Genomic DNA, 56,492 nt, shown 5'->3' on the forward strand with positions numbered 1-56,492 from the left:
TTTTTTTTTTTTTCCCCCGCCCCTCAGTAAGTCAACGCATCCTGCGCACTGGCCAGCCAATACGTCACCCGCAGGGAGTCGTCGATGTAGACGCCCTTGCTGGGGAGGGCAGGAGTCGCTGCCGGGCTGATGCTGTTGTTGTTGCGGTCGAAGAAGTAGACGGAGAGGGACTTCGCGGTGCGGCCGTTGGTGCCGTTGCCGTCGTCTCCGCCGGAGAGGGCGACGCCGGCGTAGCCCGACTCTCCCGGGGCGAGCGTGGTCACGGCCTGCGGCATGGAGTCCTTGATGACCGGCGGCACGGACTGGGCGTCTTCGAAGTTGACGGCCGGGTAGTAGTAGAGGTCGCAGGTCTTGGAGCCGGTGTTGGTGACGGTGAGCAGCATGTGGTTGATGGGGCGGCTGACCGGCTGTGCGGTCACCTTGGTGTTGGCGCCGCTGCAGGTGACGCGCTTCGTGGAGCTGCTCGAACCGGAGCCCGCCCCGGAGCCCGAACCGGACGTCGAGCCCGAGCCGCCGCTCGTCTTGCCGCCCGACCCCGTGCCGCCACTGGTCGAGGAACCGCCCGTGGAGGAGCCCCCCGTCGAGGAGCCGCCCGACGTGCTGCCTCCGCTCTGGCCGGTCTGTGTCCCGGACGGTGCCGAGGTCGCCGCCGAGGAGGAGTTCGGGGAGACCGCGCCGGCGTCCTGTACTCCCATCTTGTCGTTGCAGGCGGTGAGCGAGAGCGCGGCCAGCGCGACGGTCGCGGCGGCGAAGAGGCGAGTACGGGTACGGGTACGGGTACGGGTACGGGCGGTGAACGCGGACATGGCTGTGATCCTTTTCGGAAAGGCGGGAGTTCGCTGGCCGTCCAACCGGTCGGCGGGCGGCGTGCTTTGATGACCGCAGCCTGTGCCGCATTCCGTCCCACCCGCCACGGCAGCCGGGAGTTACGGGAACCTGGAACGTTCGCACCGGCTCTTACCTGGGGGAACAGGACTTCCCTGGAACGCTGGACTGGAACGGGGGCTGGGTGGCAGTGGTGGACGAGACGGCCGATTTCGCGGCGCTGATACGGGAGTTCAAGGACCGTTCGGGGCTGAGCTACGGCGTGCTCGCGAAGCGGCTGCACATGAGCACGTCGACGCTGCACCGCTACTGCAACGGCGACGCCGTACCCACCGAGTACGCCCCGGTGGAGCGGTTCGCGCGCCTCTGCAAGGCGACCCCCGACGAACTCGTCGAGGCCCACCGCCGGTGGATCCTGGCCGACGGGGCCCGCCAGCGCGAGCGGAAGTCCGCCGCGACCGCCACGACCACGACCACGGAAACGCCCACCGCGGCCACCGCGACCACCGCGGTCACAGAGGCGGCCACCGTCTCAGGGGCGACCAGCGCTCCCACCCCTGAAGCGGACTTCCCCTCCGCCGCACCGGAGCCCACCCCTCTCCCCGCACCCGAACCCGCCGTACCGGTGACCGCCCCGCGCAACCGCCGCCGTACCGCCCTCTTCGCCGCCGCCGCAGTAGCCGTAGTACTCGCGGCCACCGCCCTCGTCCCCCACCTCGTGTCCGGCAACGGCGGCGGCGACCGGAAGCAGGAGGCCGGCTCCGTGACCTCCGCGGGGCACGGCACCCCTTCCTCGTCCGCGTCCGCGAAGTCGGCCTCCTCGCCGTCCGCGTCCGCGTCGGCCTCGCCCTCCGGCTCCGCGAGTCCTTCCGGGTCCGCTACGGCGACGAGCGGGGCGTCCGCCTCCACGGGCGCGAAGTCCGGCGGGGCCGCGGACGTGGCGGCGGGCGTCCCGCTGACGGTGACGACCCGGCCGTATGCCTGGGAGAGCCCGTGCAGCCAGACCTATCTGGTGGACCGGGACGCGGCGAAGGTGCCGCCGCCGCCGACCGAGCAGGACGCGCCGAGCTGGGTGAGCGCGCTGGGTGCCGTCTCCGCCGGCAGCCAGTTCCTCGAACTCACCGTGCAGGGCACCGGCCAGGAAACCGTGGTGCTGCAGTCCCTGAACGTCCGTGTCGTCGACAGCGGTGCGCCACTGGCCTGGAACGCGTACGCGATGGGCTACGTGGGGGTCGGCTGCGGCGGCGGGGTGCCCACGCACTCCTTCGACATCGGGCTGGACGCGGCCCGCCCCGTGGCCACGCCGAAGTCCGGGCAGACAGGCCTGCCGTACAAGGTGAGCGAGAGCGAGCCCGAGGTCCTGTACATCACGGCCGCCGCGGCCTCGCACGATGTGCGCTGGTATCTGGAGCTGGCGTGGTCCAGCGGCACCCGCAAGGGCGTGCTGCGCATCGACGACCAGGGGAAGCCGTTCCGCACCAGCGGCATGAGCGGACGTCCGCAGTACGGCTACTCGCTGGAGGACAGCGACTGGGTGCCCCACCAGGCCGACTGAACGCCGACCGGCCACGGGCCGCCCCGCACCCCCACCGCGCCGCCCGGCCCCGCGTTGACACCGACCGTCGCCGGACGTTGACTGGCAGCACGCGCAGTCGTTGAAGGGTACGACCGACCGGGTCTCCGGGAGCCTGGAACAGGCCGTCGAGAAGACCGACGAGGCACGAACGCAACGAACGCCTTCAGGCGGAACGGAAGCGGCATCCTGATGTACGACCAGACACGCGCCCAGCAGCCCGCGGGCCAGAACCGGACCCCCACCGAACGCCGCACGCCGGGCCCGGAGCCGCTGCTCCCGCCGGCCGAGCGGGAGCAGGTCCTCCAGCGGCTGCGGCACGCCCTCAACACCTTCGCCGACACCCCGCGCGATGCCCTGGCGGAGGCGGAGAGCGCCTACGACGAGGCCACCGCCCAGTTGGTGAGCGCCCTCGCGGCCCGCCGGGACCTCCTCCGCGCCGCCTGGGCCGACCAGGACACCGCCGCCGCTGCGGATCCCGCGGACCTCACGTCCCAGTCCGACGAACTCCGGCACGCCCTGCGCCAGTACCGCGAGATCACCCAACGCCTGCTTCAGCTCTAGCTCACTTGCGGGTACGCCGCCTTCAACTCGCCCCACCGCAAGGCCTGTTCACCGGTGAGCGTGCCCCGCAGCTCCGCCAGTTTCAGCAGGTTCGCCTCCGCCTCCGTCCCCAGGGTCTGCGCCTCGGCCGTGTAGTGGTCGTCCAACACCGCAGACAACTCACGGGAGTTCATCACCGGCTCGATGCGCCGCGCGATCCGGTTCATCGTGCGGTACGACCCCTGGAGCCGGAACGGCGGCTCGGTGCGGGCCGCTTCCGTGGTCGCCGCCGACGCCATGTACGCGGCGTTGACCGCGAGGACGGTGTCGCGGGCGGCGAGCAGATGCCTCAACACCGCGACGATCCGGGCCAGTTCGGTGGGGTCGCAGGCGTAGGAGAGACGGTCCGCGCGGGCCGTCGCGTCGCCCCGCGCCAGCCGGATCAGCAGGTCCAGGTCGTCGCGGTCGCGGCCGGCGAGCGGGGCCAGTACGGGGTTCGAGGCCAGCGCGTTCTCGATGAAACTCAGGGCGAACAGCGCCTCCTTGCCGGTCAGTACGTCGCCGAGGTTCCAGACGTCGGCACGGTTGGCCAGCATGTCGGGCACCCGGAACCGGCTGCCGGACTCGGTGTACGGGTTGCCGGTCATACAGACGGCGAACCGCTTGCCTCGCAGGTCGTAGGTGCGCGGCGCGCCCTCCCACACGCCCTCCATCCGCCGGGTCGCGTCGCACAACGTGATGAATTTCTGCAGGAGTTCGGGGGACGTGTGCTGGATGTCGTCCAGGTGGAGCAGCACGTTGTTGCCCGCCGCGAGCGCGAAGTTGACCTTCTCCACCTCCTGGCGTGCGGTCGCGTTCGGCGCCTCGGCCGGGTCGAGGGAGGTGACACCGTGCCCGAGGGCCGGGCCGCTGACCTTGACCAGGACCAGCCCGAGCCGGTCGGCGACGTACTCCATGAGGGTCGTCTTGCCGTAGCCCGGCGGGGAGATCAGCAGGAGCAGCCCGCCTGTGCCGACGAGTCCGTCCTCCCCTGCCGTGCCGAGCTGCCGGGCCAGGTTGTCGCCGATCAACGGGAGGTACACCTCGTCGACGAGCCGGCCCCGCACGAAGGACGACAGGACACGCGGACGGTATTCGTCGAGCCGCAGCCGGGCGCGTTCCGCCGCCACGAGGGCGGTGCGGCGGCGCTGGTACGCGCGGTGACCCGGGACGTCCTGGGTACGGAACTCACGTGTGCGGGCGAGGAGTTCATCGACCCTCACACGCAACTCACCCCCTACGACACGAGCATGGCTGCCCAGCAGTCCACCGACCGTCTCGGTCAGCCGCGCGTCCGACTCGTAACGCGCTGCGCCGGGGCAGAGTTCAGCCGCCACCGCCTCCGCCAGGTCCCCCGGGTCGACCCGTGTCCCGGACGCCGTCGTGTACGCCGTCAGCCAGGCCTCCACCAGCTGGCGGCGCGCGGGCAGGTCGTCGTCGAGGGCGATCAGATCGTCGTCGTAGGCCGAACTGCCCACCGCCCGGCGGAACTTGTCGAGCAGGGTGCGGACGCCCGCGCTGATCACGAACCCCTCGGGGGCGGTGGTGAGTTCGTCGAGGAGGTAGACCGCGGCCGACTCGCCGCCCAGTCCCTCCTCCTCGGCGAGTTCCGCGCGGAGTTCGGCGTCGGCGGGGGTGGGTCCGAACAGGTCGCGGGCCCGGGCCAGGGACCTCGCGCGCCGGGTCCAGTTCTCGCGCGCCCGTGGGTTCGTGCCGTGCGTCCAGAAGAGCAACGCGCTTGCACGGGCGGCAGGTTCGTGGCGCAGCAGGCCCGCGTCCTCGTACCGGCGGAGCAGCACCGTGAGGATCGCGGTCGCGTCGTGGTCGTGCACACCGCGTTCGTAGCCTTCGTCGTACGACTCCTGCGCGGCCCGGCGGACCAGGGCGGCGAGCTCGGGTTCCTGGGCGAGGGCCTGCGCGCCGTGTTCGTCGAGGAGGCGGGCGGCGAGGTGTTCGGCGCGGTAGACCAGCGGTGACTCGGAGGGCAGCGGGCGGTCCCAGTAGGGGCGGGTGGCCGCGAACTCCGGGTCCTTGACCGGGGATCGGTAGTCCGTGCCGGTGAGGGCGAAGGCCAGGCCCTCGCCGGAGGGGACCAGAGTGAGGTCGAGGGGCTCGCTGTGCACGGCGAAACGGTGGCGGCCGAGACGGAGGGTCCGGCCGCCGTCCGTGGAGAGGTCGGCGCGGTCGCGCAGGGCGCGGACCGCCTCCGCGTGGGCGGCCGTGAGCCGGCCCGTCAGCTCCTCCGCCCTTGTCGGGTCGCCCAGTTCGCGGAGTTGGCCGGCGGTGCGGCGGATCCGCGCCACCATCGGGTCGGAGGCGAAGTACGTGTTCACCGCGTCGGCGTCGGCGAGCGCGACCGCGCGCCGCCCGACCGTCTCCAGCACCCGGACCGCCGACCGCGTCAACTGCTCGGCCCTGCGGGCGCGTTCGTCGACCAGGGTCTGCTTGCGGGCGGAGAGGGTCTCGTGGATCTCGGTGCGTTTGCCGGCCAGTTCGGCGAGGAAGTCGTCGAAGTCCGCGAAGCGGGCCTCCAGGTTCTCCAACCGCACCAGCAGCAGGGCGAGTTGGGTGTCGCAGGCTTCCGGGGTCGGCGCGTCCGCGAGCGCTCCCGTCACCGACTGGGCCAGCAGCGCGAACTCGGCCGCGAACTCCGCCCGTCCCTCCCGGTCCCGGAGTTCCGCGCGCCGGGCGTCCAGGGTGGCGCGGGCCCGGTTGACGCCGCCCAGCACCTCGGCGACCCGTTCCAGGATCGACGTACGGACCGTGGCGTCGGCGATGTCGAGTCCGGCGACCACCTCGGTCACCGTCCGCAGCCCTTCGGTCAGTTCGTCCAGGCGGGCCGCGACCGGGGCCGCCTCGGCGACCTTGGCCAGCGCCCCGGCCTCCGCGACCAGGGCGTCGATCAGCTCGTGATGCCCGGCGAACGCGTCCTCGCGGGCCAGGAACGACACCGCCCGCTGCCCGAACGCCCCCAGATCCGCCTCGACTTCGGCCGCCGCCTCCTCGATCCGCGCGATGTCCGCGTACCGCATCTCCTTCAACGACGGCAAACGCCCCTGCGCACGCCGGAGTTCGGTGAGCCCGCTGACCCAGCCCGCCGCGTCCCGGGGTGCCTCCCCCCGCAACCGCCGGACGAGGGAGGCGAGACGGTCCGTCGCGTCGGCGACGGCATCGGCGGCCCGCCTGGTCAGAGTCCGGACCGTCTCGAACTCGGTCAGGACCTGCTCCGCCGTACCCCGCACCTCCTCCAACGGGCCCCGCAGATCGCCGAGTTCGGCGTCCCCCAGCCAGTGATGCGTGTCGGCCGCCCGGACACACGCGGCGACCAGCGCCTCGTACACCTCCGTCGTCGGCTCCAGCCCGACGACCGCGCCCGTCAGCGACAGACAGTCGGAGATCCCGCGCACGAGATCGGCGTTCCCGACCCGGAACAGCGGCCCGGAGCCGGTCGGTTGGGCGGCGGCATGCGTGTCGGAGACGAACGGGGTACGCCAGATCCGCACCGGATGAATCCGAGCCGCCTCGCCCGCCCCCGCGCCCAGCACGACCACGGTGCCGTCGTCGAAGAGCGCCCACCCCTGCCCGGGCAGCGGTGCCGCGACCTCCTTGCGGATCATGTTGTACGGCAGCAGCAGGCTCCGCCCCGACCCCCGCGCCCGGTACCCGAACAGCACGTCCTCCCCGTTGGGCGAGCGGACGATCCGCTCCAACTCCAGCCCGTCGGTGGCTGTTTCGAAGGTCTTGCACTCCCCCGTGGCCAGGCAGTACCCGCCCGGGAACACGATCCCCTGCTCCTCCGGCAGCCGCCGGCACGACAGCCCGATCCCGTCGAGCCGTACGACGCCCTTGGTGAGCGTGTTGAAGACCAGGTAGCGGTGGGCGTCCTCCTTGTAGGGCCGCACCCGCAGCAGCACCAGCGCGCCCACCCGTGCGTACGCGATCTCCGCGTCGGCGAGCGACTGCAGCGGCTCGTCCACCGGTTCGGCGTAAATCCCCTCCCCCGTCTCGGTGTTGTCCTCCACCTTCACGGTGAGGGTGCCGCCCAGCGTGTCGACGTACAGCCCGTCCTGGATCCGCACATGCGGGTGCCGGCCGGGGACGAGGTCCTCGCGGCCCGTCCCGGTCCAGTCGAAGTCGTACGGCGGCGGGAGGACGTGGTCGCGCTCGCCGTGCGCGTCCAGGAAGGTCGCCGCCCGGCCGTCGTCCGTGAGCGCCCAGCGCAGCACCCGGATGTCGTCGGCCTTCTCGCCGGTACGGAAGACGGCCAGCAACTTGCCGTCGACGCAGCGGAGTCGGAGCAGGCGGGCCTGCCGGTAGTAGCGCTGCAGGGCGGTGAACTCCCGTACGAACTCCGGGTCGCCGAGGAGTCCGGGTACGGCGCTCTCGGGCAGCCCGTGCAGATCCTGGCGGTCGTACAGGGCGAGGACGTCGGCCACCGCCGTCTCCCGGCTGACGCCGAGGGACGTCTGATGGCCGAAGAGGAGCGCGTCTCCTACGGCGACGATATCCCTCGGTTCGGCCGGGTGCTCGGTGGTGAGGCGTCCGGTGCCGGCGAGTTCCAGCCGGGTCGAGCCGAACTCCTCGGTGCGGCGGGTGTTAAGCGCCTCCGCTCGGCGGGCGAGTTCGGCGGCCTGTGCGGCGAGGCGGTCGCGCAGGACCTCGTAGGTGCCGGTGTCCAGGCCGGTGGTCATGGGTCCCTCTCAGGATCTCGGGCGGGGTGATCAGGAAGTGGGTCCGGAACTGCCGTCCCCTGTGCGGCAGTTCCGGACCGTCTGTGGGGCGGGACCTCGGCCTCGGCCGGATGTCGGATCTCGGCCGGGCGTCGGGCCTTCGCCAGGTGTCAGGCCTTCGCCGGGTGCCCGTTGAGCGCGGTCAGCGGGGTGTCCGCGAGGCCCAACTCACCGGCCTTGTCGAGCAGTTGCCGTAGCTGACCGGCGTTCGCCGTGTCCGTCCGCATCAGCTTCATCAGCAGTGCCGACACGGTGAGGTTCTGCACGTCGGCCGTGGAGACCGAGCCGAGCATCCGTCCGAGGTCGTCGGCGATGTTCGACGTACCGTCCAGCCACGGGCGCGCCAACGCCTGTGCCGTCTGGGAGTTCTGGACGAAGCCGTCGACGCTGCGGCCGAGCGAGATCGACGACATCAGCCGGTCGAAGAAGACCGTGTCGCCGCCGACGATGTCGATGTCGGCGTTCTCCAGACCGGTCGCGAGGACCGTGGCCTGCGCCTCGGCGACCTGCCGCTGCACATCGAGGCCCGCGAGCCGGATCTCCTTCTCGGCCTGGAGCCGCAGCCGGTACTCCTCGTGGCCGCGCGAGGCGTCGTCGAGGGCGGCCATCGCGGCGGCCTTCTCGGTGAGCCCCTCCGCCTCGGCCTTGAGCTTCTCGCCGATACCGGTGGCCTCGGCGAGCGCGTTCGCCCGTACGCCTTCGGCCTGCGCGAGCACCTTCGCCTGCGCGCCCTCGGCCTCCGCGAGCGCCATGGCCCGGGTTCCCTCGGCCTCCGCCCGCAGCCGGGCCTCGGTGCCGTCCGCCTCCGCCCGCAGTCGCGCCCCCGTGGCCTCGGCCTCCGCGCGGCCGGCCTTCACGGTGACCTCGGCCTCCTTGTCGCGGACCTGGACCTCGGCGAGTCCGGCCGCGGCGGCCTCCGCCTGGATGCCCTCGGCGAGCCGGAGCTTGGCGCGGGCGTCGAGGTCCGCGGACTTCAACCGGGCGTCGGCGAGGGTGAGTTGCTCACCGGCGCGGTGCTTGGCGGCGGCCTCCGCGGCCTCGGCCGCCTTGATGTCCTTGACCAGTTTCTCCTGTGCCTCGGCCTCCGCGGCGATGATCACCGCCTGCCGGGTGCGCTCCGCCTCCTCGACCACCCGCAGCTTCTTGATGGCCTCCTCCTGCTCGGCGACCGTACGGTCCACGGCGATCCGCTCCCGGACCACGTCCGCGACCTCGCGCCGCTCGACCTCGACCTCCTTGTCACGCGCGATCCCGGACAGCGAGGTCTCCCGTTCACGGGCGATGACTTCGAGGAGCCGGTCCTTCTCGATGCGCTCGTTCTCCACGGCGATGACCCGCTCACGGTTCTTCTGCGCTACGGCGATCTCGCGGGCCTGGTTCTCGCGCTGGACGCCGAGTTGCTCCTCGGTACGGAGGAACGCGGCCTGAGCGCCGAGGCGTTCCTCCTCCTGCACCTTCGCGGTGGCGGCCTCCTCGCGTGCCCGCAGGACCTCCACCTCACGGCGCTGCTTGATCTCCGCCTCGGCCTGCCGGCGCTCCAGCTCCAGGATGGTCTCCCGGGCGTCGACGTTCTGCCGGGTGATCTCCTTCTGCTCGGTGCGCTGGAACTCGTTGGTGCGGACGTGCTCGATCGTCGTCAGCTCGGTGATCTTGCGGATGCCCTGCGCGTCCAGGATGTTCTGGTTGTCGAGCTGGGTCATCGGGGTCTGTTCGAGGAAGTCGATGGCCGCGTCGTCGAGGTGGTATCCGTTGAGGTCGGTGCCGATGACCTGGATGATCCGGTCCCGGAACTCCTCGCGCTTGGTGTAGAGATCGACGAAGTCCAGCTGCTTGCCGACGGTCTTGAGCGCCTCGGAGAACTTCGCCGCGAAGAAGTCCTGGATCGCCACCGGGTCGCTCGCGGTCTGGGTGCCGATGGCCTGCGCGACCTTGATGACGTCCTCGACGGTCTTGTTGACCCGCACGAAGAAGCTGATGTGGATGTCGGCCCGGATGTTGTCCTGGCAGATCAGACCCTCGCGCCCGGTGCGGCGGATCTCGATCGTCTTCACCGAGATGTCCATGAACTCGGCCTTGTGCAGCACCGGCAGGACGACCGCCCCGGTGAAGGTGACGTCGACCTTCTTCGTCTTGGAGACGATCAGCGCCCGCCCCTGCTCCACCTTCCGGAACAGCCGCCCGACCAGCAGAAGCAGGGCGAGCGCGATGAGCAGGACAACGGCGACGAACACACCGATGCCCACGGTGATGGCGTTCATGACATGGGTCCTCGTGGGATGAGAAGGGTGGTGAACGGGCGTGGTGTGGGCCAACAGATGTGGGCCAACGGGCGTTGACCAACGGGGTGTTGACCAACAGGCGTTGACCAACGGGGTGTCGGCCAACGGGCGTGGGCCAACCTGCGTAGGCCACCAGGCGTAGGCCACAGAGCGCGGCGGTCGCAGGCCGGACGGTCGTCCGCCAACACCCGTGGGCAACAGCCGTAGGCCAACAAGTGTTGGCGGTCTACCCCGGGTTGCCGCCGGGTCCGGTCCTCGGGTCCAGCGCGCTGTCGTAGGGCGCGACCCAGAAGAACTCGCCGGGCTCGTCATAGGCGTAGAGCAGTCCGGTGCTGCCGCTGGCGAGGGCGTCGTTGCCCGTCTGCCGGACCTGGACCACCGCGGCCGAGCCGTCCACCGCCCTGACCTCGGCCTGCCCGAACTCCCCGTCGACCCGCCCCGTGCGAATCGTGCAGGTCAGCCCGACGAAGTCCAGCCGGGACGGCCCGTGTTCGTCGGGAAACAGGCGGTGCAGCGGCCGTACGAGCAGCTTGGTCGCCTGCCAGGAGGCGTACCCCGCGCCGATCAGCACGACCGCTCCGACCAGGACGCCGGCCGGCCCCGAAGGCACGAGCAGCACGCTCGCGCAGAAGCTGATCAGCCAGCCGACGGCGACGAACAGCGAGAAGGCGAGGGTCACCGGGACCCCGCCGAGCCACCGGCCGCCGTCATGCCCACGGGCGTTGACGTGTGCGTGCCCACGGATGTGGACCTGCACATGGGCATGCCCGTGACCGTGTGCGTCGGCCGCGCCGAGGGCGACCAGCAGCCAGTAGAGGACGACCACGACGAGCGCCGCGGTGAAGACGACGGTGGGAAAACCGGTCGCGGCAGCGATGAACGCCCCCATGATCCCGGCCCCCCGTTCTCTTACTCGCCCGACTGCCGATGGGGATGCCCGGATCGCGGTCCCGGTGCGGGACACCTGCCGGTGTCCGGCACCGGAACCATCCGTGGTGCTCCCCTGGCGCCATGGTGCACGCGGGGTGCACGCCCGCGCATTGCCGGAACCCGGCAGTGTTCATTAGGGTCTTGATGCCGGTGACGCGCTAAGAAAGCGTCACCAGGGCGTCAAGAAAACAGGGGGCGGCGTTGCCGGAGCGCGGAATACCTGAGCAATATCTGGCGGGGTACGCGCAGCTCCTGGCGGAGGTCGCCGTGACCGGACGGCGCCTGACCCGGGCCGAGTTGGAGGCCCGCCGCGCCCTGGGCGAACACGCGGCCGAGGCCGGACACGGACTGCGCGCCCTGGTCAACGCCCACCTCGCCGCCACCCGCGCGGCCTGGCCGGAGACTCCCGGTGCCGCCGACTGCACACTTGCCGCGGTGCAGCAGGTCGTCGACGCCTTCGCCGAGGGCTACGAACGCGCTCAGCGGGTCGCCGTACGCCAGGAGGAGGCGGCCCGGCGGGAGTTCATCGACGATCTGCTCTACGGCCGCGGCGGTCTGGGCCGGCTTGCCGAACGCGCCGAGCGTTTCGGTCTGCGCCTATCCCACACGCACGCCGTCGCCGTGGTCCAGGGGCCGACGCCCTACGACGAGAGCGCGCCGGTGCCGCGTCAGGTGGAGCGCGCGATGATCAGCCGTTTCGGTGACCGCAACATCCTGCTCACCACGAAGGCCGGCCGGATGCTGTGCGTGGCGCCCGGCGACCAGGACGACGTCCTCACCCACTTCGCCAAGCAGTCGTACGCGGCGGCGGAGGGCACCCGGGTGGCGATCGGCCGGCCGCAGCCGGGCGCGGGCGGGATCGTCCAGTCCTACGAGGAGGCCCTGAACACCCTCGAACTGGCCGAGCGGCTCACTCTGGAGGGCCCGCTGCTGCGCGCCGCCGACCTGCTGGTCTACCCGGTGCTCACCCGCGACCGGCAGGCGATGGCCGACCTGGTCCTCGACGCGCTGGGCCCGCTCACCAAGGCGCGCGGCGGCCCGCGACCGCTGCTGGACACGCTCTCGACGTACTTCGACTGCGGCTGCGTGGCCGCGGAAGCCGCCCGGCGGCTCTCACTGAGCGTGCGCGCGCTGACGTACCGCTTGGAACGCATCCACCAGCTGACCGGCGCTGACCCGGCGGACCCCGGCCAGCGATACACGCTGCAGACGGCGGTGATCGGCGCCCGCCTGCTGGACTGGCCCGACAAGGAGCTGTGAGGCGGAGCGCCGGCCGCTGGGCGCAAGGCGGGTCTTCGAAGCCGGACGGTGCGCGGGAACGTTGGGTGGCACCGGGGTGAGCCGCGAAAGTGTGACACTCGGGCGCCGAAGTGTCACACTTTTACAGAGAAGGTCCCCTCCGGCGGGCGCCGGAAAGAGCCAGCTGGGCGCAGAAAAAAGCGACCGCGCGCCCGGATGGTTCTTCGGCGGCGTGGTCGCTTGGGGGATACGGAGTGTGCGGGGGCGGAGGCGTCAGCCCAGGGTGGTGCCGATGTACGACGTCGATTCGGGGCCGGAGTCGGACTCGGCGGACGGTGCGGCGGGCGCGGGGGTGGCCGGCGCGGGCGGCGTCTCGTGGCAGGTGAAGCCGAGGCGGGTCAGGGCCCGGGTCACCTCGAAGGCGGTGAAGTCACGGCGGTCCTGCTTGGTGATCACCTCGCCGACCTGCTTGACCGGGTACAGCTTGCGGCTGATGACGGCGCAGGGGCCGCTGACGGGCTGCTCCGGGCGGATGCCCTTGAGCATCTCCTCCACCTCGCTCTTCGTCAGATCGAAGGGGTAACGGGCGATCACGCAGCGCATGGTGCCTCACCAAGGGGTTCGAGCGGGAGGAGAGGGGAGGATTTCTCCTCGGGGAAAACGGGGAAGCCGGAGAACGGCCGAAGAACAGCGGGTGGCCGGAGAACGGCAGGTGGAACAGCGGGTAAATGAGGAGATACGAAAAGGGACCCGCACCCAAGGTGCGGGCCCCTGTTTCGCAGCTTCGCGTGCTTAGGCGGGAACGATGTTCTCCGCCTGCGGGCCCTTCTGGCCCTGCGTGATGTCGAAGGTCACCTTCTGACCTTCCTGCAGCTCGCGGAAGCCCTGGGTGGCGATGTTCGAGTAGTGGGCGAAGACGTCAGCGCCGCCGCCGTCCTGCTCGATGAAGCCGAAGCCCTTTTCCGCGTTGAACCACTTCACGGTACCGGTGGCCATGTCTTAACTCCTAGGCAGTGCACGAGATCCGCACTTTACGAATCTCCTCCATCGCCGTGATGATCACCTGCCCGGAGAACCGGTTCAAAATTGGCAACCACAACTGCAACTGAAGTCAGCCTAGCACGGAACCCATTTCGGCGGCGGCGGAAATGGGTTGGAAAAGCGCCGCCCAAAACAGTGAATTTCTGTTTCGCCGACATCAGATTTTCTAGCGATGGGACGACCGACGCAACTCCTCGTTGACCCGCAGCGCCTCGTCCAGCCGGTCCTCCAGGCTGATGATGCGGCAGGCGGCCTCGATGGGCGTCCCCTGGTCGACCAGCTCGCGGGCGCGGGAGGCCGTACGGAGCTGATGGCGCGAGTAGCGGCGGTGACCGCCGTCCGACCGCGTCGGCGTGATCAGCCCGGCTTCACCCAGCGACCGGAGGAAACCGGGCGTGGAGGCGATCAGCTCGGCGGCCCGGCCCATGGTGTAGGCGGGGTAGTCGTCGTCGTCGAGCCGGTCGGCCGCGGGCTGGTGGCTTTCTGCGGGCATGTACACCTTTCCTGCGGGCCACCGGAGAGGGACGGCCCGCCGCAGGGGAGCTTGTTACCCCCTACGGGAACTCTAGTCGCACCCGGGGAATCTCTGTCGCGGCGAGCACAGATGTCCTTACGCCCGTGGACGGTGGTTGACGCGCTCAGCGGCCCAGCAGCAGGACCCGGCAGGCCCCGGCGGACGGCCGCGGATCACGCGCTTCCGCTACGACGTCCCGCCAGCCCCAGGCCCGGTACGCCGTCAGCGTCTCGGTGTCGGTGGCGGGCACCAGGGTGACGCCGAGGGCCGGCGCGTGATCGTCGAGCAGCCGGCGTTGCAGGCGCCGGGCGAGGTTCCAGTCCCGGTCCTGGTAGTGGGTACGCACACGGGGCGGGACGACGATCCCGGAGACCGCGAAGAGCCCACCGGTGACCGCGAGACCGCGCACGGTCCGGGGAAGGCGGGTGTCGCACCCCTGCCACCACGGATCGGCGCCGTGCACGGGGAAGCCGTAGGCGCAGGCCGTCAGGGTGGTGTTCTCGGCGATCAGCAGGGTGAAACCGGGCCGCCGGACATCGCCCGCGAGCCGGCGCAGGAACTCGGCGCGGGAGCGGGTCCCCGCGCGGGTGCCGCCGGAGGTCTCCTCGTACAGATCGCCCAGGTCCTCGAACCGGTCCTCGATCTGGCGTCGGCTGAGCGGGCGGAGACGGTCCCCCTGCCGCGGGGACGGGCCGCGCTCCCGGCCGGGCGACCACGGCTTCTCCCCCTGGGCCGCGTCGGCACCGAAGCGCGTGTCCGCACCACCATGCGCGTCCGCACCACCATGCGCGTCCGCACCACCGTGCGCGTCCGCACCGCCGTGCCTGACGAGGTCCGCGGTCATCGGTCGACCGGGCACATTCACGGTCATGGGGCGAGCCCTGCCCCGGGTGCGGACATGTCCGCCCCGGCGTCGTCCTTCGCCGAGGACGGCACCGGCGCGATCCGGCACACGAGAAATCCTCGGTCTCTTCACGGTACGCCCGCGGGCCGCGACACGGCCTGGAGCCGGGGTCCGGCAGCCCCGCGCCCTACGGCCCCCGCACCTGCGTCCGACGGCTCCCGCGCCCTACGACATCACTGGTTCCAGCTCTCGTCGTACGGGTCCTTCGGGGTCGGGACCGGCTTGGCCTCGGTGACCTGGAAGTAGGGGATGGGACGGTTGTTGACGGGGTCCTTGGTCTGCTTGGCGGAGTAGGTGCCGGTGATCAGCAGCCAGGTGTCGGGCTGCAGGACCGGCGGGATCTTGCCGGTCAGGGCGATCTTCACCGGCTGGGCGTCGGCGGCACAGCAGTTGAGGGCCATGCGCACGAGATAGGGGGCGCCGGACTTGTCGAGGGCCACGAAGCCGGTGACCTTGAGCTGACGGTCGCCGAGGGAACGCCCGTGGTCGTAGACCGCGCGGGTCGCGTAGTCGACCAGGCCGAGGGTGAGCGGGTTGTCCGCGGGGAGCTTTTCGAGGCCGTAGGGCTGCTGGATGGCCGTGCCCGTGCGGACCGCGCTGTAGGAGCCGAGGGCGGGCGGGGCGACCAGGATGAGGGCGAAGAGGGGGAGCAACAGGAGCCAGGAGATGCGGGGTTCGCGGTGCACATGGCCGCCGTGACCCTGGCCCTCCGTCTCCGCGTGGGCCTCCGTGTGGGCCGCGTCCGTGTGAGCGGCCTCCGCGTGCGCCGCCGCCTGCGCCTTCTCCGCCCGCGCCCGGCGCCACTCGTACCAGGCCGTCGCCAGTGCCGCCAGGATGAGCACCCCGCCGGAGAGCAGCAGCAGCGGCTGGAGGCCCGCCTTGACGTAACGCAGGTAGAGGTTGGTGAGGCCGGCGTGCAGCAGGGCCGTGCCGATCAGGAACAGGACCGCCGCCTGTGCCTGCCGGCTCACAGGAGCACCGCCGAGGTGACGACCGCGCCCGCGATGGCGAGGACGAAGGTGGCGGGCGCGAAGCGCAGGGCGAAGCCGCGCCCGAACGTGCCCGCCTGCATGGCGAACAGCTTCAGGTCGATCATGGGTCCCACCACCAGGAACGCGAGTTTCGCCGTGAGCGAGAACTGGGTGAGCGAGGCGGCCACGAACGCGTCCGCCTCCGAGCAGATGGACAGCAGTACGGCCAGGATCGAGAGGGCGAGAATCGCCACCACCGGGTTGTCGGCCGCCGTACGCAGCCAGCTCGCCGGTGCCACCGCCTTGAGGGTCGCCGCGGACATCGCGCCGAGCACCAGGAAGCCGCCCGCCTGCATCACGTCGTGTCGCACCGAGCCCCAGAACGCGGCCCCCTTGGTCTCCCCCGCGTGCGGCTCGTGGGCGGGCAGCTTCAGCCAGTCGGTGCGGCCGAGCCGCGTCCACAGCCAGCCCATCACGCAGGCCACGAGCAGGCTGCCGACGAACCGGGCGAGGACCATCTCCGGGTTGCGCGGGAACGCCACGGCCGTCGCCGTCAGCACGATCGGGTTGATCGCCGGGGCGGAGAGCAGGAACGCGATCGCCGCCGCCGGGGTGACACCCCGGCGCACCAGCGCCCCGGCCACCGGCACGGACGCGCACTCGCAGCCCGGCAGGATCGCGCCCGCCATCCCGGCCACCGGTACGGCGAGGACGGGATTGTTCGGCAGCGCGCGGGTGAACCAGGTGGCCGGCACGAACACCGCGATGGCCGCCGACAGCAGCACGCCCAGCACCAGGAAGGGCAGCGCCTGCACGACCACGGCCACGAACACCGTCATCCAGCTCTGCATCACCGGCGCGGACAGGGCCGTACGGATCGGCGCCTGGGCCAGTACCACCAGGAGCAGCACCATGGTCAGCACGAGCGGCGAGTTGAGCTGCCAGCCGTCCTTGGCCGGTGCCTGCGGCTCCGGGGCCGGTGCGTGCGCCGCTGGGGGCGTTTCCGGGGTCGGCGGAGTCTCCGTGGTCGGCGCGGCTGGTTCGGTGGTGATGGCCACGGGTGTGCTACCTCCGGCAGGTGCGGGGTTTCGCGAGTTTTGCTCCCTCTCTCTGCATACGGCAGTCGGGGCACGGGTGTTCAGCGGAATACTGGAACCACCCGCCTCCTTGGGGCAGTCTTTCCCCTCGTGGCGAGCAGCGTTCCTCATCAGACCCCGCCGGGCACCGCTCGGGCACACATGGTGGTGTGCGGCGACGACGCGCTCGCACACCGGCTCGCGGCCGAACTGCGCACGGTCTACGGCGAACAGATCACCCTCGTCGTACCGCTCTCCGAGGCCAACTCCCGCCCGCCGGTCGTGGGCCGTGCGCGTGCCGCCTCCGTGGCGCTGCGCGACCGGGTCAACGCGGCGGTGGCCAGGGCGAACGGCAACGGCGCACCGCCCACCCCCGAAACCCCGCGCGGGGAACGGGTGTTGGAGGTCGCCGAGCTGACCGAGGCGGTGTTCGCGGAGGCCGGCGTGGAGCGGGCGACCGCGCTGGCCCTCGTGCACGACGACGACGAGACCAACATCCGCGCCGCCCTCACCGCCCGCCGCCTCAACCCCCGTATCCGGCTCGTGCTCCGCCTCTACAACCGGCGCCTCGGCCAGCACATCGAGGAACTCCTCGACCAGGCAGCCGCGTTGGCGACCGGCGACGGTGCCGGGAGTGGCTCCGGGCTCGACGCCTCCACCACCGTCCTCTCCGACGCCGACACCGCCGCGCCCGCGCTGGCCGCCACCGCCCTCGCCGGCACCAGCAAGGTCGTCCAGACCGACGGGCTGCTGCTGCGCGCGGTGGAACGGCCGCCGCCCGGGCCCGGGGAGGTCGCCGACCCGGGGCTGGCCACCCTCGCCCTGCTGTCGGCGACCAGCAGCGACCCGGCCGGCGCGGACGGCTCCGAGGGCATGGGCGAACAGGGCCCGCGCCTGCTGCCCGACGCGGCGGCCGTCGCCTCGGCCACCGGACGCGGCACCGTCGTCCTTGAGCAGGTGTCGTACGCCGGGCCGCAGTTGCCTGGCGGACGCGGGGGCGGTGTCGTACCGGCCTTCTCCTCCCTCTTCTCGCGGCGGCTGCGCTGGTCGCTGGCGGGCATCGTGGCGTGCGTGATCGCGCTCGCCGTCGCGCTGTGGCTGGTGACCGGTATCCATCCCGTGCGGGCCTTCTATCTGACGCTGCTCGATCTCTTCGCGATCGACGACCCCGCGATCGGGGCGCCGCTGGGCCGGCAGATCCTTCAACTCCTGTCCGGTCTCGTCGGGTTGCTGATGCTTCCGGTGCTGCTGGCCGCCGTCCTGGAGGCCCTCGGCACGTTCCGTACGGCGTCCGGGCTGCGCAAGCCGCCGCGTGGGCTCGGCGGACATGTGGTGCTGCTCGGGCTCGGCAAGATCGGCACCCGGGTGCTGACCCGGCTGCGCGAACTCAACATCCCCGTGGTGTGCGTCGAGGCCGACCCCGAGGCCCGCGGGCTCGCGGTCGCACGCCGGCTGCGGGTACCGGTGATCCTCGGGGACGTCACCCAGGAAGGCGTCCTGGAGTCCGCCAAGATCCACCGCGCGCACGCCCTGCTCGCGGTCACCAGCTCCGACACCACCAACCTCGAAGCCGTGCTCTACGCCCGCTCCGTACGGCCCGATCTGCGCGTCGTACTCCGGCTCTACGACGACGACTTCGCGACCGCCGTGTACCGCACCCTGCGCGCCGCCCACCCCGGTGCCCTCACCCGGAGCCGGAGCGTGTCCCATCTGGCCGCGCCCGCGTTCGCCGGGGCGATGATGGGACGGCAGATCCTGGGCGCGATCCCCGTCGAGCGGCGGGTGCTGCTGTTCGCGGCGATGACCGTGGGCGGGCATCCCCAGCTGGAGGGGAAGACGATCGCCGAGGCGTTCCGGGCCGGGTCGTGGCGGGTGCTGGCACTGGACACGGCGAACCGGGACGCGTCGGAGGACGTACGGCGGTCGGGGCTGGTGTGGGATCTTCCCGACACGTATGTCCTGCGGGGCTCGGACAGGGTTGTGCTTGCCGCGACCCGGCGGGGGCTGGCGGAGTTGCTGGGGCGTCGGCCCCGGGAGCGGGCCGGGGCGTAGGGAGCAGGGGTCTCGGACCCCCACTCCTCACGCGCCGCCAAGAAAAAAACCTGCTGGGAAAACGGGTCTACTTCCCCAAGTGCCTTGCCGCGAAGTCCAGTTCCAGCCTCACCTGCTTGATCCGCTCGTCGACCACCAGTGACCCGTGTCCCGCGTCGTACCGGTACACCTCGTGGACGGCGCCGCGCTTCTCCAGGCGTTCGACGTAGTTGTCGATCTGCTGGATCGGGCAGCGGGGGTCGTTGACGCCGGCGGAGATGTAGACCGGGGCCGTGACCTTGTCGACGTAGGTCAGCGGGGAGGACGCCTCGAAGCGGTCGGGGACTTCTTCGGGGGTGCCGCCCAGCAGGGTGCGGTCCATGGCCTTCAGGGCTTCCATCTCGTCGTGGTACGCCGTGACGTAGTCGGCGACCGGGACGGCCGCGATGCCGAGCGTCCACGCGTCGGGCTGGGTGCCGATGCCGAGGAGGGTGAGGTAGCCGCCCCAGGAGCCGCCGGTGAGGATCAGCCGGGCGGGGTCGGCGAGACCGGACGTGATCGCCCACTCGCGGACCGCCGCGATGTCCTCCAGCTCGATGAGACCGACCCGGACCTTCAACGCGTCGGTCCACGCGCGCCCGTACCCGGTCGAGCCGCGGTAGTTGACCCGCACGACCGCGTACCCGTGGTCGACCCAGGCCGCCGGGCCCGCCGCGAAGGAGTCGCTGTCGTGCCAGGTCGGGCCGCCGTGGATGTCGAAGACCGTGGGGAGGGGGCCCGTCGCGCCGGCCGGCTTCTGGACGAGGGCGTGGATCCGGCCGCCGGGGCCCTCCACCCACACGTCCTCCACGGGGACCGAGCCCGGTGACTTCAGGCCGGGCGGGTCCAGGACGACCTCGCCCGTCGTCGAGCGCACGGCGGACGGCTCGGCGGCCGACGACCACAGGTACTCGACGCTGCCGTCGGGGCGGGCCGTCGCGCCCGAGACGGAACCGGGCGGGGTCGGCACCTTCTCCAGGTCGCCCGAGGCGAGGTCGTAGCGGAAGACCTCGCTGCGGGCCTCGAAGCTGTGCGCGATGAGGAGGGCCGAGCCGTCCGGGTACCACTCGGCGCTCACGTCACCGGGCAGGTCCAGGGACAGGTCGGTCTCGCCGCCCTTCACCACGTCCCACACCAGGGGCTCCCAACGGCCGCGCCGCTGATGCCCGATGAGGAGCCGGGTGTCGCCCTCCACGGGTGCGAAGCCGAGCACCTCAAGGCCCAGCTCCTCGGTGCCGCCCTTGGTGTCGTCCAGGTCGGCGACCGCCGTGCCGTCCGGGCGCAGGACGCGCAGCGCCGAGTGCATGGCGTCGCCGTGCTCGGTGTGCTCGATCGCGATCAGCGAACCGTCGTGCGAGAGGTCGCCGACGCCCGCGGACTCGCGGTGGCGGTAGAGCAGCGTGGTCTCGTCGCCGGTGCGGGCGAGGTGGATCGTCGTACCGTCCTCGTCGGTCGAACGGCCCACGACCGCCGTCCGGCCGTCCCGGGCGAGGGCGAGCCCGGCCGGGTAGGACGGCTCCAGGCCGGGGACAGCGGGTTCGTCCGGTCCCCCCTTGAAGGGCTGGCGGCGCCAGACGCCGAACTCGTCGCCGTCCTTGTCGTCGAACCACCAGATCCACTCCCCGTCCGGGGAGAGCACACCGTCCGTCGTGCCGTTCGGCCGCTCCGTGACCTGGCGTTGCTCGCCCGTCGCCCGGTCCCAGGCGTACAGCTCATACGTCCCTGTCGCGTTCGACACGAACAGGGAACGGTCGGGTGCGTCCTCCGCCCAGTCGGGCAGGGACACTCGGGGCGCCCTGAAGCGCTTCTCCCAGTCCGGTGTGTACGCGGACCCGTTGCTCTCAGTCATGGCCCCATACTGCCCGCCTTCACAGACATTGCACTGACTGGATCCTCAGCCTGTGGATAACTTCGACCAAGACCCGGCCGGAGCATTGCCGACGGCCGGTGAACCTTCGGGCCGACCCCCGGGCCGAGGCCCTCGCGACAGCCCCGTACCGTGGGAGGCGTGTACCGGTTTCTGCTGACATCGCGCTGGTGGGGCATCAACGTCTTCGTACTGCTCGCCATCCCCTTCTGCATCTTCATGGGGTCGTGGCAGCTGAGCCGGTTCCAGGCGCGCGTGGACAGCAGCCACCAGGCCACCCGGCAGGTCGAGACGGACCGCAAGGAGACCGCCCGCCCGCTCGCCGAACTGCTGCCGGTCGACCAGAGCACGTCCGGCCGGCAGACCACCGCGACCGGCCGGTACGGCAAGCAACTCCTCGTCCCCGACCGCCAGTTGGACGGGAAGAACGGCTACTACGTCCTCACCCTGCTGCGCACCGACGACGGCAAGGCGCTGCCCGTGGTGCGCGGCTGGCTGCCCGGCACGCCCGACGCCTCGAAGGCACCGGCCGCGCCGACCGGCGAGATCACCGTCACCGGCTCGCTCCAGGCCTCCGAGACGCCCGGCGACAACGGCGTCAGCGCCCAGGGCGGGCTGCCGTCCGGCCAGACCGCCGCGATCAGCGCGGCCTCGCTGGTGAACCTGGTGCCGTACCCCGTGTACGACGCGTGGATCACGCTCGACAGGGCCGACTCCGGGATGACGGCCGTACCGGCGACCGCGCCCGCGAACACCGGTCTCGACCTGAAGGCGTTCCAGAACCTGGGCTACACCGGCGAGTGGTTCGTCTTCGCGGGCTTCGTCGTCTTCATGTGGTTCCGGCTGCTGCGCCGCGAGGTGGAGTTCGCGCGGGACGCGGAACTCGGGCTGCTGCCCGAGGACGAGAGCGAGCAGGCGACCCGCGTCACCGTCTGACCCCGCCGGGTCCCCCGTGGACCGGCAACCGGAGCCTTCCAACCGACGGCCGTTGCAACCGAAGGCAGTCCTACGACGCCGACAGCACGCCCGTCCGGTAGATCGTCCCCGCGCACGCGTTCGGTACGACCGCCGAGGTCGTCGGTGAGCCCGCCTCCGCCGTGTGGGAGACCTGGACGCTGCCGTCGAGCGTGCCGTCCTCGGGGAGCAGCTGGGTCGAGGTGCCGGTGTCACCGGTCGTGGACCCGCTGCTGGTGCTGGCGTCCTCCGAGGGCGACGGGCTGGGCGTGGAGCCGCCGGTGGTGCCACCGGTGCTGCCACTGCTGGTGGGGCAGGTCTCGGACGGCACCCAGGCGAACTTGACCTGGTAGGCGGAGCCCGGCAGCAGCACCAGTTCGGCGGGCTCCGTCGACGGGTCGGGCAGACCGGTCGCCGCGTCCCCGGCCGCGTGCCGCGTCATGAAGATCTTGGTGCTGTCAGCGGCTCCCAGCGGGGAGAATCCCACGGTGCCGGGCCCGCCGACGGTACAGCTGGTGCCGGAGGTGTTGGTGACGGTGAAGGTGCCGTAGACGATGCCCGCCGAGTCGGCGGCGGCCACCGACGACGTGGCGGAGCCGAGCTGTGCGGCTCCGCAGATGGGCGCGGCCGTCCCGGTGCTGGCCGAGGGGTTGGCGCTCACGGTTCCTGCGCCCGGGCTCTTGCCCCCGCCCTCGTTCTTGTGGCCGCCCGGATTCTGTCCCGACGTCTGCCCGGAGGAGCCGCCGGAGGTGCTGGAACCTCCGTCCGGGTTCTTGCCCTGGCTGGTGCCGCCCTGGGCCTGTGAGCTGTTGCCCGCCATGGACGGGTCGACGCCGGAACCGGCGGAGTTCGAGACATGCACGAGGGCCGGGATGGCGGTGCCGAAGAAGAGCGCGGCGGCGGCCATGCCGACGACGGCCTGGCGCTTGCGGGCCCGGCGGGCGGGCACCGCCTTGCGCAGGTGCTCCAGCGTGCCGTCGCGCGGCTCGACCTCCTGGACCGCCTGCTGCAACAGCCGGCGCAGCGCCAGCTCGTCCGGGGCGAACCCTTCGGTGTCGTGGTCGCCGAGTCCGCCGAGTTGAGCGGCGAGGCCGGCGAATCCCCCGGATCCTTCGGGGGCGCGCCCCTCGACGGTCTCGGGGTTCTTGGTGCCCTCGCGGTTCTCCGTGCTGTCGGGGTTCTCCCCTCCGGAGGCTCCTCCGGAGGCTCCTCCGGAGTTCCCGTCGAGGCTCGGCCCGTTGGGGCTCTGTTCGTCGGGGCCGTGGTTCACAATTCCGTTCCCAGCGTGCGATTCGTTCGGTTCTTCCCTGCGCGCCCAGGTCGGACCGCGCCGGACTTCCGGCTCGCGCCGAGCGCGTGAGCCGTTTCCGTCGACGTTGTCGCTCATGCCGATGCCTCCATCGCGATCCGGAGGGCTGCGATGCCGCGGGAGCCGTACGCCTTCACCGAGCCCAGCGAGATGCCGAGCGACTCGGCGACCTGCGCCTCGGTCATGTCCGCGAAGTAGCGCAGGACCAGGACCTCGCGCTGGCGGCGCTGCAGGCCCTTCATCGCCTTGATGAGGGAGTCGCGCTCCAACTGGTCGTAGGCGCCCTCCTCCGCGCTGGCCATGTCCGGCATCGGCTTCGAGAGGAGCTTGAGGCCGAGGATGCGGCGGCGCAGGGCGGAGCGGGAGAGGTTGACGACGGTCTGGCGCAGATACGCCAGGGTCTTCTCGGGGTCACGGACACGTTTGCGCGCCGAGTGGACCCGGATGAACGCCTCCTGGACGACGTCCTCGCAGGAGGCGGTGTCGTCGAGGAGGAGCGCGGCCAGGCCGAGCAGCGAGCGGTAGTGCGCCCGATAGGTCTCGGTGAGGTGGTCGACCGTAGTTCCGGCCGCGACGGTGTCGTCGACGCCGTCGCGCTGGTTCGGGATGCGGGCGGGCCGCGCTGCGGGCATCGGCGCGATCACCGGCATGCCGCCGGGCGCACGGGATCCACGCGGAGGCCGTAGGGCCGTGCCGCGTGCCGCAGTGAAGTCGAGTACCTGAGCCACGCCAGTTGGACACGCTTCCCCCCGTCGGGGTTGTACGCGTCGACCGTCACATTTATGTCAGACGAAACAAACAGTCCACCCACCCGTCTGGTGTCAGGCAGCACAACCGGCAGTGCGTCGAACACACTCATGCCTACCCGCTCTTCCCCTGTGTCACAAAAGGCCGGGGCGTCCCCACGCCCCTCGCCGCATCCCCGCGCCCGCTGAAGGGCGTCCGCAAAGACGCTCCCCGCCGACCGCGCGGTTGCGGGAAGCGGGGAGTGAAATCTTCGGATGCGGAGGTGGCTGGATTCAAGTGGTCCCAACCATTAATCCGGCCACATCGCGCAGAGTGATCCTACAAACCCGTGCGCCACTGGCCAGCGGATTTACGGCCGGGCGGAGCGGATGGGTCCGGTTCTCACCCGAGATCCCGCGCCACCAGCTCGGCGATCTGTGCCGTATTGAGGGCCGCTCCCTTGCGCAAATTGTCTCCGCAGACGAACAGTTCGAGCGCCGTCGGGTCGTCCAGCGCCCGCCGCAGCCGTCCCACCCAGGTCGGGTCGGTGCCCACCACGTCGGCGGGGGTGGGGAACTCCCCGGCGGCCGGGTTGTCGAAGAGGACGACTCCCGGGGCCGTAGCAAGGATTTCGCGCGCCTTGTCGACGGTGACCTCGCCCTGGAAGCGGGCGTGGACCGTGAGGGAGTGCGTGGTGACCACCGGGACGCGCACGCACGTCACGGCGACGGGCAGTGCGGGCTGGCCGAGGATCTTGCGGGTCTCGTCCCGCACCTTCATCTCCTCCGAGGACCAGCCGTCCTCACGCAAGGACCCGGCCCACGGTACGACGTTCAGCGCGACCGGCTCCGGGAACGGCCCGGTGTTGTCCCCGACGGCCCGCCGTACGTCTCCGGGCTTGGTGCCCAGTTCGGTGTTGGCGACGAGGGCCAGCTGCTGGCGCAGGGTGTCGACCCCGGCCCGCCCGGCCCCGCTCACCGCCTGGTACGACGACACCACCAGCTCGCGCAGCCCGAACTCGGCGTGCAGCGCGCCCACGGCGACGATCATCGACAGGGTGGTGCAGTTCGGGTTGGCGATGATCCCGCGCGGTCGCCTGCGCACCTGGTGCGGGTTGACCTCGGGGACCACCAGGGGCACCTCGGGGTCCATCCGGAAGGCGCCCGAGTTGTCGACGACGACCACGCCCTTGGCGGCGGCGACCGGCGCCCACTGGGCGGAGACCTCGTCGGGGACGTCGAACATGGCGACGTCGACCCCGTCGAAGGCCTCCTCCGTCAGGGCCACCACCTCGACCTGCTCCCCGCGCAGGGCCAGCTTGCGGCCGGCCGAGCGCGGAGAGGCGATCAGGCGGATCTCGCCCCAGATGTCCGCATGCTGGGACAGGATCTGGAGCATGACCGTGCCGACGGCCCCGGTCGCGCCGACCACGGCGAGCGTCGGACGCACGGTCGCTCCGGTGGTGGCCATCAGCGGCCGGTGCCTCCGTAGACGACGGCTTCGTCGCTGTCGGAGTCGAGGCCGAACGCCGTGTGCACGGCGCGGACGGCCTCGTTGACGTCGTCGGCACGGGTGACCACCGAGATACGGATCTCGGAGGTCGAGATGAGCTCGATGTTGACGCCCGCGTCGGACAGCGCGGTGAAGAAGTCGGCGGTGACGCCCGGGTTCGTCTTCATCCCGGCGCCCACCAGCGAGATCTTCCCGATCTGGTCGTCGTAGCGCAGCGACTCGAAGCCGATGCCGTCCTTGTTCTTCTCCAGGGCGTCGATGGCCTTGCGGCCCTCCGCCTTGGGAAGCGTGAAGGAGATGTCGGTGAGGCCCGTCGAGGCCGCCGACACGTTCTGCACGATCATGTCGATGTTGACCTGGGCGTCGGAGATCGTCCGGAAGATCACCGCGGCCTCGCCCGGCTTGTCGGGCACGCCGACGACCGTGATCTTGGCCTCGGAGGTGTCGTGCGCGACACCGGAGATGATGGCCTGCTCCACCTTCTGGTCCCCAATCGGCTCACTGCTGACCCACGTGCCCTGAAGTCCGCTGAAGCTGGACCGCACATGAATCGGGATGTTGTATCGGCGGGCGTACTCCACACAGCGGTGGAGCAGCACCTTGGAGCCGGAGGCGGCGAGCTCCAGCATGTCCTCGAAGACGATCCAGTCGATCTTCTTCGCCTTCGGCACCACCCGCGGGTCGGCGGTGAACACCCCGTCGACGTCGGTGTAGATCTCGCACACCTCGGCGTCGAGAGCGGCGGCCAGCGCCACGGCGGTGGTGTCGCTGCCACCCCGCCCCAGCGTGGTGATGTCCTTCTTGTCCTGGCTCACACCCTGGAACCCGGCGACGATGGCGATGTTGCCCTCGTCCAGCGCCGTACGGATCCGACCGGGCGTGACGTCGATGATCCGCGCTTTGTTGTGGACCGAGTCGGTGATGACGCCTGCCTGGCTGCCCGTGAACGACTGGGCCTCGTGGCCCAGGTTTTTGATCGCCATGGCCAGCAGCGCCATGGAGATCCGCTCTCCGGCGGTCAGCAGCATGTCGAACTCACGCCCGGCGGGCATCGGAGATACCTGCTCGGCGAGATCGATCAGCTCGTCCGTCGTGTCGCCCATCGCGGAAACGACGACGACCACTTGGTGGCCGTTCTTCTTCGCTTCCACGATTCGCTTGGCGACGCGCTTGATGCCCTCGGCATCGGCTACGGAGGAGCCTCCGTACTTCTGCACGACAAGGCCCACGTGCGCTCCTCGCTCAGTCCTGGTGTGTCGGCTCAGTTTAACGAGCGCCCGAAATTAGCTTCCGTGGTATCGCATCGTGAGATTCGGAAGCTTCGGACGCCCAGGTCAGCGCATGCCCACTCAGGGGGTGCGGGAAAAGTGCCGAGCGTCACAAGTCACGCCTGTGAATTAAGTTTCAAGCACTAAGGTGCGCGATGTGCGCGTACTTCTGGTGGAAGACGATGAACCCGTGGCCGAGTCGCTACGACGTGGACTGCTGCGCTACGGCTTCGAGGTCGACTGGGTCACCACGGGCGGCGCGGCGCTGAGCCACTCCGCCCCCTACGACGTCGTCCTCCTCGACCTCGGCCTGCCCGACACCGACGGCCTCGACGTGTGCAAGGCGCTGCGCGCCCGCGGCGACGTCCCGATCATCGTGATCAGCGCGCGCAGCGACGAGACGGACCGGGTGGTCGGCCTGGAGCTCGGCGCCGACGACTACGTCTCGAAACCCTTCGGGGTGCGCGAGGTCATCGCCCGTATAAGGGCGGTGATGCGCCGCGCACAGCCGAAGGCGGTCGCGGAGGCCGCGGGCCCCGACGCCTACGGCACCCGCCTCACCGTCGACCGCAAGGCCGCCCGCGTCCGCCTCGACGGCGAGGAGGTGCCCCTCGCGCCCAAGGAGTACGACCTGCTGTCGTTCCTCACCGAGGAGCCCGGCGCGCTGATGTCGCGCGAGCAGATCATGGAAGCGGTCTGGGACGCGAACTGGTTCGGCCCGACGAAGACGCTGGACGTCCATGTGGCCGCGCTGCGAAGGAAGTTGGCGGGCGCGATCACGATCGAGGCGGTACGGGGAGTCGGTTTCCGCCTGGAGATCGTCGACGGGCCTCCGGCCTCATGATCCGGCAACTGATCGTCAGCTACGTCCTCCTCGTGGCCGTGGCGCTGACGGCGTTCACCGTGCCCGTCGCCTTCACGCTGACCGCCCAACTCCGGGGCGACACCGAGCAGTCGGTGCGGCGCGAGGCGAGGACGATGGCGTTGCTGCTGAGCGGCGACGCCGCCTCGCGCGCGGCCCTGGACCGGATGGTGGTGGCGTACGCGCAGGAGACCCCCGGCACGGCCGAGGTACTGCCCGCCGCGCGGGCGAAGACCGCGACGCACTGGGGCGACGGAAAGCTGGAGGTGACGGCACCGGCGACGCGCGACGGCCGGACGGTCGGCGCCGTGCGCATCACGTACCCGACCTCCGACCTGACCCGGCGGCTCTGGCAGATCTGGGGCTTCCGGGCGATCCTCGCGGTAGGGGTCCTGGCGGTGGCAGCCGGATTGGGCGCGCTGGTCGCCCGCCGCCTCACCCGCCCCCTCCGCCAACTCAACGACATGGCGAGCAAGTTCAGCGACGGCGACCTGACGGCACGTACGCCCGTGACAGGCCCGCACGAGACGCAGACGCTGGCCAGGACGTTGAACCAGGCGGGCGAACGCCTGGACACCCTCATCGCCTCGCAGCGCATCTTCGTGGCCGACGCCTCCCACCAACTCCGCACTCCGCTCACGGCGTTGCGGTTGTCGCTGGACAACATCGCGGACGGCGTGGACGACGAGTTCGTGCGCGAGGACGTGGAGCAGGCGACCGCCGAGGTGGTCCGGATGAGCCGTCTCGTCAACGGCCTGCTGGTGCTGGCGCGGGCCGAGGCGAAGGTGACGGCGGCGGAACCGCTGCCGCTGCGGGAGATCGTGACCGAACGGCTCTCGGTGTGGAGACCGGCCGCCGACGAGCGCGGGGTCGAGATCGCGCTCAGGGGGAGTGTTGTCGACGGCCGGCCGCTTGTGCTGGCCAGTCCCGGTCATCTCGAACAGGTCCTGGACAACGTGCTGTCGAACGCCCTGGAGGTGTCACCGGACGGCGCGACGATCACCGTACGGTCGGAACTCCGGGGCGACGAGGTGGAGTTGACGGTGACGGACGAGGGCCCCGGCATGTCCGACGCGGAGAAGTCCCGCGCCTTCGACCGCTTCTGGCGCGGTCAGGGCCTCACCGGGCGCTCCGGTTCGGGCCTGGGCCTGGCCGTCGTACGCCAGTTGGTGGCGGACGACGGCGGCACGGTGACCCTGCGGGACGCGGCCGGCGGAGGGCTGGTCGTCGCGATCACCCTTCGGGCATCACCGAGGAGTGGTGGTTGACGATCAGCCACTTGCCGCCGCGCTTCTCGTACTCGTAGGTGTAACGGGCCTCCACCACACGCTTCTTGCCGGTGTTCGGGTCGGTGAGCGTGATGTCGTAGGCACCCGCGTCGATGGCCGAGTTGCTGTCGAGGACGTTGATGTACGTCTCGACCTTCTTCGCGACCGGCTTGTTCGGCAGGAAGTGCTCGAAGTAGTCGACGATCTCGGCACGGTCGGTGCGGATCTCGTTGGAGACGGTGGGCAGGAGCACGGCGTCCGGCGCGTACCGGTTCGCGACCTTCTTCGGGTCACCGGTCTGCAGCGCGGCGTTCCAGCCGTCGAAGAGGGCGGCTATCTGCTTCTTGGAGGGTTTGGCATCGTGCTGGGGCCCGGCGGTCGCGGCGACGGTGCCGAGCGTACCGAGGGCCAGGGCGGTGGTGACGGTGACGACGGCTGCACGCTTGCTCATGGTCCGGCGGGTCATCTCAACTCCAGTTGTACTGGTGCTTTTTGGGATGACTCCAGACTGGCTTCCGGCCGGTTAGCGCCCGTGTAGCGGACGTACAGGGGGCAGCCAGGACGGCTCCAATTAACGTGCTGTGACTGACTGACCACTTAACGCGCCGTGGCCGACTGGCCACGATCCCGGACGAGACTGACACCGGCGCCCAGCGACACGACCCCCATCCCGACGGCGGTCATCACGCCCTGCGTTCCGTCGACCACGAAGGGTGCGACCGCGGCGACGGCCAGGTTGAAGAGGAAGAGGAACCAGAGGACGGGCTTGGAGGAGAGGAGGTTCTTCATGACGGGCACCTTCGGGATCCGGGCCGGTGGCTCTTTCACCGGCTGACGAGTTCAACGATCCCGTTTCCGCAGGTCCGCGACGAGGGAGCCCAGTCCCGAAGTAAAGGTGTAGCGGGCTACACCCTGCCCCCGGAATGATGTTGCTCCATGACGGGGGACATACTGCTGGCCGCGATCGTCCTGCTCGGCTCGTCCGTCCAGTGGCTGACGGGCATGGGCTTCGCCCTGGTGGCAGTACCGGCCCTCGTACTCCTCCTCGGCCCGACGCAAGGAGTCGTCCTCGCCAACTGCGCGGCCGGCGCGATCAGTGTCGTGGGCCTGGCGGGCGGCTGGCGCAAGGTCCGGGCCCGCGCGATGGTCCCGCTGTGCGCGGCAGCGGTCTGCACGGTACCGGCGGGCGCGTGGATGACCCGCCAACTCCCGCCGCCCGTCCTCCTGTTGGTCATGGGCGGGTTGGTGACGGTGGCTGTCCTGCTGGTGATGAAGGGCGCCCGGGTGCCGGCACTTCGGGGCACTCGCGGTGCCGTCGCGGCGGGCGCGGCGGGCGGTTTCATGAACGCGGCGGCGGGCGTCGGCGGCCCACCGATCTCCCTCTACGCGGTCAACGCGGGTTGGACAGTAAGGGAGTTCGTCCCCAACGCCCAGTTCTACGGCGTCGTCGTCAACGTGTTCTCGGTGGCGGCGAACGGGGTGCCGTCGTTGAGCGGGGCGCGGTGGGTGGCGGTCGGCGCGGCGATGGTTGTGGGCGGGGTGATCGGGCGGGGGTTGGCGGGGCGAATACCCGAACCGCGGGCGCGGGCGCTGGTGTTGACGCTGGCGTTGGCGGGTGGGGTTACGGCGGTGGGGAAGGGGGTTTGGGGGTTGTGATCAGTCGACGAACTCCTTGAGGGGGTCGGTGTCCAGGGTGATGTTCACGGGGTCGGGGATCTCGACGGGAGCGCCGAACGGCGCGTTCACCTGTTGCCGGTAACGGCCGTCCTCGGGATGAGTGAACACGGTGACTGTGCAGTCGTCCCGGTCGATGAGTACGTAGACCGGGATTCCGGCCGCCGCATAGCCATCAGGCTTGTCGAGCCGGTCCCGTTGAGCGGCATCGGCGTCCCACGAAGTCACCTCTACGGCCATCAGGGCTGTCCCCGTGTCCGACCAGCTCTCCCTTGAGCCCGCGCTCCGCGTGCAGCCACAGGTCGGGAAGGTGCTGCATGCACACCCTCTGCAGGCAGGCGACGATCTCACTGTGGTTGCCGTCCGGCATGGGTTTGACGACGACCTTTCCGTTGATGAACTCCAGCCGGACGGTCTCCGGCGCCCGGCGCTCCAGCTCCTCGAAATCTTCGATGGACATCTGCGGCTGCTGCCGCTTCCCGACTGTCACGGATTCCACCGCCTCGGCGGGAGGCCGTTCGCGATGCGGTCGCGGTTGTCGCGGTAGTGGTAGTGGACGCGGTCCTCGATCGGCACGGGGCGGAACGTGTCGGGGACGGGCCCGCCCGTACGGCGTTCCAGCTTCTGCTTCAGGAAGCGGGCCGTCGTGGTTCCCAGGTAGGCGATCTCCTCGAAACCCTTCTTGATCTCCTCCTCGCTCATCTCCGGCTCCGCACGGCATTCCTCGCAGATGCCGTTGATGATCTTCGCCGTCCGCTCGTCGGCGTCGCAGGTGGCGCAGGCCATGAGCACACGGGTCACACGGGCGCGGAGGGGGCGGGTCTCGGCGGCGTCGTTCTTCTTCGGGGGCATCTTCGACTCCAATCGGTTGCGGGCCAGTCCGCCCGGGTTCGTGACGGTGGGTGGCAGTCCGTCGGTCAGCGCGCGGGCCATGTCGGCCGGGGTGGCGCCTCGTGTCAGCCACTCGGCCGCGAGGGGTTCGAGGGCTCGGCACTCGGCTTCGGAGAGGGACATGCGGGGGTCTGTGGCGCGGAGTTGGGCGAGTGCGCGGTACGCGGCGCTGGGCTCCGGGGTCGGATCCGTCTCCGGCGTCCCGTCGCTCTCGCTCTCGCGGTCGCTCTCCGGCGCAGGGGTCGGGTCTTCCGTCCTCGCCAGGCCCGGCTGGTAGTCATGCGTGACGTCCCTGCCGTGGCGCTCCCGCGCGAACTCGGCCCACCACTGTGCTGACCTGGGCGTACGCGACCAGTACGTCCGCGTCACCCACCGCATCGAGTTGTCCTCGACGGTGATGTGTTCCTTGATCCAGCGCAGGTGGCCGGCCTCGGTGAGGCTCTTGAGAGACGTACGGCAGGCCTGCTGGCCGTAACGGGGATGCTCGGCCGCGATCACCTTGTGGCCCATGGCGTGGCCGTTGTCGAGGTGGTCGATGAAGACGGCGATCTCGGCGTCTCGGGGGAGCAGATGTGCGAAGTCCGGGTCCGCGTGCGGTTCTTCGTCACCCGTGGCGCGTTTTCCGTAGCCCGTTTTGGCCATGGGGTGCGACGGGGACGGCAGGGCGGGGCTAGGCTGGGTGTAAGCCACGATCGAGGTTCCTTCGATCTGTAGGTCTAGGCCCCGGAGCCGGTGTTGGTAGCACCGACCGGGGCCGATCTATTTGCTTGTTCGCCGTGAACCTAGAGTGACTTTACGTTGCAGCGCAAGCTGATCACCGAACGTCACCCGTTCGGGTTAAACCCCCCTCAACTCACGTACAGACTTGGTTGGTTGGGTTGTTTTCACCCAGCCCAGAACCCAAGAAAAGAGCTCGAAGCCCGAGGCTCAAGCTCCGGGGTGAACTGCGGAGATGAAGGCAGTCGATCCCGAACACGCCTGTGGGGCGCGGTTGCCCACCGCGCCCCACAACGTGCGGTCAATGCCCGCTACTTCACCGGCCTGATCCCGAGCGGTTCCCCGATCTCCTCCGCCATGACTCGGCCCGCCTCGAACTCCAGCGTCTCGTCGCCGATGACGCTCTGGTCCGTGTCGAGGCCGTCCAGTTCCGCGAGGGGTTGGTTCAGCCGCACATGGGCGACCACCGACTGGAGGGCGCGGAGCGTCGCCGACGCCGTGGAGCCCCAGTTGGAGAAGTAGGAGAACTGCCACCACCACAGGGCCTCCGTGGTGCGGCCCGCGCGGTAGTGGGCCATGCCGTGGCGGAGGTCGGTGATGAGGTCGGCGAGGTCGTCGGAGATGCGGGCCGGGACCGGGGCCTTGCGCGGCTCGTAGGGGTCGAAGACCTCCGAGTAGACGTCGATCGGCTCCAGCATCACCGCGAAGCGCTCGCGGAGTTCGTCCACATCCGGCTCCGGGCCCAGGTCCGGCTCGTAGCGCTCGTCGGGGACGATGTCCTCGTGCGCGCCCAACCGGCCGCCCGCCAGCAGGAGTTGGGAGACCTCCAGGAGGAGGAAGGGGACCGCCGAGTCGGGGTCCTCGCCCTTCGCTACCTCCGACACGGCCACCAGGAAGCTCTCGACCTGGTCCGCGATCTGGACCGCGAAGTCGTCCGGGTCCTGCGCGGTGGCATGCAGTGTGGCGTCAGACATCTAGGAGTCGTCTCCCCTCGAAGGCGCGGCCGAGGGTCACCTCGTCCGCGTATTCCAGGTCTCCGCCCACCGGGAGGCCGCTGGCCAGGCGGGTGACCTTGAGGCCCATGGGCTTGATCATGCGGGCGAGGTACGTGGCCGTGGCCTCGCCTTCCAGATTCGGGTCCGTGGCAAGGATCAGCTCCGTGACCGTACCGTCGGCCAACCGCGCGAGAAGTTCTCGTATACGCAGGTCGTCCGGTCCGACACCTTCGATCGGGCTGATCGCGCCGCCGAGGACGTGGTACTTGCCCCGGAATTCGCGAGTGCGTTCGACCGCTACGACATCCTTGGGTTCCTCGACCACGCAGATCACCGAGAGATCGCGGCGCGGGTCGCGGCAGATGCCGCACAGCTCCTCCTGCGCAACGTTTCCGCAGGTCGCGCAGAAGCGGACCTTCGCCTTGACCTCCATCAGGCACTGCGCGAGCCGGCGGACGTCCGTCGGCTCGGCCTGCAGGATGTGGAAGGCGATCCGCTGCGCGCTCTTGGGACCGACGCCGGGGAGCCGCCCCAGCTCGTCGATGAGGTCCTGGACCACGCCTTCGTACAACGGACTGCCTGCCCTTCCATGGAGTCTCAGGAGTCGTGCGGGAGGTACGTACGTACCGTAGTTGGCTGCGGGCCGTCTTAGAAAGGCAGACCGGGGATACCGCTGCCGCCGCCCAGTCCCTGCGCGAGCGGGCCGAGCTTCTGCTGCTGGAGGGTCTGCGCGTTCTCGTTGGCCGCCTGGACGGCCGCGACGATGAGGTCCGCGAGGGTCTCGGTGTCGTCGGGGTCGACCGCCTTCGGGTCGATCTTCAGCGCGCGCAGCTCGCCGGCGCCGGTGACGGTGGCCTTGACCAGGCCGCCGCCGGCCTGTCCGTCGACCTCGGTCCGCGCCAGCTCCTCCTGCGCGTTCGCCAGGTCCTGCTGCATCTTCTGGGCCTGCTGCAGCAGCTGCTGCATATTGGGCTGGCCACCACCGGGAATCACGATCAGCTCCTGGTTTCGTACGGCTGTCCGGGCGAGGTTTTTCCCGCTCGGCACGAGCCTACGTGGTCCGGGCAGTCATCGCTTCAGCACTCTTTCGAGTGAGTCCTTACCGCGTCCTATACCTGATCAAGACCCACTTCCGGGCGGAAAAGTGGTGAAACCAGAGCCTTCGCCACCCATTGGGCGGTAGGAAGGATCCGGCACATCAGCATCAGGTGTCACACAACGTAAGGGAGTGCCGGGTGGGTCAGCCGGAGATTCAGCCCGAGGGTGGCGATCTGGCCGGGCGGACGTTTCCGCTCGGGGACTGGGGCGAGCCGACGGCCCGGCTGGACGAGCTGTACCGGTGGGTCGAGCGCGGGGCGCTGGAGACGGCGGCCTGGTACCTCGCGGACCGGGTGTGGAAGCGGCGCGGGGCGCGGGTGCTGCGCACGGGTGCGGCGCTGGGCGCGGTCGTGGGGGCGGCGCTGCCGCTGCTCGACCTCACCGGGGTGGTGGCCGGGCTGGCCGCCTGGGGCTATCTGGCGCTGCTGCTCGGGGCGGCGTGCGTGGCCGGGGACCGGCTCTTCGGGATGACGTCCGGGTGGATGAGGGACGTGGCTACGGCGCAGGCGGTGCAGCGGCGTCTTCAGGTGCTCCAGTTCGACTGGGCGTCGGAGGGCGTGCGGGAGGTGCTGGGACCGGCCGACGGAACGGCGAGCGAGGCCGCGGACCGGTGTCTGGGGGTGCTGCGGCGCTTCTCGGAGGACGTGACGGAGCTGGTGCGGATGGAGACGGCCGACTGGATGGTGGAGTTCCGCACGGGGTCGGCACCGCTGGGCATCCAGTCGACGGTGGCCGGCGGGGGACGGCAGGAGGGTGCGGTCGTGCACGGCAGATTCCCGATGCCACCGGGACCGGGAGGACCCGGCGGACCCGGCGGCGGCAACCGGCCGAACATGCCGCGGCAACGACCGCCCGAGCCCCGCTGACGTGGGCTATGTGCACAGCTTGATGCCCTCCACCGTGCCGCACGGGATGTGGCCGTGGACGCGGATCACGTCCTGGCCGACGCCCTGTGTCAGATAGTTCAGGAAGCTCGATGTGAGGGAGTCGGCCGGGGGCGAGCCGTAGGTGTAGGTGTAGGTGTAGGCGTACTCGATCTCGCTGTACGGGTAGCTGCTCGTGCCCTGCTCGATGGCGTCCACGGACGCGGCGTGGCCGTCGAGGGTCAGGACGTGCAGGCCCTTGGCGTGCGAGGCGAGGGTGAGTTCGCTGTAGCCGATCGCGCCGGGGACCTCGGCGACCTCGGACAGCACCTGGTCGGTGGAATCGAGTTCGCAGCGGATGACGGGCGCCGTCTGATCGTCCTTGTGGACGCAGTCGACGGAGGAGTTGGCGATCTCGCCCCGTTTCAGCACCCGGCGCTGGAACACCTGTCTCGTACCGGAGTTGGCGTCCCGGCTGACCAGGTGCACCGCCACGTTCGGTCCGCCGAGTTCCCGCCAGTTCTTGATCTCGCCCCGGTACAGGCGTTGTACGTCCGCGGTGGACAGGTTCTTGAGATGGATGCCCTTGTTGACGACGATCGCGAAGACCGACATCGCGACCCGGTGCTCCACCAGTTGGGGCATGTCGCTCGGCTTCGGTCCGTCCGACAGGGCCACGATCGCCGGTGAGCCCTTCTTCGACGCGAGCCCTTTGGCGGCCACGACCTTCGAGCCCTCGCAGTCCTTCTCGTACTTCTTCGCGACGTCCGCCATCGCCGGCGCGAAGGCGGTCGAACCGGTGACGGTAAGGGTGCCGTGCGCGCAGCCGATCGGCGGCGGGGTGTCGTCGCGGGCCACGACGATCGTCGCCAGCGTCACCACGCACACCGTGAGCATGATGGTGATCAGCCGGGAGGCACGGCTGAACAGGGGCGCCTTGTCGTCCGGGGTCGCGCTGCGGTTGGGGTGCACCTCGCCGTCCCGGATACCGCCGATGAGCCGTATGTCGCAGCCGACGTCACCGCCGGACAGCAGCACCAGCAGCTTGAAGTGGTCGCGCGGGTTGAGCGGGACGCGTGGGATGCGCAGCGTGTTGGTGTCGTAGCCGAGACCGGCCGCCGGGGTGAAGTGGTCCATCAGATGGTCGGTGCCGACCGGCTGGGTGACCGAGACCCCGCGGATCGTGCGGTCGGTGAACACCGCGGTGAGGCCGTGGAGTTCGCGCCCGGTGTAGTCGTTGTCGGCGATGCTCTGCGAACCGTCGTTCTCGATGCGCAGCAGGACGAGGGTGGCGTCGGACATGCCGGGGACCTCGTCGAAGAGGCCGAGGCGTCTGTTGGCGCGGCCCGAACGGACGTCGTCGCCAATGGGGTTGTCCATCTGGACGCGGTAGCCGATCCTCCCCCACTGCCTTAAGGGCGTGGGAGGTGCCCCCAGCGGCGCGGCACCCGGCGTTCGTACCAGACCATCACGCCGGACGCGACGATACCGAGCACCGCGGTGCCCACGGCCACGACGTTCTCCGCGCTCAGCCACTCCACTGCGGGCCCCCGCTCCCCAGTCGGATCCTGGGGTCACGGTACGCGTGGCCGGAAAACCCGCGGGAGCTGTCGGCCGAAGTTCGGGTGACGTGCAACTGGCCCTGCAGTAAAGGGACTTCAGCCCGCCTTGGTGTACGTCAGCTTCTCACCGTTGCCGGTGTTCACCCGCTGGAGGGTGCCGTCCGACAACAGGGTGACCTCGCTGGCCGCGCCCGGGCTGCAGGACGACAGCGGCTGCCCCGAGGTGACGGTGGAGGCGCCGAGCGTCAACGGGCTGTCGCCGCCCGGCCGTTGGGTGAGGTCGGCGCTGAACACGCAGTGGTAGCCGGGTCCGTCCGCGACCAGCTTCAGTACCGGATCCCCCACCTTCCCCTGCTTGATGGTGAGTTGGCGGGTGTTGTGGCCGGTGGAGTTGTCGATGGACGCGTTCCAGGTGCCGAGATAGCGGCTCGGCACCGCGTCGCCGCCGGACGGTTTCGCGGAGGCCGAGGCCGAGCCGGTCGACGACGGCTGCCCGGTGCTGGGACCCGGGGTGGTGGGCGCGGCACTGGTGGCCCGCCCGCCCGAACCGGCCGCCGTACGGCTGCCGTTGCCGCCGCCCTTCATCAGCGCGTACACCGAACCGCCCGCCCCCAGCGCGACGACCAGCGCGACCACGACGAGCAGCGCGGTCGACCGCTTGCTGCGGCGCGGCTCGGGGGGCTCCTGGTAGGGCCCCGGACCGTAGGGCGGGGTGGAGCCGAGGCCGTTGTTGTGGGGGTAGGGGTTGTACGGCACCTGCCCGCCCCAGCCGACGAGTTGCGGGGCGGGGAGCTGGGGGTAGCCGTAGTCGGCGGCGGGCGGGGCGGGCTGCGCGGGCGGTTGCGGATAGCCGTAGCCGGGGGCGGGTTGGGGGTGTTGCTGCGGGTGGCCGTAGGCCGGGTGCGGGGTGGGCGGGGGTGGTGTCCCGGTGGTTCCGGGCCCGCTCTCGACCACCGTCGGGAGGTGGGTGGTGGGCGCGCCGTCGTCCGCCGCCGCGGGTGGCGGCGGAGAGGAGTCGTCGGAGGCCGGGGCGTGTTCCGGGGAGGCTTCGGAGACGGCGGGGGGATTTACGGCGACGGGGGCGGCCTCCGCGGAAGCGGGGGCGGGGGCGAGTGCGGCGGGGGGGGCGGGGGGGGGGCGGGAAGTTCGGCAGGCGTGGCCTTTTGAGCCGCCTCAAGGGCCAGGGCCTCGGAAGCCAGAGCCTGAAGGGCCCGCACCTCCGGAGCGCCCTTCTCCAACTGGACCAGCTCCGCCGTCTGCGGATCCTCCGTGTCCAGCAACCGCACCGCGTGGCGCCCGAGTTGGGCGACCAGGCCGCCCGGCAGCCAGGGGTCGCGGGAGCGGCCCCCGGAGACCGTGTCCTCCGCGCCCGTGCGGTCGAGGATCTGATGCAGGGTCGGCCGGGCGTCCGGGTCCTTGCGCAGGCAGTCGCGGACCAGTTCGGCGATGCCCTCCGGGACGCCCGTCAGGTCGGGTTCGTCCTGGGCGATGCGGAACATCAGCGCGTGGACACCGCTGTTGGCGGTGCCGAAGGGGAGGGTGCCGGTCGCGGCGTAGGCGAGGACGGAACCGAGGCAGAAGATGTCGCACGCCGGGGTGATGCGATCGCCCCGCACCTGTTCCGGTGCCATGAATCCGGGCGAGCCGACCAGTGAGCCGGTGCGGGTGAGCCCGTCCCCGGCCTGGGTCTCCAGGGCGCGCGCTATGCCGAAGTCGATGACGCGGGGGCCGTCGATGGTCACCAGCACGTTGGACGGTTTGAGGTCGCGGTGGACGATGCCGGCGGCGTGGATGTCCTGGAGCGCGTGCGCGAGCCCGGCCGCGAGGATCCGTACCGAACGCTCGGGCAGTGCCCCGTGGTCGCGTCCGACGACCTGTTGCAGGGTGGGCCCGGCGACGTACCCGGTGGCCACCCAGGGGACCGCGGCCTCGGTGTCGGCGTCCAGGACGGGCGCGGTCCAGTGCCCGCCGACCTGCCGCGCGGCCTGCACCTCCTGCCGGAACCGGGCGCGGAACTCCTCCTGCGCGGCCAGGTCCTCGCGCACCAGCTTGACGGCGACGGTGCGCCCCCGGTCCGACCGGGCCAGGTAGACATGGCCCATGCCACCGGCCCCGAGCCGGGCCAGCAGCCGGTATGCCCCGATCCGCTGCGGATCGGCCGCCCCCAGTTTCTCCACGACCGCGCCGCCTCCCCTGAAATCCCCGGTCACGCCCCGGTCACGCCCCGGTCCAGCCCCTGTGCTCCGCGACAGACCGAGAATAGTGCGGGGAATCGACGAGACGGCCGGAGCGGTGTCTACGGTTCCGTAACGGGAGACCGGCCCAGCCGTGGACCGCGCGACCCGCACCACGCACCCTCTACAGGCTGGGGTTGTTCCTAACCGGTCACGCGGGTGGACAGTGGTTAGGTTTGCCCACACAGTTCAGCAAGCCCCCGTACCGGGCCCGTACCGGGCACCCACCCTGGACAACCTGTCGCGGAAACCCCGCTACCGCAGACAGGACGCCGATTCCGTTTCCGCATCGCGGACATTTACGCTCACCGCCATGACCCCTCAGCCCAACCCCCAGGCCGGCGCCGCCGTGAAGGCCGCGGACCGTGCGCATGTGTTCCACTCCTGGTCCGCGCAGGAGCTCATCGACCCGCTCGCCGTGGCCGGCGCGGAGGGGTCGTACTTCTGGGACTACGACGGCAGGAGCTACCTGGACTTCACCAGTGGGCTCGTCTACACGAACATCGGCTACCAGCACCCGAAGGTCGTCGCCGCGATCCAGGAGCAGGCCGCGACCCTCACCACCTTCGCGCCCGCGTTCGCGATCGAGGCCCGGTCGGAGGCGGCCCGGCTGATCGCCGAGCGGACGCCCGGGGACCTGGACAAGATCTTCTTCACCAACGGCGGCGCGGACGCGATCGAGCACGCGACGCGCATGGCCCGGCTGCACACCGGCCGGCCGAAGGTGCTGTCCGCCTACCGCTCGTACCACGGCGGCACACAGCAGGCGATCAACCTCACCGGGGATCCGCGCCGCTGGGCCAGCGACAGCGCCTCGGCCGGGGTCGTGCACTTCTGGGCGCCCTTCCTGTACCGGTCCCGTTTCTACGCGGAGACCGAGGAGCAGGAGTGCGCGCGGGCGCTGGAGCACCTGGAGACGACGATCGCCTTCGAGGGGCCTGCCACGATCGCCGCGATCGTCCTGGAGACCGTGCCGGGCACGGCCGGGATCATGGTGCCGCCGCCGGGCTATCTCGCCGGGGTGCGTGAGCTCTGCGACAAGTACGGGATCGTCTTCATCCTGGACGAGGTGATGGCCGGGTTCGGGCGGACCGGTGAGTGGTTCGCGGCCGACCTGTTCGACGTCGTACCGGACCTGATGACCTTCGCCAAGGGCGTGAACAGCGGATACGTGCCGCTCGGCGGGGTCGCCATCTCCGGCGCGATCGCGGACACCTTCGGCAAGCGGGCCTACCCGGGCGGCCTGACGTACTCCGGGCACCCGCTCGCCTGCGCCGCGGCCGTCGCGACGATCAACGTCATGGCGGAGGAAGGGGTCGTGGAGAACGCGAAGCACCTCGGTACGACCGTCGTCGAGCCCGCGCTGCGCGCGCTGGCCGAGCGGCACCCGAGTGTCGGGGAGGTGCGCGGGGTCGGCATGTTCTGGGCGCTGGACCTGGTGAAGGACCGGGAGACGCGCGAGCCGCTGGTGCCGTACAACGCGGCCGGTGAGGCGAACGCGGCGATGGCCGCGTTCGGGGCCGCCGCGAAGCAGCAGGGACTGTGGCCGTTCGTCAACATGAACCGCACCCACGTCGTCCCGCCGCTCAACGTGAGCGAGGCCGAACTGAAGGAGGGCCTCGCCGCCCTGGACACCGCGCTCTCCGTGGCGGACGAGTTCACCTCGTAGGACGCGGACCAAAAGGTGAGCCAATACACCTCGCAGTTCGCCGTCGAATTCACCTCGTAGTACCCGGAATGGGCGGGTCCGTTCCTCTGGTGCCCGGATACGGGCAGGGCGGGAACCCGAACGCGTAAGGTGACGTGCTCGTAGACATATACGAGTACGCCATCGAACGCGACGAGGGAGACGCTCCGACGATGCCCGGAAGCAGCGGCAACGGCGCCGTGACCCGCAGCACCCTGCGGCAGCAGATCGCCGACGCGCTTCGCGACGAGGTCCTGGCCGGCCGGCTCCAGCCCGGCCAGGAGTTCACGGTGAAGGAGATCGCCGAGCAGTACGGCGTCTCCGCGACCCCGGTCCGGGAAGCCCTCGTCGATCTCTCCGCGCAGGGACTCCTCGAAGCCGACCAGCACCGCGGGTTCCGCGTCCACGAGTACTCGGTGGCCGATCACCGCGGCATGATCGAGGCCCGCGCCCTGGTCACCGAGGGCATGTTCCTGGCCCTGGCCGGCGGCCACCCCGTCTTCGACCGCACCGACGACCCCCGTACGGTCGCCGCGCTCGCCGGGGTCCGCCGCCGCGGCGAGGAGGCGCAGCGCGCCGCCGAGGCCGGCGACCTCACCGTGCTGATCGGCTACGACCTGCGGTACTGGCGCGAGCTGAGCACCATGTTCGGCAACCCCTACCTCGGCGACTTCCTGCACCGGCTGCGCGTCCAGTCCTGGGTGTGCACCGTGCAGCATCTGCGCCGACTGACCGATCTGCGCGGGCAGTTGTGGGCCGAGCACACCGAACTGGTCGACGCCCTGGCGCGCCGCGACACCCCGGCCGCGCGGGCGATCGTCCTGGCGTACAACACGCACTCCCTCGCCCTCATCGAGCGGCTGGCCGCCCGGTGACCGGACCGGAAAGGGCCGCTCCGGCCGTGGACCCCAGTGTCGTCGTCGTGGACCTCAGTGTCGTCGTGCCCGCCTACAACGAGGAACAGCGGCTCGGGCCGACGCTCGACGCAATCACCGCGTATCTGCGCGACAACGAGAGCCGCTTCGGCGACTGGGAGATCGTCGTCGCCGACGACGGCTCCGACGACGGGACGAGGGAGGTCGTCACCTCCCGCTCTCTCGACAATCCCCGTGTGCAGTTGGTCACCAGCCCCCGCAACCGCGGCAAGGGCCACGCCCTGCGCCTCGGGGTCGCCGCCTCGCGCGGACGCCGGGTCCTGGTCACCGACGCCGATCTGGCCGCGCCCATCGAGGAATTGGAGAAACTCGACAAGGAGCTGAGCGAGGGCCGTGCGGCGGCGATCGGCTCCCGGGCCGCGCCGGGCGCGACCATCGAGAGCCATCAGCACCCGGTCCGTGAACTCCTGGGCCGCGCCGGCAACTTCCTCATACGGCAGGCCGCGGTGCCCGGCATACGCGACACCCAGTGCGGCTTCAAGCTCTTCGAGGGCGACCGCGCCCGCGAGGCCTTCGCCGCCTCCCGCATCAACGGCTGGGGCATCGACGTAGAGGTTCTGCAGCACTTCCGCCGCGCCGACTGGGACGTCGCCGAGGTCCCGGTGCGCTGGTCCCACCAGTCCGGTTCGAAGGTACGACCCCTGGACTACGCCCGGGTCCTCACCGAACTCGCCCGCCTCCGCGCCCGCTCCCTGCGCCCGGTCGACATCCTGGTCCCCGTCCTCTTCCTCCTCATGTCGGTCGCCCTCTACTCGGGCCGCTTCTTCGACCCGAACCACCGCTACCTGGAGGACTCGCTCCAGGACCAGAACCAGTGGGAGTGGTTCTTCGCGGTGACGGCCGACAACGTGGCCCACCTCCACAACCCGTTCTTCTCCAACCTCCAGGGCTTCCCCGACGGCGTGAACCTCATGGCCAACACGGTCATGCTCGGCCTGTCGGTCCCCTTCGCGCCGCTCACCCTGCTGGCCGGACCCGCGGTCTCCCTCAGCGTCTGCATGGCGCTCGGCCTCGCGGCCACGGCCGCCGCCTGGTACTGGCTGATCGTGAAGCGAGTCGTACGGCAACGGGCCGCGGCCTTCGTCGGCGCCTCCCTCGCGGCCTTCGCACCTCCGATGGTCAGCCACGCCAACGCGCACCCCAACTTCGTCATCCTCTTCATGATCCCGCTGATCATCGACCGCGCCCTGCGCCTCTGCGCGGGCACGCGGGTGGTCCGCGACGGGGTCGTGCTCGGCCTGATGGCGGCGTACCAGATCTTCCTCGGCGAGGAACCCCTGCTCCTGGCGTCGATGGGCATGGTCCTGTTCGCCGCCTCCTACGGAGTCCTCAACAGGGATGTCGTCCGGGCGTCCTGGCGCCCGCTCCTCAAGGGCCTGGGGATCGCGGCACTGGTCTGCGCGCCGATCATCCTGATCCCGCTCTACTACCAGTTCGCGGGCCCGCAGAGCTACAAGAGCGTCCTGCACGGCGACAACGCGGGCAACAGCCCCCTCGCGCTCCTCTCCTTCGCGGAACGCTCCCTGATGGCGGGCAACGAGATCCGCGCCAACTCCCTCTCCCTCAACCCCACCGAACAGAACGCCTTCTACGGCTGGCCGCTGGTCGCCCTCGCCTTCGCCATCGTCGTACGACTGTGGGAACACGCCCTGGTCAAGGCGCTGGCGTTCACGGCGATCACGGCGGCGATCCTGTCGATGGGCCCCAAGATCCGCATCCCGCTCACGGACACGATCTACCCCGGCCCCTGGGCCCTGCTCGCCCACAAGCCGCTCTTCGAGTCGGTGATCGAGGGCCGGGTGGCGATGATCTGCGCACCCGCGCTGGGCATGCTGGTCGCGCTCGCGGTCGAACGCCTGGCGGCGACACGGGAGTTGGGCACGCAGTACGTGGGCCTGCTCGCCGTATGCCTGGCGCTGCTCCCGCTCGTCCCCGCGCCGCTGAAGGCGGTCGACCGGACCGCGGTACCGGCCTTCTTCACGGACGGCACGTACAAGTCGTACGTCCGCGCAGGCGAATCCCTGGTCCCGGTCCCGCTCGCCGACCCGGGCGCGGCGGAGCCCCTGCACTGGCAGACGGCCTCCGACCTGGGCTTCAAGATGCCGGGCGGCTACTTCAACGGCCCCTACGGCGCCGACCGCATCGGCATCTACGGCGCCTCGCCCCGCTACACCTCCAACATGCTGCGGGACGTGCGCTACACCGGCGTCATCCCCACCATCGGCAAGAACTGGCAGGCGCAGGCCAAGGCCGACTTCGCGTACTGGCACGCGGGCGCCCTCGTCGTCGCACCACAGCCCAACGACGACAAGCTCCGCACCGCTGTGGAAAAGCTGGTCGGCAAACCCGGTACGTGGGTGGACGGCGTGTGGGTATGGGACCTGCACGAGGGGAGCTGACCCGGGCCGCACCGACTACTCTTCCCCCTACTCTTGCCTGACCACCATGCGAACACCACGCTGCGCAGCGAGTAACCGAGGAGCCCCTTTTGGCCTGTGACCTGTGGCTGGTCCCGCTCGTCGACGTGTTGTGCCACACCCCCGACAATCCGTTCGCCGACGAACTCGCGCTCTACAACTCGCTGCTGGCCGAGGCCGGGCTCCCTCCGGTGCCGGTGTACCAGTACATGCCGGGACTGTCCGGCGAGGTCGCTCCAGTGGCCGGATTCGACTACGACGCGCTGCACTTCCTGCGCCGGGCCTACCTCCTTCAGGTCTGCGGCCTCCCGGTGACCCCGGTGGACGACCTGGGCGGCGACTACGAGCAGCTCCTGGAGATGTTCGAGACCACGGCCCAGCAGTCCCACCTGGTCTGGCACTACGACCACGCGGGCGCCTATGTCCCGGTCGACTTCCCGCACCCCCTCGCGAACGACGAACTTCTCGCGGGCGGCGGGCCGTTGGGCTCCTCCCAAACCCTCCTCCGCGAGCTGGAGTTCGTGGCCCCGACGATCGGCATCGACCCCGCGAACCCGCCCACGCCACCCCAACCCCCTTCCGCCCCCACGGAGTTGGAGGAACCGGCTGTCGCCGCGCCGTACGACCCCAGCCCGTTCGCGCGCGAGCGGCACGTGTGGCTCGGGCTGCACGCGGCGGCGACGCGCAGCCTGGCCCAGGGCTCGATGATCGTGTTCAGCTAGCGCTGTGACCGGTGCCCTTCGCGAACTTCAAGGTCCCCGCCGGCGCCCTCACCCCGGAGCAGAAGGAGCAGATCATCACGCGCACCACGGACCTGTACGCCGAGATCTTCGGCGACGGCGCCCGGGCCACCACGCTCGTCCTGGTGGAAGAGGTCGCCGACGCCGGATGGGGCATAGGCGGCGGTGTCCTGACCCTTGCCAGGATCCAGGGAACACCGCAGGAGTGAGGGCCTAGCGGATCTTGCCGAGACCCGTCTGGACGTCCTCCCTGTTCATCACCGGGGTCCAGGTCAGCTCGGCACCCAGGTTGAGGAAGAACGGCTCACTGATCGACGGGATGTCGGACGGATCCTTCAGGTCGAAGAACAGGAACGCGGTGCGCTTGCCGCCGTCGGCGGTGAAGTAGGCCGCCTCGGGCTTGATCTGCTCCAGGGACTCCTCCATCAACTTCCCCAGAGTCCCGTTGCGGATGGCCTCGTTCCCCTTCTCCGTGTCCATGGACGCTTTCAGCATCATGCGCATCGCAGTCACCTTCTCCTGGTCGGCGTGCGCGGAGCGGACCACTTCAGGATATGCCCGGACAAAGGGGGATGCCCCGGTGAGGACATCCCCCTTTTTCTGGTCAGCTCTGCTCGACGATACGGATCGTGCGGATGCCAGTACCTCGATACCGGATGGGCGTCCTGGTCAGGACGGGTCGGCCGCGCGGCCACTCGACGGTGGGCAGGGCGAGGTGCAGCACATGAGCCCCGCTCCAGTCCGCCTCCCCCTTGTCGCCGTCGACATCGGCATCGGCACCACCGGCGACCCGCAGTCGCTTGCCCACGGCGGTCGCCGCCGCGAAGTCGAGCCCCTCGATGGCCACGGACGGCAACGCGCCGACGTGTTCGGCGACGCCCGCCCGCTCCCGTTCGGCGGCGGCCAGACTGAGCGCCGGGATGTAGACGCGCAGGGCGGGATCCTTCTCGGCCTCGACGACGAGCCGGGAGGCCATGATGTTGCCCGCGCCGAGCGCCAGCGCGGCGGTGTCGTCGAAGATGACGGCACGCGGCAGCGGATATCGCTGCTCCTCCCCCGTCACTGGACCTCCCCGATCCGCCCGGCTTCGAGGTCGGCCCACAGCTTCTCGCCGGCCTTCTCGTCCTCTTCGGTGTAGGGCCTGCCGAGGAAGTGCTCCTCCACGTACGCCCTGGTCTCCTCGTACCGCTTGCGCAGCTCTTCCTTGGTGGGTGTGGCCCCGGCCAGCTCCGCGACGAAGTCCCGCATGGTGATCCCGCGTTCCCGGGCGAGCTCCTGGAGACGGTCACGGACAGCGGGGTCGACCTTGATCGTGGTGTCAGCCATGAGCACAGTATACCGGCGGTATACCGTCTCAGGGCGTACGAGTGTGACGGTCATCAACACTCCGTTTCTTTCGAAGGACCCGACGCTGCACGGACGTGCGGCCGGGAGTCTGGGGGGCGATTACGCGAGCGCGGGGCGCCCCTGCAACAAGGCGCGGGCGAGTGCACCTCCGCGCTGGGCGGCCTCGCGGTAGCCGGAGGCGCCGGGCTTGCGGGGTTCGACGTGGACGGTGGTGACCGGCATGGCGGCGGGGGCTGCCGGGCACTTTCGGCGCAGGCGGTTCTCGACGATGGCAGCAGCCGAGTACATCCGTCGCGGCAGACCGTCCGTCAGGGCCGCACGCACCTGGACGGTCGTCGCACCCCGGTCCCACCACTCCTCGACCAGCGGCGCGAGTTTCTGCGCCTCGGCGGCACCGAGCGTGAGCCGGGGTTCAGTTCGCCCGAGTGACCCGAGCAACTTCGCGGCAAGCGCGGTGCGCTCGCTCAACTCGGCCTGCGGCGGCGGGGAGGGAGGTTCTTGTTCCCTGGTCTTTTCTCCCGAAGGGAGAGCGTCCGACGGCGCGACGGCCGACTCGCCGGAGGCCAGGTTCTCGACTTTTTCTTCTTCACCCGCAGGCGGCTCGTCCTCGTACGGAGTGTCGAAAACCTCGTACACGGTGAAGAGTTGGCCGCTCTGCGGGTTCTTGTGCACCACCCGCCGCAGATACCGCGAATCCTCGAGCTCATGCAGGGCGGCGGCGATCCGTGACCGCCCCTCCTTGCGCTGATCCGCGAGCGTGCGGATGGTGACTCGGGCCTCGCTGGGGAGGCTCAATAGGTACGTCAGTACGCCGACCGCACACCAGGAGATGCTCCGGTCGCGGAGAAGAGCGTTGGAGAAGACTGAAAAGGCGCGCGTGGGCGTCGTACGATGGATGCGCATCGGGAGGTTGGCTCCTGCTGTCGAGCCCCCGGGTGTTGGCGCACCGCGGGGGCGTTTTCGTTGGCGTGACTCTATGCGCACGCAAAGCGACGAACGCAAGTCGGAACTGGCTTTTCCTGGGCGGGAGTTGGCGTTCTTCACTCTTGAGGGTGAAGGGCGGTGCGCAGGAGCAGGGTGTGGACGAAGTGGTCCGGGGCCGTCGGGCGGTAGCGCCAAGTCAGGGGCCAGGTCTGGCCGTTGAGGGCCGGGACCGGGATGTACGAGATGTGGTTCGGGCCGGCGGTGAGACGCGTTACTCCCGGTGGCCACGCACGGTGGGACGTGCTGCCGGCCGGGACCAGGAAGTAGACCGGGCGGTTGCCCGTCGCCTCCTCTACGACGGGACCGGGCGCCCCTCCTGTCATGCGGGCGAGCCTGTCCGCGAGGTCTCTGCCCTCGTCGCCGTCCACCCGTACCGCGTCGAACTGGACCCCTGCCTTGCGGAGTTGGATGCCGGTTGCGGGGATCCATTTCAGGTCACTTTGCGTATCCATGCGGATAGTTTCGGCAGGTCCGGCTACCGTTTCCATAACTCTGCGTCGACCGTCCGCAACGGTTGGGCACAGGGGTCGGCTGTTGGTGATCGGTTGAGTTCGGTTGAGTCCGGGGGTGACCGCAATGGCGCGGGCCAAGAACAAGGAAGAAGCGAGCGGAACGGCGCATCTCGTCGCCACCCTCGCCAAATCACTGCGTGAGCAACAGCAGCTGACACAGTCGGAGTTGGGCAAGCTGATGGGCTACACCGGCTCGGCGGTCAGCGCGATGGAGACCTGTGCACAGCCCGCCAGCGACGACATGCTCCTCAAGCTGGAGGAGACGGTCGGGGGTGGTCTCGGAGTCTTCGACGAAGCGCGCAAGTGGATGCTGCTGGAGAAGTACCCGACCCGGTTCCGTGGGTTCGCCGAGATGGAGGCGGAGGCCGTCACCTTGTCGTCGTACGAGACGCTGGTTGTCGATGGCCTGTTCCAGACCGAGGCCTATGCGCGGGCGTTGATCGGCGGCAGTTTCCCGCCAGTGCCCGAGCAGAAGCGAGAAGAACTGGTCGAGGCACGGCTTGCCCGCAGGAAGCTCTTCGACCGGGACCCGGCTCCGATGATCGAGCTGATCCTCGAAGAGAGCGTACTGAGGCGGCCGTTCGGGAGTTGGGAGGTCCAGCGGGAGCAACTGCGTTCGCTCGCGCAGGACGCGCAACGGGACAATGTCTGCGTGCAAGTACTGCCACTGGATCGCGGGTTGCGAGGAACATACGCCGGTGACCGTGGCTCCATGAAGTTGGTGGTGACGAAGGAGCACGAGCACGTCGTCTACATGGAGATCGAGGACCAGGGCATCCTGATCAGTGATCCGCCGGAAGTCTCCCAACTGGCGCACCGCTATGCGAAGATCCGCGCACAGGCTCTGAGCCCCGACGATTCACTGAGCCTCATCGAGCGGTTGGCAGGAGAAGAACGATGAGCGGCACCGACACCTTGCGCTGGTTCAAGTCGAGTTACAGCGACGGCGGCGGCGGGAACTGCGTCGAGATCGCGGCCTGCCCCCACACCGTCCACATCCGGGACTCAAAGAACCCGGAGCTTGGAATGGTCACCGTGTCCGATGTGGCCTGGTCCGCCTTCCTCACCTCCACCCCCCACCCCCTCCCCTAAAAAAGTGTGACACTTTTAGGGGAAACCGACACACTTTTCTGGGACACCCTCCCTCCCCCCACGCCAAACTGCTCACATGAGCAGCTCACAGCATGTCCAGGCTCCGCCAGGAATGGGCACCGTGTATCGCGCGACGCTGGACGCGATCGCCCTGCGCGGGCCCCGGCGCGTGGGTGTCACCCACATCGCCAGGCTGGCCGACTCCAACCGCCAGTACTTCTACCGGAATTGGGCCTCTCCCCAGGTACTGCTGCGCGAGGCCACGTTGCAGGAACTGAACCGTGTGCTGCACGTGGCCCTGCAAGTCCCCGACCCGTTGCCGCCGCCGGAGTGTCTGGGGGTGCGCTTCGTGGTGCGGGCGGCCCGGCTGTTGCGGGAGCATCGGGTCGTCGGGGCCATGGCGCGGACCGAGCCCGCGATGACGTACGCCGCCGTCCTCCGTACGGACACCGAGTGGCACGGGACGGCCTGGGAGTGGCTGACCAGTCATGTGACCCCGCATCTGCGCGGCAGCACCGAGCAGGACAGGGTCACACTCGCCGTGCTCACCACGGCGCTGCCGTACGCACTGATCCCGCCGGAGGAGCCCTCCGAGGCCGAACGGGCGGCTGTCGACAGCCGGTTGGGCCAAGCCCTGCACGCCTGCCTCGGCCTGCCCCTCACCTGCCCCGACTGACCCACACGTCACTGGCCTACAGGTCACTGGCCTACAGATCTTGAAAGATCCAGAGGGACAACGTCAGGACCGCGACGCCGCGGACCGCGACCAGCGCCAGGTTCGCGCTCCGCAGCCGGCCCGCCCGAAGCCACACGGCCCACGTGACCAGCAGCGACAGCACGACCGTGAGGATCAGCGCCACGGCGTCGGGCACTGCGTACAGGGCGTCGCGGTGCGTCCACAGGAGGGACGACCACCACACCACGGCCGCCGCGGTGAGCACGGACTCCAGGACCAGAGCGGCGCGGGCCTCACCCCGTTCCAGGACATCCGTGGCCATCCGTGCTCCTCGCGCTCGGCGTAGTGGGTGTTCTGAGCTTAGAAGACCGCCGTGCCGGCCTGCGTCAGCTTCCAGTTGGAGGCCGCGAACGTCGACGGGTCGATGGTGCCCTTGGCCGTGGCGTAGGCGATCATCAGGTCGCGGACCTGGTTGGTGGAGCTGTAGGCGGACTCCGCGGCGGCGATGTGCGGGTAGCCGCTGCCGCCGTTGGCGCGGTAGTTGTTGACCGCGACGACGAAGACCTGGTCGTCGGGGATCGCGGCGCCGTTGTAGGTGAGGTTCTTGATGCGGGAGCCCTCGGCCGCCGCGATGTCGATCTCGTAGGAGACACCGGCCGCCGTGTCGTACATGTAGTCCCAGAAGCTGTTGGCGTTGGTGAGGGTCGCGGTGTCGACCGCGGTGCCGGCCGGGACCTGGTGGTAGTACTTCGCCGCGAACTCCAGGTAGTCCTTGAGCTGGGCGCCGGTGAGCTTCTTGCCGTAGAGGGTGTTCTCGTAGATGTAGAGGCCGGCGACGTCGCGGATGGTCACGTCGCCCTTGGGGATGTCGGCGGTGCGGCTGAAGCAGGCCGCCACCGAGATCAGCGGGAGCGCGGCGTCCGCCGCCGACAGGCCCGCCTTCACCGTCTCCATCTGGACCTCGTGGATGAAGTCGATGGCGGGGACGTCCTTCCAGCAGGCCTCCGCGGTCGACATGTCCACGGTGCTGGTGCCGATCGCCGTGTTGACGTACTTGACGACCAAGTCGTGGTCGGCGGTGAGGAGTTCGGTGATCTTCTTGTCCTCCGCGACCGTGTTGCTGTTGAGCGTGGTGGCCGTCTTGCCGGTGATCTTCCAGCAGCCGCGCACGAGTTCCAGCTCGAAGTCGAAGACGGACAGGCGGTATCCGTAGCAGTACGGCTCGGACAGGAGGACGTCCTCGCCGGTCTCGTCGTTCTTCACCGTGTAGGTGGGGACGTCGACGTGGGTGTGGCCGACGAGGATCGCGTCGATGCCGGGGACCTGCTGGGCGACCAGGTTCGACGCGTTCTCCACGTACGGGAGTTCGTCGCCCCACGACGTCGAGCCGTCCAGACCGGAGTGGTCGGTGAGGAAGACGACGTCACAGCCGAGCGCGCGCAGCCGCGGCACGTACTTCTTCGCCTGCTCGACGAGCCCGGGGAAGACCAGCTTGCCGCTGACGTTGTCCTTGTCCCAGAGCGCGATGCCCGGGTTGGTGAGGCCGAGGATGCCGACCTTGATGTCCGGCGCACCGGGCACCTTGATGTGCTTGACCGTGTAGGGCTCGAAGGCGGGCTTGAGGGTCTTCGCGTCCAGGGCGTTGGCGCCGAGCAGCGGGAAGTGACACTGCTTCTCGAAGGCGCGCAGCACGTCCACGCCGTAGTTGAACTCGTGGTTGCCGAGGGCGGCGGCGTCGTAGCGCATCTCGTTCATGGCGACGGCCATGGGGTGCTTGGGGCCGCGCTTGCCGTCCTTGCCCGTGATGGGGTCGACGTTCGCGTAGTAGTACGCGAGGGACGTGCCCTGGATGATGTCGCCCGCGTCGACGAGCAGCACCCGGTGCTCGCCCTTCTCGGCGCGCAGGTTCTTGACCAGGGTGGCGATGCGGGCGATGCCGTAGGTGTTGCCCTTGGAGTCCACCGGGGCGGCGTTGGTGTAGTAGTCCCAGTTGAAGACGTGGCTGTGCAGGTCGGTCGTGCCCAGGATGGAGAACGTCCAGGTCTTGGGCTTGGGCTTCGGCTTGTGCCGGTCGGCGGCCTCGGCCGGGGTCGCCGCCGCCGTCCCCGCGACGGCCACGACTGCGCCGGTGACGGCGGACTTCTGCACGAACTCACGACGGTTCATGGGATTGACGGGCATTCAGGACTCCTGGGAGGGCACAGAGGGCGGGTGTGGCATGCGGGGCGCGGCGGGCTACCCGCGTAGATGCTGGCCTCCGCCTGTTACCGGCGTAACCACGGACAGCCCAAGGGCCGGTCAAGGTTTCCCAAGACCGGCCCAAGTACCTCAACCAAGCATCCTGCTAGATGAACGAGTTGATCTCGATCGTCTCCGTGCGGCCCGGGCCCACACCGATCGCGGAGATCGGGGCGCCCGACATCTCCTCCAGCGCCTTCACGTACGCCTGCGCGTTCTTCGGGAGGTCCGCGAAGGTCTTGGCCTTCGTGATGTCCTCGCTCCAGCCGGGCAGGTTCTCGTAGATCGGCTTCGCGTGGTGGAAGTCGGTCTGCGAGTACGGGAGTTCCTCGACGCGCTTGCCGTCGATCTCGTAGGCCACACAGACCGGGATCTGCTCCCAGCCGGTGAGGACGTCGAGCTTGGTGAGGAAGAAGTCGGTCAGGCCGTTCACGCGGGTCGCGTAGCGGGCGATGACCGCGTCGAACCAGCCGCAGCGCCGGTCACGGCCGGTGGTGACGCCCCGCTCGCCGCCGATACGGCGCAGCGCGTCGCCGTCCGCGTCGAACAGCTCGGTCGGGAACGGGCCCGAGCCGACCCGGGTCGTGTACGCCTTCAGGATGCCGATGACCCGGCTGATCTTGGTCGGGCCGACACCCGCGCCCGTGCACGCGCCACCCGCGGTGGGGTTGGAGGACGTGACGAAGGGATAGGTCCCGTGGTCGATGTCGAGGAGGGTGCCCTGCCCGCCCTCGAAGAGGACGACCTTGTCCTGGTCCAGCGCCTGGTTGAGGACGAGGACCGTGTCGGCGACGTACGGCTTGAGGCGGTCCGCGTAGGACAGCAGCTCCTCGACGACCTGCTCGATGGCGATCGCGCGCCGGTTGTAGAGCTTGGTGAGCATCTGGTTCTTGATGTCGAGGGACGCCTCGACCTTCTGCGTCAGGATCGACTCGTCGTAGAGGTCCTGGACCCGGATGCCGACGCGGTTGATCTTGTCCGCGTAGGTCGGGCCGATGCCGCGGCCGGTGGTGCCGATCTTCCGCTTCCCGAGGAAGCGCTCGGTCACCTTGTCCACCGTCACGTTGTAGGGCGTGATGATGTGAGCGTTACCGCTGATCAGGAGCTTGGACGTGTCGACGCCGCGCTCGTTCAGCCCGTTCAGCTCGGAGAACAGGACCGACGGGTCGACGACGACACCGTTGCCGATGACCGGAGTGCACTCCGGTGTGAGGATCCCGGAAGGGAGCAGGTGAAGGGCGTACTTCTGATCGCCCACGACTACCGTGTGGCCGGCGTTGTTGCCGCCCTGGTAGCGCACCACATAGTCGACCGACCCACCTAGCAGGTCCGTCGCCTTTCCCTTGCCTTCGTCACCCCACTGAGCACCGAGCAGCACAAGTGCGGGCACGCGCGTACACCCCTTCCGGGCGGGGCATGTCCAAGGTCAGAGACGTACGCCGCACAGCGTGTGCCTCGTACGTCAGCGACCCTCGTCGGCCGCAACCCGTCGGACCGGATGCCCCGGAATAGACGAAGCCCCTGGCGCAATAGCGCAAGGGGCTCTTGCACAAAGATGCTACCCGAGGAAGCGAGGCATGGCCGAGGTGGCGACTTTCGCGACTTCCGATCAGCTCCTGGTCGTCATCGATCCGGTCGCCCGGCGCACCGACGGAGAGTCCGTCCGCATCGCGAAAGACGTGCTCAGCGCGGGTGCGGCGACCAAGGTGTGCATGCCGGAGGGGCCCGAGGAATTCGCCCGGGTCCTCGCGCGGCGGGGCTCACGGCGACCGGTGCTGGTGGGCGACGACCGGGCCCTGATGCGGACCGTGTCCCTGTTGCACCGCCAGCGGGAGCTGGCCGGATGCGCCCTGTCGATGGTGCCGGTGGGCGGCGCGCTGTCCCTGGCGGGGGCGCTGGGGGTGCCCACGGGGGCGGTGGCGGCGGCACGGGCGGTGCTCGACGGGGTCGTACGGCGGATGGACCTGCTGGTCGACGACAGCGACGGGGTGGTGCTCGGCGCGCTGCGGATCCCCTCGCTCCCCTCGCCCGCGGTGCCCTCGCCCGCCGGTACCGGGCACGCGTCGTGGCTGCGGACGTGCCAGTCGCTGGTACGGACCCTGGTGCCGGCCCGCCCGTCACGGGAGCCGCTGGTCGGTGTGCCCCGGTTCGGGCCGGCCCGGCTGCGGGTCGAGGTCGACGGGGTCACCCTGGTCGACCTGGACCAGCCGGTGGAGGCGGTCTCCGTACGACCGACGGCTTCGGGCCTGGCCGAGGTGGAGGTACGCCCGGTGTCGGTGGGCGCGGAGGCGTCACCGCTGTACGCGCGAGGGCGGACGGTCACTGTGTCCGGCGCGGACTTCCGCTACCGGGCGGACGCGACGGTGGCGGGACCGGTACGGACCCGGACGTGGGTCGTGCGGGAGGGGGCTTGGGGGCTTACTTTGCCGACGGGGTAGGGGGCTCGAAGCCGGTGGTGTCGAGGGTGCAGTCGAAGGGGGCGGGGATGGGGAGTTCCTCGCCGAACGGCACCGTGCAGTGCGAGTCGTATCCCTTGTCGGAAGGCGTCCAGAAGACGGTCGCCTGCTCCTCCTGCATGTCGAGGACCAGGTAGACGGGGACGCTCGCCTTGCCGTAGACGCGAACCTTGTCGGTCAGGTCGTCGCCACGCGTGGACGAAGAGGTCAGCTCGGCGACGAAGGCGAGGGCCTCGCCGTCCAGGTGATTACTCAGCGACTCGAACGTCCGCTGGTGTGCGACATAGATGTCGGGCCCGTAGGCCCGCTCATCACCCGGGAAGACGTACAGAAACGGGCTGGAACCGATGCGGTGCTCTTGCGGTGCATACGGCCTCAGCCGATCACACACCAGATCCATGACACGGAAGTAATACGCCCTCGACCACGGCGACACGACGATGCTCCCCCTGATGATCTCGGCCTTGTAGCCGTCCGGCACATGCAGCTCGTCGAGGACGTCCAAAAGCTCCTCGAAGTCGCTGTGGGGCTCAGTGCCGTCAATCACCGGTCGCTCTGCCATGAGTGTCATGATGCGCCCTCCCTTTGATGCGGACCAGCCGCAACTCAGAGTAGTTGCTCACTTACTTCCATGTGATCGGATTCATCCTTCAACCCCACCCCCGTGATCTCCAACTCCCGGGCCCTCCCCATCAACCCGGCCAGCTTCCCCGCCGCCACCTCGTACGTCAGCCCCAGCGGGGGCCGGATGTTGGACAGGCAATTCCGGTCGGCGTCCGTCGTCACTCCCGGCTTCGGGCGGTACGTCAGGTACGCGCCCAGGGAATCCGCCGCCGACATACCGGGGCGTTCGCCGACCAGGACGACGACCATCGTCGCGCCCATCGCGGACGCGATGTCGTCACCGAGGGCCACCCGCGCCTGTTCCGCCAGCACCACCGGCGCCACCCGCCAGGTCGTCGGCAGCAGTGCCGTCGTCGCCCGCACCATCGCCGCCGCATGCTCGTGCACCGCCCGGCTGGACAGTCCGTCCGCGACCACGAAGACGACGTCCCAGTCGCCGACCGGCAGGTGCGCCCGGTCGGCGGGCTCCAACCGGCGCCCCAGGTCCGGGCGTTGGAGATAGGTGAGCCGGTCGGGCGCCGCGCTGCGCACCCGTATCGTCGGCTCGCCGCCCAGCGCCGCCGCCACCACGTCCGGCGCGAACGGCGAGTGCACCGCGTCCCGCGCCGCCGCGTGCGCGGCCTGCAACTCCAGCCGGTGGTGCGTGGGCAGACCCGAGCCCGCCCTCCCGAGCCCGATCCGCGCCTGGGTGTGACGGCGCAGGGTCGGCCACAACTCCCCGCCCAGCAGCTCCACTTGACCGGTCGTCATGCCACCAGTTCCCTTCCGATCGCCGTCAACGGGTGGGCCGTGGCCGACACGTCCCTGATCTCGCCGCCCTCGCCCAGCAGCCCGATGGAGTCGAGCCACGCCTCGAACTCCGGTGCCGGGCGCAGCCCGAGGACCTCACGGAGGTACAACGCGTCGTGGTACGAGGCGGATTGGTAGTTGAGCATGATGTCGTCGCCGCCCGGTGTGCAGATCACGAAGGACGCGCCGGCCACGCCGAGCATGGTGAGCATCGTGGCGATGTCGTCGTCGTCCGCGTCGGCGTGGTTGGTGTAGCAGATGTCCAGGCCCATCGGCAGGCCGAGCACCTTGCCGCAGAAGTGGTCCTCCAGGGCGGCGCGGAGGATCTGCCGGCCGTCGTAGAGGTACTCCGGGCCGATGAAGCCGACCACCGTGTTCACGAGCAGCGGGTCGTAGCGGCGGGCGACCGCGTACGCCCGTGCCTCCACCGTCTGCTGGTCCACCCCGTGGTGCGCGTCCGCCGACAGCGCGCTGCCCTGACCGGTCTCGAAGTACATGACGTTCGAGCCGACCGTGCCCCGGCCGAGCGCCCGCGCCGCCTCGTACGCCTCGTCGAGCAGGCCCAGCGTCACACCGAAGGACGCGTTGGCCGCCTGGGTGCCGGCGATGGACTGGAAGACGAGGTCGACCGGCGCTCCGCGTGCCATCAGGTCCATGCTCGTCGTGACGTGGGACAGGACGCAGGACTGGGTGGGTATGGCGTAGCGCTGGATGACTCCGTCCAACAGCTCCAGCAGGTCCCGTACCGCCTTCGGGCTGTCCGTCGCCGGGTTGATGCCGATCACGGCGTCGCCGGAGCCGAGCAGCAGCCCGTCGAGCAGGGCCGCGGCCACGCCCGCCGGGTCGTCGGTGGGGTGGTTGGGCTGGAGCCGGGTGGCAAGACGGCCGGGCAGCCCGATCGTCGACCGGAAGGCGGTCACCACCCGCACCTTGCGCGCGACGGCGACCAGATCCGCGTTGCCCATCAGCTTGGACACGGCCGCCACCATCTCCGGCGTCAACCCGGGTGCCACGGCGGCCAGTTCGGCGGTTTCGGCGGTCAGCAGCCACTCCCGGAACCCGCCCACGGACAGGCCGCCCACCGCCGCGAACGCACCCGCGTCATGCGTGTCGACGATCAGCCGGGTCACGTCGTCGGTCTCGTAGGGAATCACCGGCTCGGCGAGAAAGGCGGTCAGCGGTACGTCCGCCAGCGCCCACCGCGCCGCCACCCGCTCCTGGGCGCTCGCCGCCGCCAGCCCCGCCAGCCGGTCGCCGGACCGCTCGGGGCTCGCGGCGGCGAGCAGGCGCGCGAGGGAGCCGAAGCGGTAGCGGTGGCCGCCGAGGGTCGAGGTGTACGTACTCATGACGGCGACCGTACGAGGCCCGTGTTGCCACCGGATTTCGCCAGATTTCTAAAGGTCTGGTTGACAAACATTTAACGCGCCGAAACCCTTTCCCGACTCATTCGGCCGACAGAGT

The 56,492-nt window shown here is 70.1% G+C and carries 52 protein-coding genes and 2 pseudogenes; 18 read left to right on the forward strand and 36 right to left on the reverse strand.

The genetic code is table 11. The features are described 5' to 3' along the window. Positions 1–23: 23 nt before the first annotated feature. The gene (locus OC490_RS30520; protein ID WP_262061240.1) at positions 24–806 is read right to left on the reverse strand and encodes a DUF4232 domain-containing protein; all 783 of its coding nucleotides are present in this window, start codon (positions 804–806) and stop codon (positions 24–26) included. A 209-nt stretch (positions 807–1,015) separates the two neighbouring features. Between OC490_RS30520 and OC490_RS30525 the strand changes: the two genes are divergently transcribed. Beyond that, positions 1,016–2,380, forward strand: a complete 1,365-nt coding sequence (locus tag OC490_RS30525) for a helix-turn-helix domain-containing protein (protein ID WP_262061335.1) — start codon at positions 1,016–1,018, stop codon at positions 2,378–2,380. A 210-nt stretch (positions 2,381–2,590) separates the two neighbouring features. Next, on the forward strand, positions 2,591–2,962 hold the full coding sequence (locus OC490_RS30530) for a hypothetical protein (RefSeq protein ID WP_262061241.1): 372 nt from the start codon (positions 2,591–2,593) through the stop codon (positions 2,960–2,962). On the opposite strand, the gene OC490_RS30535 is transcribed toward OC490_RS30530, so the two are convergent. The 3 genes from OC490_RS30535 to OC490_RS30545 form a co-directional block, all read right to left on the reverse strand. Further along, a complete protein-coding gene (locus OC490_RS30535) occupies positions 2,959–7,671 on the reverse strand; it encodes a DNA repair ATPase (RefSeq protein WP_262061242.1) in 4,713 nt (1,570 codons plus the stop codon). The genes OC490_RS30530 and OC490_RS30535 overlap by 4 nt on opposite strands. A 149-nt stretch (positions 7,672–7,820) precedes the next feature. Further along, a complete protein-coding gene (locus tag OC490_RS30540) occupies positions 7,821–9,968 on the reverse strand; it encodes a flotillin family protein (RefSeq protein ID WP_262061243.1) in 2,148 nt (715 codons plus the stop codon). A 247-nt stretch (positions 9,969–10,215) separates the two neighbouring features. After that, positions 10,216–10,878 carry a hypothetical protein gene (locus OC490_RS30545; protein WP_262061244.1) on the reverse strand — a complete coding sequence of 221 codons (663 nt, stop codon included), beginning with the start codon at positions 10,876–10,878 and terminating at the stop codon, positions 10,216–10,218. A 242-nt stretch (positions 10,879–11,120) separates the two neighbouring features. Between OC490_RS30545 and OC490_RS30550 the strand changes: the two genes are divergently transcribed. After that, positions 11,121–12,179: a PucR family transcriptional regulator gene (locus OC490_RS30550; RefSeq protein WP_262061245.1), complete on the forward strand. Its 1,059-nt coding sequence runs from the start codon at positions 11,121–11,123 to the stop codon at positions 12,177–12,179. Positions 12,180–12,431: 252 nt separating this feature from the next. On the opposite strand, the gene OC490_RS30555 is transcribed toward OC490_RS30550, so the two are convergent. The 6 genes from OC490_RS30555 to OC490_RS30580 form a co-directional block, all read right to left on the reverse strand. Then, positions 12,432–12,761 carry an SCO5918 family protein gene (locus tag OC490_RS30555; RefSeq protein WP_262061246.1) on the reverse strand — a complete coding sequence of 110 codons (330 nt, stop codon included), beginning with the start codon at positions 12,759–12,761 and terminating at the stop codon, positions 12,432–12,434. A 189-nt stretch (positions 12,762–12,950) separates the two neighbouring features. Next, positions 12,951–13,154 carry a cold-shock protein gene (locus OC490_RS30560; RefSeq protein ID WP_019063123.1) on the reverse strand — a complete coding sequence of 68 codons (204 nt, stop codon included), beginning with the start codon at positions 13,152–13,154 and terminating at the stop codon, positions 12,951–12,953. 211 nt (positions 13,155–13,365) lie between these two features. Continuing rightward, on the reverse strand, positions 13,366–13,692 hold the full coding sequence (locus tag OC490_RS30565; RefSeq protein WP_262061247.1) for a MerR family transcriptional regulator: 327 nt from the start codon (positions 13,690–13,692) through the stop codon (positions 13,366–13,368). 145 nt (positions 13,693–13,837) lie between these two features. Beyond that, the gene (locus tag OC490_RS30570; RefSeq protein WP_262061248.1) at positions 13,838–14,557 is read right to left on the reverse strand and encodes a hypothetical protein; all 720 of its coding nucleotides are present in this window, start codon (positions 14,555–14,557) and stop codon (positions 13,838–13,840) included. Positions 14,558–14,790: 233 nt separating this feature from the next. After that, entirely contained in the window at positions 14,791–15,588 is a 798-nt protein-coding gene (locus tag OC490_RS30575; RefSeq protein ID WP_262061249.1) for a TIGR03943 family putative permease subunit, read from the reverse strand. Then, positions 15,585–16,646: a permease gene (locus OC490_RS30580; protein ID WP_262061250.1), complete on the reverse strand. Its 1,062-nt coding sequence runs from the start codon at positions 16,644–16,646 to the stop codon at positions 15,585–15,587. The genes OC490_RS30575 and OC490_RS30580 overlap by 4 nt, the downstream gene beginning before the upstream one ends. A 180-nt stretch (positions 16,647–16,826) precedes the next feature. Between OC490_RS30580 and OC490_RS30585 the strand changes: the two genes are divergently transcribed. After that, positions 16,827–18,716, forward strand: a complete 1,890-nt coding sequence (locus tag OC490_RS30585) for a potassium channel family protein (protein ID WP_262061336.1) — start codon at positions 16,827–16,829, stop codon at positions 18,714–18,716. A gap of 67 nt (positions 18,717–18,783) precedes the next feature. Here OC490_RS30585 and OC490_RS30590 read toward each other — a convergent pair whose 3' ends face one another. Further along, a complete protein-coding gene (locus OC490_RS30590) occupies positions 18,784–20,583 on the reverse strand; it encodes a prolyl oligopeptidase family serine peptidase (protein WP_262061251.1) in 1,800 nt (599 codons plus the stop codon). A gap of 159 nt (positions 20,584–20,742) precedes the next feature. On the opposite strand from OC490_RS30590, the gene OC490_RS30595 reads away from it, so the two are divergent. Continuing rightward, positions 20,743–21,537, forward strand: coding sequence for an SURF1 family protein (locus OC490_RS30595; protein ID WP_262061252.1), 795 nt, complete (start codon positions 20,743–20,745; stop codon positions 21,535–21,537). 70 nt (positions 21,538–21,607) lie between these two features. On the opposite strand, the gene OC490_RS30600 is transcribed toward OC490_RS30595, so the two are convergent. The 4 genes from OC490_RS30600 to OC490_RS30615 form a co-directional block, all read right to left on the reverse strand. Further along, entirely contained in the window at positions 21,608–22,942 is a 1,335-nt protein-coding gene (locus tag OC490_RS30600) for a hypothetical protein (protein WP_262061253.1), read from the reverse strand. Further along, on the reverse strand, positions 22,939–23,514 hold the full coding sequence (locus tag OC490_RS30605; RefSeq protein ID WP_200713244.1) for a SigE family RNA polymerase sigma factor: 576 nt from the start codon (positions 23,512–23,514) through the stop codon (positions 22,939–22,941). Before OC490_RS30605 ends, OC490_RS30600 begins: the two co-directional genes overlap by 4 nt. 478 nt (positions 23,515–23,992) lie before the next feature. Beyond that, complete coding sequence (locus OC490_RS30610; RefSeq protein WP_262061255.1) at positions 23,993–25,060, reverse strand: aspartate-semialdehyde dehydrogenase; 1,068 nt, start codon at positions 25,058–25,060, stop codon at positions 23,993–23,995. After that, on the reverse strand, positions 25,060–26,331 hold the full coding sequence (locus OC490_RS30615; protein WP_262061256.1) for an aspartate kinase: 1,272 nt from the start codon (positions 26,329–26,331) through the stop codon (positions 25,060–25,062). Before OC490_RS30615 ends, OC490_RS30610 begins: the two co-directional genes overlap by 1 nt. A gap of 196 nt (positions 26,332–26,527) precedes the next feature. Between OC490_RS30615 and OC490_RS30620 the strand changes: the two genes are divergently transcribed. Next, a complete protein-coding gene (locus OC490_RS30620; RefSeq protein ID WP_262061257.1) occupies positions 26,528–27,214 on the forward strand; it encodes a response regulator transcription factor in 687 nt (228 codons plus the stop codon). Further along, positions 27,211–28,500, forward strand: coding sequence for a sensor histidine kinase (locus tag OC490_RS30625; protein ID WP_262061258.1), 1,290 nt, complete (start codon positions 27,211–27,213; stop codon positions 28,498–28,500). The genes OC490_RS30620 and OC490_RS30625 overlap by 4 nt, the downstream gene beginning before the upstream one ends. On the opposite strand, the gene OC490_RS30630 is transcribed toward OC490_RS30625, so the two are convergent. Both OC490_RS30630 and OC490_RS30635 read right to left on the reverse strand, forming a co-directional pair. Next, positions 28,466–28,966: an SgcJ/EcaC family oxidoreductase gene (locus OC490_RS30630; protein WP_262061259.1), complete on the reverse strand. Its 501-nt coding sequence runs from the start codon at positions 28,964–28,966 to the stop codon at positions 28,466–28,468. The two genes, OC490_RS30625 and OC490_RS30630, sit on opposite strands and share 35 nt — an antisense overlap. A 131-nt stretch (positions 28,967–29,097) precedes the next feature. After that, the gene (locus tag OC490_RS30635; RefSeq protein ID WP_262061260.1) at positions 29,098–29,289 is read right to left on the reverse strand and encodes a hypothetical protein; all 192 of its coding nucleotides are present in this window, start codon (positions 29,287–29,289) and stop codon (positions 29,098–29,100) included. A 147-nt stretch (positions 29,290–29,436) separates the two neighbouring features. Here OC490_RS30635 and OC490_RS30640 point away from each other — a divergent pair, with 147 nt between their 5' ends. After that, entirely contained in the window at positions 29,437–30,156 is a 720-nt protein-coding gene (locus OC490_RS30640) for a sulfite exporter TauE/SafE family protein (protein WP_262061261.1), read from the forward strand. On the opposite strand, the pseudogene OC490_RS30645 reads toward OC490_RS30640, so the two are convergent. The 5 genes and pseudogenes from OC490_RS30645 to OC490_RS30665 all read right to left on the reverse strand — a co-directional run bounded on the left by OC490_RS30645 (position 30,157) and on the right by OC490_RS30665 (position 33,770). Beyond that, positions 30,157–30,634 (reverse strand): annotated as a pseudogene (locus tag OC490_RS30645) (Uma2 family endonuclease). It abuts the gene before it with no gap. A gap of 26 nt (positions 30,635–30,660) precedes the next feature. After that, entirely contained in the window at positions 30,661–31,707 is a 1,047-nt protein-coding gene (locus OC490_RS30650; RefSeq protein ID WP_262061337.1) for a hypothetical protein, read from the reverse strand. A gap of 386 nt (positions 31,708–32,093) precedes the next feature. After that, positions 32,094–32,756 (reverse strand): DUF5063 domain-containing protein, encoded by a 663-nt coding sequence (locus tag OC490_RS30655; RefSeq protein WP_262061262.1) that lies wholly within the window; start codon positions 32,754–32,756, stop codon positions 32,094–32,096. Next, on the reverse strand, positions 32,749–33,348 hold the full coding sequence (recR, locus tag OC490_RS30660) for a recombination mediator RecR (RefSeq protein WP_019070339.1): 600 nt from the start codon (positions 33,346–33,348) through the stop codon (positions 32,749–32,751). Before recR ends, OC490_RS30655 begins: the two co-directional genes overlap by 8 nt. 77 nt (positions 33,349–33,425) lie before the next feature. Continuing rightward, positions 33,426–33,770, reverse strand: coding sequence for a YbaB/EbfC family nucleoid-associated protein (locus OC490_RS30665; RefSeq protein WP_026178802.1), 345 nt, complete (start codon positions 33,768–33,770; stop codon positions 33,426–33,428). Positions 33,771–34,012: 242 nt separating this feature from the next. On the opposite strand from OC490_RS30665, the gene OC490_RS30670 reads away from it, so the two are divergent. Then, entirely contained in the window at positions 34,013–34,741 is a 729-nt protein-coding gene (locus tag OC490_RS30670; RefSeq protein ID WP_262061263.1) for an SLATT domain-containing protein, read from the forward strand. A 6-nt stretch (positions 34,742–34,747) separates the two neighbouring features. Here the strand turns inward: OC490_RS30670 and OC490_RS30675 are convergent. From OC490_RS30675 to OC490_RS49620, 3 genes and pseudogenes are all read right to left on the reverse strand, one after another. Then, a pseudogene (locus tag OC490_RS30675) lies at positions 34,748–36,279 on the reverse strand (substrate-binding domain-containing protein). Positions 36,280–36,396: 117 nt separating this feature from the next. Then, positions 36,397–37,254, reverse strand: a complete 858-nt coding sequence (locus tag OC490_RS49615) for a hypothetical protein (RefSeq protein WP_410099165.1) — start codon at positions 37,252–37,254, stop codon at positions 36,397–36,399. Between the two features lie 113 nt (positions 37,255–37,367). After that, positions 37,368–38,477: a serine/threonine-protein kinase gene (locus OC490_RS49620; RefSeq protein ID WP_410099167.1), complete on the reverse strand. Its 1,110-nt coding sequence runs from the start codon at positions 38,475–38,477 to the stop codon at positions 37,368–37,370. A gap of 370 nt (positions 38,478–38,847) precedes the next feature. Between OC490_RS49620 and OC490_RS30685 the strand changes: the two genes are divergently transcribed. From OC490_RS30685 to OC490_RS30705, 5 genes are all read left to right on the forward strand, one after another. Further along, positions 38,848–40,203 (forward strand): aspartate aminotransferase family protein, encoded by a 1,356-nt coding sequence (locus OC490_RS30685; RefSeq protein WP_262061264.1) that lies wholly within the window; start codon positions 38,848–38,850, stop codon positions 40,201–40,203. Positions 40,204–40,394: 191 nt separating this feature from the next. Next, positions 40,395–41,096: a GntR family transcriptional regulator gene (locus OC490_RS30690; RefSeq protein ID WP_200715604.1), complete on the forward strand. Its 702-nt coding sequence runs from the start codon at positions 40,395–40,397 to the stop codon at positions 41,094–41,096. 26 nt (positions 41,097–41,122) lie between these two features. Then, positions 41,123–43,555 carry a dolichyl-phosphate beta-glucosyltransferase gene (locus OC490_RS30695; protein WP_262061265.1) on the forward strand — a complete coding sequence of 811 codons (2,433 nt, stop codon included), beginning with the start codon at positions 41,123–41,125 and terminating at the stop codon, positions 43,553–43,555. A gap of 89 nt (positions 43,556–43,644) precedes the next feature. Next, positions 43,645–44,295 carry a hypothetical protein gene (locus OC490_RS30700; RefSeq protein WP_262061266.1) on the forward strand — a complete coding sequence of 217 codons (651 nt, stop codon included), beginning with the start codon at positions 43,645–43,647 and terminating at the stop codon, positions 44,293–44,295. An 11-nt stretch (positions 44,296–44,306) separates the two neighbouring features. Beyond that, positions 44,307–44,522, forward strand: a complete 216-nt coding sequence (locus tag OC490_RS30705; RefSeq protein ID WP_262061267.1) for a tautomerase family protein — start codon at positions 44,307–44,309, stop codon at positions 44,520–44,522. A 4-nt stretch (positions 44,523–44,526) separates the two neighbouring features. On the opposite strand, the gene OC490_RS30710 is transcribed toward OC490_RS30705, so the two are convergent. From OC490_RS30710 to OC490_RS30730, 5 genes are all read right to left on the reverse strand, one after another. Continuing rightward, positions 44,527–44,817: a hypothetical protein gene (locus tag OC490_RS30710; RefSeq protein WP_262061268.1), complete on the reverse strand. Its 291-nt coding sequence runs from the start codon at positions 44,815–44,817 to the stop codon at positions 44,527–44,529. A 100-nt stretch (positions 44,818–44,917) separates the two neighbouring features. Next, entirely contained in the window at positions 44,918–45,376 is a 459-nt protein-coding gene (locus tag OC490_RS30715; RefSeq protein ID WP_262061269.1) for a hypothetical protein, read from the reverse strand. Then, a complete protein-coding gene (locus tag OC490_RS30720) occupies positions 45,373–45,639 on the reverse strand; it encodes a hypothetical protein (RefSeq protein ID WP_262061270.1) in 267 nt (88 codons plus the stop codon). Before OC490_RS30720 ends, OC490_RS30715 begins: the two co-directional genes overlap by 4 nt. Positions 45,640–45,759: 120 nt before the next feature. Then, complete coding sequence (locus OC490_RS30725; protein ID WP_262061271.1) at positions 45,760–46,563, reverse strand: hypothetical protein; 804 nt, start codon at positions 46,561–46,563, stop codon at positions 45,760–45,762. Between the two features lie 137 nt (positions 46,564–46,700). After that, positions 46,701–47,096: a hypothetical protein gene (locus OC490_RS30730; RefSeq protein WP_262061272.1), complete on the reverse strand. Its 396-nt coding sequence runs from the start codon at positions 47,094–47,096 to the stop codon at positions 46,701–46,703. A gap of 124 nt (positions 47,097–47,220) precedes the next feature. On the opposite strand from OC490_RS30730, the gene OC490_RS30735 reads away from it, so the two are divergent. The 3 genes from OC490_RS30735 (at position 47,221) to OC490_RS30745 (ending at position 48,924) form a co-directional block, all read left to right on the forward strand. Next, entirely contained in the window at positions 47,221–48,057 is an 837-nt protein-coding gene (locus OC490_RS30735; RefSeq protein WP_262061338.1) for a helix-turn-helix transcriptional regulator, read from the forward strand. Continuing rightward, positions 48,054–48,248 carry a DUF397 domain-containing protein gene (locus OC490_RS30740; RefSeq protein ID WP_262061273.1) on the forward strand — a complete coding sequence of 65 codons (195 nt, stop codon included), beginning with the start codon at positions 48,054–48,056 and terminating at the stop codon, positions 48,246–48,248. The genes OC490_RS30735 and OC490_RS30740 overlap by 4 nt, the downstream gene beginning before the upstream one ends. A gap of 76 nt (positions 48,249–48,324) precedes the next feature. Further along, positions 48,325–48,924 (forward strand): TetR/AcrR family transcriptional regulator, encoded by a 600-nt coding sequence (locus tag OC490_RS30745; RefSeq protein WP_262061274.1) that lies wholly within the window; start codon positions 48,325–48,327, stop codon positions 48,922–48,924. A gap of 31 nt (positions 48,925–48,955) precedes the next feature. Here OC490_RS30745 and OC490_RS30750 read toward each other — a convergent pair whose 3' ends face one another. From OC490_RS30750 to OC490_RS30760, 3 genes are all read right to left on the reverse strand, one after another. After that, on the reverse strand, positions 48,956–49,246 hold the full coding sequence (locus tag OC490_RS30750; protein ID WP_262061275.1) for a hypothetical protein: 291 nt from the start codon (positions 49,244–49,246) through the stop codon (positions 48,956–48,958). A gap of 38 nt (positions 49,247–49,284) precedes the next feature. Next, positions 49,285–51,105, reverse strand: a complete 1,821-nt coding sequence (locus OC490_RS30755; protein ID WP_262061276.1) for a bifunctional metallophosphatase/5'-nucleotidase — start codon at positions 51,103–51,105, stop codon at positions 49,285–49,287. Between the two features lie 163 nt (positions 51,106–51,268). Then, complete coding sequence (locus OC490_RS30760) at positions 51,269–52,552, reverse strand: adenylosuccinate synthase (protein WP_201056040.1); 1,284 nt, start codon at positions 52,550–52,552, stop codon at positions 51,269–51,271. 187 nt (positions 52,553–52,739) lie between these two features. On the opposite strand from OC490_RS30760, the gene OC490_RS30765 reads away from it, so the two are divergent. Next, on the forward strand, positions 52,740–53,600 hold the full coding sequence (locus OC490_RS30765; RefSeq protein ID WP_262061277.1) for a diacylglycerol kinase: 861 nt from the start codon (positions 52,740–52,742) through the stop codon (positions 53,598–53,600). On the opposite strand, the gene OC490_RS30770 is transcribed toward OC490_RS30765, so the two are convergent. From OC490_RS30770 to OC490_RS30780, 3 genes are read right to left on the reverse strand one after another with little or no spacing between them, the layout of a single operon-like run. Beyond that, on the reverse strand, positions 53,581–54,189 hold the full coding sequence (locus OC490_RS30770; RefSeq protein ID WP_262061278.1) for a Uma2 family endonuclease: 609 nt from the start codon (positions 54,187–54,189) through the stop codon (positions 53,581–53,583). The genes OC490_RS30765 and OC490_RS30770 overlap by 20 nt on opposite strands. 35 nt (positions 54,190–54,224) lie before the next feature. Beyond that, a complete protein-coding gene (gene eutC, locus OC490_RS30775; RefSeq protein WP_262061279.1) occupies positions 54,225–54,992 on the reverse strand; it encodes an ethanolamine ammonia-lyase subunit EutC in 768 nt (255 codons plus the stop codon). Then, complete coding sequence (locus OC490_RS30780) at positions 54,989–56,377, reverse strand: ethanolamine ammonia-lyase subunit EutB (RefSeq protein WP_262061280.1); 1,389 nt, start codon at positions 56,375–56,377, stop codon at positions 54,989–54,991. Before OC490_RS30780 ends, eutC begins: the two co-directional genes overlap by 4 nt. Positions 56,378–56,492: the final 115 nt, after the last annotated feature.

The sequence above is a fragment of the Streptomyces sp. STR69 genome (assembly GCF_024519455.1).
Lineage (GTDB): Bacteria > Actinomycetota > Actinomycetes > Streptomycetales > Streptomycetaceae > Streptomyces.

Excerpts from the sequence above, each read along its gene's own strand:
- OC490_RS30585 (WP_262061336.1), top strand. The coding sequence starts at position 16,827 with ATGGTGGTGTGCGGCGACGACGCGCTCGCACACCGGCTCGCGGCCGAA.
- OC490_RS30735 (WP_262061338.1), top strand. The coding sequence starts at position 47,221 with ATGGCGCGGGCCAAGAACAAGGAAGAAGCGAGCGGAACGGCGCATCTC.
- OC490_RS30605 (WP_200713244.1), bottom strand. The coding sequence starts at position 23,514 with ATGCCGGTGATCGCGCCGATGCCCGCAGCGCGGCCCGCCCGCATCCCG.
- OC490_RS30710 (WP_262061268.1), bottom strand. The coding sequence starts at position 44,817 with ATGCGCATGATGCTGAAAGCGTCCATGGACACGGAGAAGGGGAACGAG.
- OC490_RS30640 (WP_262061261.1), top strand. The coding sequence starts at position 29,437 with ATGACGGGGGACATACTGCTGGCCGCGATCGTCCTGCTCGGCTCGTCC.
- OC490_RS30555 (WP_262061246.1), bottom strand. The coding sequence starts at position 12,761 with ATGCGCTGCGTGATCGCCCGTTACCCCTTCGATCTGACGAAGAGCGAG.
- OC490_RS30545 (WP_262061244.1), bottom strand. The coding sequence starts at position 10,878 with ATGGGGGCGTTCATCGCTGCCGCGACCGGTTTTCCCACCGTCGTCTTC.
- OC490_RS30625 (WP_262061258.1), top strand. The coding sequence starts at position 27,211 with ATGATCCGGCAACTGATCGTCAGCTACGTCCTCCTCGTGGCCGTGGCG.
- OC490_RS30655 (WP_262061262.1), bottom strand. The coding sequence starts at position 32,756 with ATGTCTGACGCCACACTGCATGCCACCGCGCAGGACCCGGACGACTTC.
- OC490_RS30520 (WP_262061240.1), bottom strand. The coding sequence starts at position 806 with ATGTCCGCGTTCACCGCCCGTACCCGTACCCGTACCCGTACCCGTACT.
- OC490_RS30755 (WP_262061276.1), bottom strand. The coding sequence starts at position 51,105 with ATGCCCGTCAATCCCATGAACCGTCGTGAGTTCGTGCAGAAGTCCGCC.
- OC490_RS30590 (WP_262061251.1), bottom strand. The coding sequence starts at position 20,583 with ATGACTGAGAGCAACGGGTCCGCGTACACACCGGACTGGGAGAAGCGC.
- OC490_RS30635 (WP_262061260.1), bottom strand. The coding sequence starts at position 29,289 with ATGAAGAACCTCCTCTCCTCCAAGCCCGTCCTCTGGTTCCTCTTCCTC.
- OC490_RS30725 (WP_262061271.1), bottom strand. The coding sequence starts at position 46,563 with ATGCGCATCCATCGTACGACGCCCACGCGCGCCTTTTCAGTCTTCTCC.
- OC490_RS30750 (WP_262061275.1), bottom strand. The coding sequence starts at position 49,246 with ATGGCCACGGATGTCCTGGAACGGGGTGAGGCCCGCGCCGCTCTGGTC.
- OC490_RS30730 (WP_262061272.1), bottom strand. The coding sequence starts at position 47,096 with ATGGATACGCAAAGTGACCTGAAATGGATCCCCGCAACCGGCATCCAA.
- OC490_RS30720 (WP_262061270.1), bottom strand. The coding sequence starts at position 45,639 with ATGGCTGACACCACGATCAAGGTCGACCCCGCTGTCCGTGACCGTCTC.
- OC490_RS30540 (WP_262061243.1), bottom strand. The coding sequence starts at position 9,968 with ATGAACGCCATCACCGTGGGCATCGGTGTGTTCGTCGCCGTTGTCCTG.
- OC490_RS30770 (WP_262061278.1), bottom strand. The coding sequence starts at position 54,189 with ATGACACTCATGGCAGAGCGACCGGTGATTGACGGCACTGAGCCCCAC.
- OC490_RS30630 (WP_262061259.1), bottom strand. The coding sequence starts at position 28,966 with ATGACCCGCCGGACCATGAGCAAGCGTGCAGCCGTCGTCACCGTCACC.
- OC490_RS30530 (WP_262061241.1), top strand. The coding sequence starts at position 2,591 with ATGTACGACCAGACACGCGCCCAGCAGCCCGCGGGCCAGAACCGGACC.
- OC490_RS30570 (WP_262061248.1), bottom strand. The coding sequence starts at position 14,557 with ATGACCGCGGACCTCGTCAGGCACGGCGGTGCGGACGCGCACGGTGGT.
- OC490_RS30535 (WP_262061242.1), bottom strand. The coding sequence starts at position 7,671 with ATGACCACCGGCCTGGACACCGGCACCTACGAGGTCCTGCGCGACCGC.
- OC490_RS30690 (WP_200715604.1), top strand. The coding sequence starts at position 40,395 with ATGCCCGGAAGCAGCGGCAACGGCGCCGTGACCCGCAGCACCCTGCGG.
- OC490_RS30740 (WP_262061273.1), top strand. The coding sequence starts at position 48,054 with ATGAGCGGCACCGACACCTTGCGCTGGTTCAAGTCGAGTTACAGCGAC.
- OC490_RS30685 (WP_262061264.1), top strand. The coding sequence starts at position 38,848 with ATGACCCCTCAGCCCAACCCCCAGGCCGGCGCCGCCGTGAAGGCCGCG.
- OC490_RS30565 (WP_262061247.1), bottom strand. The coding sequence starts at position 13,692 with ATGCCCGCAGAAAGCCACCAGCCCGCGGCCGACCGGCTCGACGACGAC.
- OC490_RS30780 (WP_262061280.1), bottom strand. The coding sequence starts at position 56,377 with ATGAGTACGTACACCTCGACCCTCGGCGGCCACCGCTACCGCTTCGGC.
- OC490_RS30560 (WP_019063123.1), bottom strand. The coding sequence starts at position 13,154 with ATGGCCACCGGTACCGTGAAGTGGTTCAACGCGGAAAAGGGCTTCGGC.
- OC490_RS30650 (WP_262061337.1), bottom strand. The coding sequence starts at position 31,707 with ATGGCCAAAACGGGCTACGGAAAACGCGCCACGGGTGACGAAGAACCG.
- OC490_RS30600 (WP_262061253.1), bottom strand. The coding sequence starts at position 22,942 with ATGAGCGACAACGTCGACGGAAACGGCTCACGCGCTCGGCGCGAGCCG.
- OC490_RS30765 (WP_262061277.1), top strand. The coding sequence starts at position 52,740 with ATGGCCGAGGTGGCGACTTTCGCGACTTCCGATCAGCTCCTGGTCGTC.
- OC490_RS30610 (WP_262061255.1), bottom strand. The coding sequence starts at position 25,060 with ATGGCCACCACCGGAGCGACCGTGCGTCCGACGCTCGCCGTGGTCGGC.
- eutC (WP_262061279.1), bottom strand. The coding sequence starts at position 54,992 with ATGACGACCGGTCAAGTGGAGCTGCTGGGCGGGGAGTTGTGGCCGACC.
- OC490_RS30745 (WP_262061274.1), top strand. The coding sequence starts at position 48,325 with ATGAGCAGCTCACAGCATGTCCAGGCTCCGCCAGGAATGGGCACCGTG.